Source organism: Mesorhizobium sp. WSM3860, from assembly GCF_002294995.1.
Lineage (GTDB): Bacteria > Pseudomonadota > Alphaproteobacteria > Rhizobiales > Rhizobiaceae > Mesorhizobium.
On record NZ_NSGF01000021.1, the window covers coordinates 57,672 to 105,883 of the forward strand.

Genomic DNA, 48,212 nt, shown 5'->3' on the forward strand with positions numbered 1-48,212 from the left:
GCGTTCAGTATCAGGCGGAACATCTCGCTCGGTTACGAGATCACCACGGACGTGTTTGAACTGCAGCCGCAACACCCTTTACGGCGTGCTGCGGCCAATGCGCTTATCATTGCCTTGCGTGAAGCACTGTCTCAAGAACTTGGGGTCGAGGCGGATGAGATGGGCTTTTCCGTCGCCGAGAGCCGAAATGACCTCGGTTCATCGACTGCATCCCTGTTCATCTTCGATCGAGCTACAGGTGGGGCGGGCTTCGCGGTGTCGTTCGAACATCTGATGAGGCCGATCCTTCGTCGCGCGGAACAGATTCTGGATTGCAAAACGCCGGGCTGTGAAAAGGCCTGCGCCGCGTGCGTGCTCACCTCGGACGCACCCGATGGCAAGGATGACCTGGACCGCAAGGCAGCGCTCGATTTCGTTCGCAATCATTTTTCCCTCCCGCACGAACTTGATCCGGCGGATTCGTTTGTTCCAGGCGCTGAGCTGTCGCTCGCCCCTATCGATGAGATCGACAGGGAACTCCGTCGGTCTGCCCAATCAAGATTGACGGTCTACCTGCCCGATCAGAGCCTCCCGTCGTCTACCCAGAATTGGGCTCTGGCGGAACAATTCCTGCGCTGGACTATGCGAGGGCATTCGGTGCGTTTGGCCTTGCCGCCAGGACAGATTGAGAAGCTCAGTTCGGCCGACAAGCTGGCCCTTCGCGACTTCGCTATGAGCCACAATGCCGAGTTAGCATCTGCGACCGCGCCGACCTTCGAAAACGGGGCCTCAGCGCTTTCAGTTGTTGGTGAGGGTGAATTGAGTTCTGTTTGGGCATCCCGTGAGCTGGAGTCCGGCCACCCTGGCCCGCAGTGGGGAAGCCCAAAGACGCATTCAGTGGTGTTCGGAAGGACTTCGGTCAAACCTCAATTCGCCGCGATCGATCTCCAAAAGCTTTTGCCAATTCCAGGGGCGCAGTTTGTCCAGATTGGTTCAGAGCTCGACTGTGACATCGCATCTTTCGGCGCTCGAGCGTCTAAAACCCTAATCGACCTTCTAACTAAATGCGGCTCATGGCCGAGGGTGGGAGTCAAGAAGGCGACCTATCAGGACCCCTATGTTTCGTCGCCCCTCGTTGCACGCCTGCTTGTCGACACGATCAGCCAGGTATTTCTCAAATCGGGTGCAAACGACGCATCTCTTTTCATCGAGACTCGATCGCCACGGATCAATGATCAGCGTAGCCAACCTTGGCAGATTGGGCATGATTGGCGGGACGCGGGAGATCAGAAATCAGTGACCGAACAGTTGGGGCAGCAGCGCAACATCCGGGTGTCAGTGGCACACAAAGATGTGCCGCACGGACGCTACCTAGAGATCGAGTTCAAGGACGGCTCTCGTGCTACGATCGTGCTCGACCAAGGCTTCGGCGCTTGGTCCGCGCCCCGAAATATTCCGGTGCGTCATGATTTCGGCGCGGACAGAGGGTCCCAGGCAAAGAGGCTTGCTGCCACGAATGCTGTTCTTCAACGAAACGGGATCGGCAAGACGTATTTCGTTGCTTCAACAAATTAGGCTGCCGCGAGCAAGAGCTGCGACTAGCGGCCAGTTCACTGCCGCCTTAGGTCGTCGAGGAATTCAGAACCAGGTGCGACGCCTGACACAAACAGCCGCTCTCTGGCTCGCGTCGCAGCGACGTAGAAAAGCTGCCGTTCGGTCGCGATTACCTCGTCGAGTTCGAACTCGTCTGCCACGTCTGCCACACGGGATTCCAGCGGCAGCACGCCTTCGTCGCACGCCATGAGGACCACTGCTCGAAACTCCAAGCCTTTGGCTAGATGCATGATGCCGAGCAACGCCTCGTCCCCGCCAGCCTTCGCGTCGACCAGTGTTCTTGTCTTGAGCACCGCCATCTCTGCTGCTGCGCGCGCTCGCGCGAGTTGATCCTGAGAGCGCACGAAAATTCCGATTTCGGCAGGTGCAAGGCCTTGGTCGACGAGCTCCCGTAGGAAAGCAGCAGCGAGGCCAGTCTCGGCCTCCACACTATCGGCAATAACGATTTGCGGTTCTGGACCCTCGAATACCGAGACAGTCCCTGACCGTAGATCTTCGAGGCCATCAACGTCACGAATATTCTTAGGAAGGAGCCGATCTGCCGCGTGACGGATCTGATGCGAGGTCCGGTAGTTGACCTTTAGTATCGACGAACGGCCGCGGACGTCGATGCCAAGCCCTTTCCAAGAGAAGGGCTGCTGGAAGATGCGCTGGCCGAGATCGCCCGCAAAGAACAGCCCGTCCGGCCTGTCTGGCGCAATGGCCGCCAGAAACCTAAGTTCAGACACGCCGAGATCCTGCGCCTCGTCCACCACCACGTGAGTGAATGGCTTCTCAGAACGACTTGCGTAGGTGCGTGTTACAGCTTCAAACAGACCTGCTGGGGTCAAAAGTCCGCGCTTCGCCAGTCCTTCGCGCACCTGAGCAAAGACCCGCCACAGCTTCTCACGTTGGCGAGTGCCGAGACGATTTTTGCGCCCCATGCGCGGGACAGTCGCATAGGCCGCCTCGCTGTCGATACGCCAGGCGTCGATGACGTTTTCCCACTCAGAGACAAGGAACTGCGGAGAAAACTCGGTCTCCTGTTGGTCTGTTGCGGCCTTGAGAACTGCAGAGCGAATTGTTGCTTGTTCCGCTACACCTGGTTCGCGCCCAGTGGTGAGTGCATAAAGTTCATGCGCGGTCTGCTCAAAGGAAGAGATTGTTACGCGGTCTAGGAAACCCGGCCGATCGGCCGCTAGCACGGCAAGTTTCCGGGAAAGAGAGCGTGCCAATGGGACGGAAAAGGTTGTGAGGAGCACGCGCGCATCGGAATGCATCTTGAGGAGACGCATAACCCTATGCAGCGCGACCACAGTTTTTCCCGTTCCCGCCGAGCCCGCTACTCGCGCCGGTCCACTGTAGTCGCGGTCGACAACACCTCTCTGGAGCGGATGCAAGAACACGGTCCACTTTTCGAAAGGCGCATCGAGAGCGGCCTGCAACTCATCAGCACCTTCCAAAATCCGGAATCGGCGCTGTGTGTCGGGATGCGCGAGAGGATCGGCTACCGAAGCAACTTCAGCCTCAAGCACACCGGTAGCCGCGTATTCGAACAAGGCCTCGACGGCTTCCTGTGGAAGGTAACCGACAAGGGCAAAGAATTTATCTTCCGTTGCGGCGATTACGTCGTCCAGCCAGTCTTCGGGCACGCCGACGGAAAGCAGGTCGTCGGATGATAGATCAGCAAAGAGCAAAGGAGTGGGGACCGGCGATGGCGCCTCAAGGGGCAACGTCGCCTGAGCAGGACCGGGTGGTGTAGACGCGATCTCCTCAACCAGCTCGCGCACCTCGACGATCTGGATCGCGCCTGTTTTCGGATGAGACTCGATCCGGCGCCGCTCCGCCCATTTGTAGGCGTCGTCATGGTGGTCGACATAGACGAGCATCAGGCTTCCGCCTGTCTTGTGAACGATTATTCGCAGATCCCGATTTACTCGCACCGACCAGAAATTCGGATCCTTCGATTTGTCGATCCGATGGAACTGCAGGCCCGGCTGATCGGGGTTTGCCTGCAGGTCGAATGCCGTCAGCTTCGCCTGCTTCTGCTCGTCATTGGCGAGCTTGGCAAGGGACGAAGTGAAGCTGTCGGCGAGAATGGTGGGCATCCCAGTTTCTTCCTGTCCTTCCAAAGCTGGGGCCGCTGGCCTCCACTGTCCCCTGATGATTACCCTCGCTGCCTCGGGATCGTGGTCATCGTTTCGTCAATTGACCGTCTTCCGCTAACCACATGCCATCCGACAAGTAAACTTGCTCATCTTCGTCCGCTGCATCGGAAAGCTCAATCCATAGTTCCGCCATATCCAACAGCTCCACACCCAAAGCGCCCGCCATAAGATTCCCTGCTTGTTTGATCTGATATTCGTTTAGACCTGAGAACTCTACGTATGGTCGGCCATGACGATCATTTGCGTGACGATTCGGCGTTCCAAATGGCGAAAAAGCTGCTATCGCAGCATCGATAAGTCGCTCCTGATCCGGGTATGCTGATTTGCCACTGTCGTCTTCGCCCGCTGTCGCCGTCATAACGGCGATGTCTTCCTGCCTCCTGATTATTCGCAGCAACACGAAATCATTTGTCGACAGACAGTATTGCGGCTGATCCGAGGCAAATTTGCCCGACGACGTGATATTGGCCATGCTGCTGCTCTATCCCTTTTATGCCGTGAAGAAATGTCCATCCGGTCGGCAGAGCATATCGCTCTCGCGCTCTTTCTCGATCGATCGAATGGAACCCACGAATTCCTGCCTGCGAAGAGAGGTTCCGCCCGGCGCACCTTTGTGGTCGCGGTTCGCACGAAGAAATCTCTCACGGAAATCGTCTTTCCGCCCATCGCCCCGCACGCTTCAGACATCTATTAGATCGCTGGACTCAGGCTTTTCCAGCAAATTGGCAATGCCTCCGCCGCGCTTCCTGACATAGATTTTGAAGCCGAGTTTTTCGAGAAGCCCGGGGGCAACCTCCCCGAGCTTTGTCGCCACTCTACGGATTACATTTCCTTCTGTTTCTGCTTCCCTGGCCATGAGCTCGTTGAAAAACAGTAAATCAAGCGCAGAGGACTCAATCCAGTCAACATTCTCCGTGTAGCCGGCGATCCACTTCAAGCCTACGTCTGCAGAGTATAGGAATTGAGCCAAACGATCAGTGGTAAATGAGCAAGACCCCAAATGGACACCTCTGAGTTTCGATTGTGGCGTCTGCCTGATCTGAACTAAGGCATCTCGTAGCGCTTTGCGAGAAAATGTCTCGCCATTCAGTAACACTAGCCCGGCCCAATCGCCGTGGGTCGCGATGTAGAGATAGCTACACTCCTTATAGCTGCCAATGCGGGGAATGGCTTCCTTCATTGCAGCTTTGCTGTTTGCCATTTCATAGTGATAAGCGTTCGGATTTTCGCACGCCATGTTTGCGATTAGATCGAACAGCCCGCGCACTGATACGTTCGATTTCCTCCACCAATTGCTTTCGATCACTGCAATGCGAGTATGCTCCATCTACTCCCTCCCCCCCAAAAACACGTTCACCTACTGTCGGCCAGGATCACAGGAATCAGGGCACCGGTGCTTTCTCGATCAGGAATTTCAGATTGGCGAAAGCAGCGAGGAGAGTCTCTTCATCCGGGGCAGACAGCGCTGTGCCGGTCCCGGGCGAATGAAGAGTTCGATTGGCCAGCTTCCTGAGGCCATGCAGCGGCTTCCTTCGCTGTGCGACCCATGCAAACTGCCCAGCGCAAAAATCAATCAAGTTCTCTAGGTCCTCGCCCGCGAGCTCATCTCTCCGGTAGTGCACTTTCAGCAGTTTCTCGAGCACCGCCCTGCACATAGCGATCGAGGCATTTGACGCGCCTGCCACATAGGCGAGCACGGCGTCATCCAAGAGCGTCAAAAGGCCTTTCGTTCCGGGGTGAAATGTCGAAGCAACGTGAGCAGGCACGAAAGTGACAGGGATGCGTCGGTATCGATCTGCCAATTTGATCAGATTGATACCAATCACTTGGTGAACGTAGTCACCACCCTCGACGGCTACTCGGCAGAGATTTCTGAGGCGATAATCTTCTATTTCATCATCTGCCAGCTCGGCCAGATATCCAAGGCCAATGTCGATGACGGATCCGGCGTTGTGATATCGCGGATCAAAATTCTCATCATGTTCGAAATCGGGCCGCTGGGTTTCCGGAAGGCGGCCAGGATTGCGCTCACTCTGGTTGACAGGCCCCTGACCATCGGGGGCGAACAAGCCGACGAACCCTGCGTCTTCGACTGCGTGCTTCCAATTCAATTTGTAGTCTTGGTAGTCGGAGCCGAAACGTTTCGGCAGACCGACGTGGAATCGCTTGCCCTGCTCCACCATCGTCTCGAGCTTGGTGCGAAACATAAAGGTGTAGAGTTCATCGGTGGCCTGTCTAATAGCGGCGCTCTGACGATAAAACTGCCTAAGCTTTTTAGGATCGTATTTGGCGGCCCGACGTAACTCATTAAAAAGAATTAGGAACTCTTCGCTAGGGCTAAGTCGTTGACTGCACATAAACTCACACCCCCGAACACCTTTAGCAACTCGTCGACGGTAGCGCTCACACTATCGGCGAATATTGTTTGGCTTCTTCAATCTTGACATCAACCTGACCGAAAAACATAGTCCCGATGCCATTTTAGATATCTGGCAGTCTCACTGCGCGGCGGCTTTTGCAACCCCTCCGACAGACGCAGTATGCGTCGCTCGTCATCCGAAACTAAGACCGATATCAGCAAGTCACCGGCCTCGTCGAACGAGATCAAACCGCGATCGAACAATGCATCGAGATGTGCAACGAGGGGCAGTCCGTTTCGCGGGTCGAGCCTTTCCTTGTTGTTCGAATCCCGCCAGATGCGAAGCGCGAATGACTTCACCAAGACCGCAGCCGGTGACAGCGCATTTCCCCTCCCAGAATGCGAGGGCTAGATTACGGAACTTGCCTTGCCCAAGTCTGGCGTCGATCAACGCAGCTCGCGAGGTTGAAGCGGTAAACCCAGCTTTGTCCAAGTCTGCCAAATCTTCGTAAAGATCGGACTCGTCTGTGCACTGCCGTTTTAGCTGCTGAGACGTCAGATTTGTAGGCAACAGATCAAGGATTCGAAGTGCGGTCTGGCGCGAGATCTCCTGATAAGATCCAAACATTCTGACGCCGCCGTTTATCTTGCGCACGCCGAGCCCAATAAGCCTTCCGCGCCGCCGCTGCTTCCAGTCCACTTCGTTCTTACGCCAGAAGAGTCCGTAATTTCGGATTAGCCCGCCCGCTCTCTTCCATCGCGACCTCACACGCCAAAAACCTTTAACACCTCGTCGCCGAAGTGGTTGATCACCTTTACAGCGATGCGTCCCGTCGCCGGGCGGGGGAACGAGCGTGAGGTGTCAGAATAGAGCGTCTGCCAGGCATCCTCATCGATCTCGGCTTTCAGTGCCGTCTTCAGGGACCTGTAGGGGTCATTGGCGCCGAGGAAATAAGCGTGGCGGACGAAGAAGCTCTCTGCGTTGTAATCGGTATCGATAAACCAGGCGGCGATGCCCTTCACATCGTCGGACCGGATCTCGCCGGTCGTTGGGTCGAAAATGTCGACACCGTTGACCTTCACCTGAAGCTCGCCATTAGCGGTCTCGATGAGATCGACGTCCGGCTCGCCGAAGACGACGAACAGGTTTCCCTTGCCGGTGTTCTTCAGCTCGTCGGCCATATGCAGGTCGGGATTCATTCGCGCCTTGAGGATTGGCAACGGGCCAAGGCGGTTGATGTCGCTTGCCTGAGCCTCAAAATTGAACGCACAGGCGATCAGCGCGTCGAAACGGGCTTCGGAAGCTTCGCGGGCGGCGGCGGTGATCTGGCTACGTGTCAGCGTGCCGAACTCGGGGCCGATCAGTATCCCAGCCTGCTTCTCGCGGCCGTCGCCATCCGAGTATATGCCTTTCGCCGCCAGCCAATTGCCAGGCCACGGCTCGACCGAGTTGAATCGGATGGTGTCAGCTTTGGCCTGCTGGTGGACACCGGCGGATTTCAGATGGTCAAGCACCATCTGTCCGAAATCGATCTCAGGAACGCTGGCAGGTGCAGGCTGCATAGCGCCTTCGCCAGCCTTAATCTCCGCCCCGAGGGTATCGTCACGCGCGGTGACAACACGGTGCGGTGAAAGGCTCTCAATCGTGAAGGGGCCCGCGACACGCACCTTGGACTTGTCCTCGTAGGGACGGTCGTAGAGCATTTCGACATCGGCGGCCCGAGCGATTGAGGCGTCGATCTCCTTTTGCCGCGCAATACGGCCTTCCCACCACTGGCTGTGAATTCTGACCGCCTCAGCGTTCGCCCAAGGATCAAGAGGTTTCGCCGGCAACGTCTCGAAAGTGTATTCACGCCCCAGTGTGGTGTTGAGTTTGATAAGGGCCTTTTCGGGCTTCTTGCCGAGATCGTCTTCAGCGATCGCTTCGCGCAATTTTGTGTGGAGAGCGACCGCTTCATTTTTCCAAGGATTTCCTGCTTCGCGAGGGATTTCCCAGTCCTCCCAGGGCTGATTGCGACCTAGAATCCGGTTTAGGTCATCCCGCAGCGGTTCCAGCACCTCCTGCCACCTCTCCCAAATCACGTCGATCTCGGCATTGTTGGCGATGGACTTCAGCGCGATGCGCGGCGCGCGCTCGTAGACGAATCCCTGGCGGATGTCGCCGGAGGTCGGTCCCTGCGGCTGGATTTTACCGGACTCCTTCTGCTCCTTGTCGCGCCCATCCTTCGAGTCCGCGAGGTAGTAGTAGGGAAATTTCGCTGCCATCAGCCGCGTGCGGGCGAGCGCCAATGCCACGCGGGACGTGTCGATGGTGATCCAGCGCCGGCCCCATTGCTCGGCAACTGTAGCCGTCGTGCCGGAGCCGCACGTCGGGTCGAGCACGAGGTCACCCGGATCAGAGGTCATCAGGATACAGCGTTCGATGGGCAGTGTCGCGGTTTGAACGATATACGTGGGATACTTTTCACCGTGCACATCCGACCAGATGTTAGGAAGTGCCACTTGATTCCAGTCTTCCCAAAGGGCAACGCCTCCTAGTGACTCACCCCCACCATCGAACAGGCGTCCACTCTTTTCCAATCGAGGTAGGCCGGTTTCGATGCTGAATCGCCACTGCTTGTTCGCACCGCAACTTTTTGCATGCCCCCGATACTGATAGTCCTCACTGCGGGTCTTGCTCGGATGCTGGCTGACGATTGGATAGTTTACACGTGCCCATTTGCCACCCGCGCTCATAAGCGCATCGATCTCGTCGTCAGAACTCTTGGTGAGGTTTCTTATGATGCCTCCTGGCAGAAGCATTGAATTAAACTTAGTCTCGCCCTCAGGATTGCGGCGAGCCTCGTATATTGTCCGCACCTTTATTGAAGAAGAAGACTTACAATACCAAAGGATTTCATCGAAAACTGTCTCTGTGACGATGGTTGCACTCTTCTTTTTAAATGCGATCGTGTTGACGTAGTTGCTCTCACCGAAAACTTCGTCCAAAAGCGCTCGCACGCGATGGCAGTTCTCATCACTAATCTGAACGAAGATGCTTCCGCTTTCGCTCAGCAATTCGCGTGCGACCATAAGGCGGTCGCGAAGATAGGTGAGGTATGAGTGAATGCCATCCTTCCACGTATCGCGAAACGCCTTCACTTGTTCCGGCTCGCGGGAGATGTCCTCCCTTTTGCCATCCTTGACATCGCGCGACTGTGTCGAAACCTGCCAGTTGGAATTGAACTTGATGCCGTAAGGCGGATCGAAATAGATGCACTGCACCTTGCCGCGCATCGCCTCGCGTTCGGCAAGGCTCGCCATCACCTGGAGGCTGTCGCCAAGGATGAAGCGGTTCGTCCAATGCTGGGCATGCTGGTAAAACTCAGCCCGCGCCTCCGGATCGGTGATACCGTTGAAATCGGCGAAGAGATCCGGCGCATCGGTTTCGGCTTCGCGGCGCGCGTCCGAGCGGCGCTTGAGGTCATCAATGATCGCCTTGGGATGCACTTTCTCCTGCACGTAGATCGGCGGCGCGTTGACCACCAGGTCGGACCAGTCCTGTCGGTCCTTGCCACGCCAGACGAGCTGCGCGTCGCCGAGCTCCAGCTCACCCGTCTCGGCAAGCTGGCGCATCTGCTCCTTGGTGATCCGGATGCGTGCGCCGTTCCAGACGATCTGCGGGTCGAGGTCGGGATTGCGATCCCGCTCCTCGCCATTGGCGAGCGGCCGCGGACGGGCGATGACTATCTCTCGGTCGTCGCCACCAAGAATTTCCTGCTGCTGCTCGAACAGCGATGCCATCTCGGCCGTCGGAACATTGATGCGCCGTGCGGCATCATGGGTGAGAGCGTCGATCTCGCGTGGTGTTTTGGCCATCAGGCAATCCAAACTGGCTGTCAGAGAAACTTCTTTATGAGGAAATGATAGACGGCGACGATTTCGTCGTCGCGCTCCCGCTCAATGCCTTTGATCGTGAAATCCGACACCTTTCCAACTGTCGTGCCGCTGCCCTTGGACGCCCCATTCCTCACGATGCCGTCTTTAACGTTCCCGATCGCGGAGCCGGAACCCGGTGACGATCCGGTCCGAATCACGCCGTCCTTGACGTTGCCGAGGGCAGTTCCAGACCCAGGCGACGACCCGTTGCGTATGACACCGTTCTTGAGGTTACCCAAAGCCCTGCCGGACCCAATCGACGAGCCATCCCGGATCACTCCGTCCTTGTAGTTTGCCATCGTCTCACCCTTTGGATCTTAACCGTGGCGCGCAGAGCGCTCACAACGGCTTCTGCATTCATGCCGTGGTCATTTCGTCTTGTGATGGAGCCGCCAGCACGGCCAGGAATGTGTAACGATCGCGAAGGTAGTCCGCCCAGGCGTCGCCCTTAGGTGCATCGGCAATCAACGGCGAAAACAGGGACTCAGTCGAACGGCTGATAAAATCGTCAGGATATTCGAGCATTGAGCGGTAAACCTTAAAGGCGTTATCGCCGAGCGGACGCAATGCGGGTGACGTCACGCGAGTCAACCGTTCGTTTCCTGCAGGCGCGATGTGAAGCACGCGAACGCGTTCCGCACCGTCTTCTTGAGTGGCCTGCATGCGACCCGCTAGCATTTGCTGCCGGACAAGCTGATAGAACGGCTCCCAGAATAGGTCGGTGAGTTTGACGTCAGCATCGCCGCGGACAGGGCCGAATGGAGCGAATGCGATACCTCGATAACGGCGAACACGCTCAGCTTCTCGTTTTGGCTCGGGTGGAGCGCCATAGGACTCCGTGTATTTCCACTCGACAAGCAAGGTTTCGATTCGGCCAGCCCGACGGAAGCGCAAAACAGCATCGGCGCTGGTGACATTGGCACCGCGTTTCGGCAGACCGGCTCGCGGCCATTCGTTGAGGTAATCCTTGCGGCCGATCCATTCGAAGCCGACGAACCAGGGTTTGCCGTTTGGACCATTCTCGACCGCCAGCATTTCGGGAAGGTCACCGCCAATTACGGCCTGGACTAATTTGGCCAGGATGTCCGGACGCGTTGCCAGGGGCATCAGGAAATTGAGACAGCAGACCTGCGAGGAGAGGCCGTGGGAGGCATGCTGGTGCCAGGCGATCATGTTGTCGACGAAATAGCGGTCAGCAATATCTCGGATTTGAGGATTGAGATTTGACAACCTGCGATAAGGCGGAAGGCGGTAATCGCAGCCGTCAAATCCGCGCTCGTCGGGCAAGGTCGCGCGGAAGAACGCGGCCTGGCTCGCGCGCTCCCGCTCGACGAAGGTCGGCTCGCGTGGGGCGGTCATGCAGCAGATCCGCCCAAAGTCTGCTTCAAGGCATTTTCACAGAGCTGCGATGTCTCCCATAGGAAATCGGCAGCGGTATCCCAGTTGCTTTCATCGTTCATGTTCAGCTCGAGCCGCTTGGAGAAGAACCTGTCGCTCTCGCCGGGACTCTTCAACGGTGCGCCAAGCCCCGGGACCAACTTGCCAGCGCCCCAGGCGCTCGCGCAGCTTGGACGGCTTGCCACCGTCTACCGTCCGAACGAAAACTCGGACGAAGTCGATGGCCGTCGTAATGCTGACGGAGCAGCCTATACCTGGAAGGTCGTGCCAACGCGCGCCGCGGGGCTGTGCCTTGCCGTGGAGCATCTCGCCCTTGTGACGGCCGAACATGTGCAGCCAGAAGCGGTTGATGATGTCGGTCTTGAGGTCGTTATAGACCATCGTCTGCTCACTCCGCCGCCATCGTCATTTCGGCTTCGACGCCGTCGTCATCGCGCTCGTCCTCCAAGCCTTCCTCCGGGACGTCGCCGCGATAAGCTTCCTTGCCCATCGCCTTCTCGATCAAAGCCAGAAGTCGTGTCTGGCGGTCTGCCATGAAGGCATTGAAAGCGTCGCCGCGCAGCAGGACCGGATCGATCAGGTGCGACCTGAGATATTGATCGAGGTTCCCTGGCGGGATGGCAGGCGTCGTTGGATTGCCGCGTTCGAGTTGCGCCAGATAGGTCGAAGGTGCGTCGCCGCCGATGATGCGGTTGGTCCGATAGGACAGCGGTGTCTTGTTGATGATGGAATCAAAGACATCCTTTGAGATGTTCCTTGCCTTGCACCAGGCCTGCGGAAAGATGTGGTGGATATCGACGTTCTCGCCAAAAAACACGGTATGGTCGAAGCCTTGGCCCGACCGGAAATCCTCGGCGCCTTCCTTCATGAGCAGCGCGTTGACGCCTTTGTAGGCGGCCGAAAGACGCATGCGCATGGTCTTCAGACGGTCGGCGCGGAAAATCGTTTCGCTGACCGTTGAAGGCGGCGGACCTCCGCGTATCCAGGCAGGCACTTCCATGAAGTCCCTGGCAATGCGCGTATCAACGGCGGAGCCATAGAGCTCGCCGAATACGCCGTTCCAATACCATTGCACCAGCTTGGCGCGCACTGCCTCGTGCTCCCGGGCGTCACCCAGGTCGGCCAGGATCGCGGCGAGCGGAATGATCTGCGACTGATACGGCAGGTCATAGATGCGATAGATATGTTGCATGTGCAAGAATTTCGCGGCCGCGAGAAAGCCCTGCTCAGCCTGCTTCTCGTATTTGTTATAGGCATCCAGGGGCAGGTTGAGCAGCGCATGGCGATTGCCGGTGACCTGCGGAAGCTCCTTTCCCTGCTTCCCGTCAGCCTCCGCCTGACGTCGCTTCTCGCGCGTATGCAGCAGCGAAATGACTTGCAGGAAATCCGTATTGCCGACGTCAGCCAAGATCCCCTTTTCGGCGTCCGCCAATTTCAGGAATGACGCGAATTTGCCATGACGGCCGGCGTTGGCCTTGCCATCGCCATACCAGTCCTTCCGCAATTCATGGCCGCTGGCCGCATACATGGCCGTGACGAGCTCGAAGGCGTCGAGCGGTTTGCCCCCCGTGTTGACCTTCTCGAAGACGAGGCAGACAGCTTCCTTCGATGTCGATTTGTCGAGAGCGATAACCGGGACGTGATACTGGACGAAATTCTCGATCACCTGCGCATGGAAGTTGCTGATGAGCGGCCATGTGTCATTGAAGGTGCCTCTGCTGTTGGCATAGCCTACGAATTGCATTTGCCAAGTGATCCAGTCGAACACCATGGAAAGCGGATACATCAGGGCTTCGAACTCTTTTTCGCGGCTCGATAGATCGAGGACGACGTCCTTGCCGAAATTGTCGCGCAGGATGCGGTCTTCCGGGACGCCAACGATCGCATCCTCGCGATCGGCCTCCGGATCGAGCGCCTTTCTGATGTCGAGATAAAACCAGCGTTTGACCCGCTTCTTTTTCGGGGTGACCGTCTCCAAGACCTTGTTGCGCAAGGTTACCTGATAGAGCGATGTCATGCGTTGCTGGCCGTCGAGCAGCAGTTCGTCGGGCGTGATGCCATGAGCCGCTTCCGGTGCGCCTTCCACCGGTCGCGGTTTGAAGCTGACCACACCAGACGTTTCCAAGGTCATCAGGGCCCCAACGGGAAAGGCACGCGAAATGGAGGCGACAAGGCTCTTGATCCGGTCCTCGTCCCACACCCAACTGCGCTGGAAATCGGGCAGTTGCAGCGTGCCACGGTCGCAGGCCTTGAGAAGGTCATGCAGCCCGATCTTGTTCGTTTGAAAAGCACTGCTCATTACGCGGGAACCTTCTCTGCGTGGTTTCGGCTGACGAACCCATCCGTCAGATTTGCCCATTCCTCCTGGATCGCGAAAGCGTCGCGGAATTCGGCAAAGGCCCACCGGCCGAATGTCTTGAGATTGTTGACACCCGGCACCCACAGCGCGCGCATTGTCTCGGCCTTGATCTGTGCGTTCAGGTCCTTGAAGCCCTTGATCTCCACGATGAGCTGGAGCGGGTCGTCAGGTCCCTTTCCATCGTCCAGCAGCACGATGAAATCCGGCAGATATTTGCGATTGGTCGAACCATCGCGGTAAGGCACTTCGAAGCCGAGCGCCTGGTTTTTCACGTAGGCTAGCGTGGACGGGTGGCCCTCGACGACGCGCGCGAATTCGCCCTCCCAATCCGAGTCACAGACGACGTAGTTGACGTGGCTCTTGTCGGCGGCGGTAGCCCAAAGGTTGGTCTTGGTTGTGATAAAGGAGACGTGGCTGGTGTTGCCGTAGGGATTATAGGGATCAAGCATAGCCTTGACCACGGGCTCCCCGCTGGCGCCCGCCTCGTGGACGATCGCCTTGTAGATCAAACCGGCGGCGATATCGGCGAGCTCGGCATAGGTCAGCATGCCCGCCTTGGTGCCGCCCTTCATCACCAAGCAGTCCCTGATCCACCGCCGCGTGATAGGCTGGATCTGGTTGTAGAGGTGGTAAGGCGGCGGCTGATCCGGGTCGCGGAAGTAAGTCTCGACCAGCTTCTTGGTAAGGTGCACCGCGACCGTGTTCGGCCGCATGTCATCCAGCGCATCAGGCGAGATGTCGTGACCTTCGCCGACCAAGCCCTCGAGCCTGGCCGTGCATGGCCCAACCAGTTCAGGCGTCAGCTCGAGCCGGGAGTCCGCGCTAAAGGTTGCGCTGATGAGGTCGTCCGGCAGCTCTGTCCGGTAGCCCGCGACACGGGGAAAACGGATCGACAGCCGCTCGCGTTCCCGGACCGCGAAGACGCGGGTGACTGGCTTCGGCGGCTTCCTCACCACGTCCTGCGGCTCGGTGGCGAAGTCGAAGGGGATGCCGAGGATGTCGGCATATTCTGTTTCGAACAGGCCGGTCTCAGGATTGAGTTCGTAGGACTGGCGGCGCAGGCCACGGCCGATCACCTGCTCGCACAAGAGCTGGGTGCCGAAAGCGCGCACGCCGAGGATGTGGGTGACGGTGTTGGCGTCCCAGCCCTCGGTCAGCATCGAAACGGAGACAACGCAGCGAATGCGTTCGCCGAGCCTGCCCTTGCGGCCGACAGTGTTCATCACTTCACGCAGTAGATCCGAGTCGGAGATCTTATCGGCTTCGGCTGCACCCTCACGGGCCGCTTTCTCCTTGCGGAACAGCTCGATCTCAGCGGCGGCTATCTTGCGGAAGTTCTCGTCGAGCGCCTCGCCGGAGTCGACCTGCTGACTGTCGATCAGCAACGTGTTCATACGCGGCAGCGGATTGCCGTATTGGTCGAAATTGCTGAAGAGCTTGAGATGGCCGCGATGAATGTTCTGACGCTGACCCTCGACCTCTCGATCCCAGCCGGATATCCATTCATAGACGAGGTTCGAGCTCGCCGTATTGTTGCAAACGACGATAAATACGGGCGGCACGCCGATGCCAGCCCGCTCCCAGGCCTCGTATTCCTTTTCGTAGTGGGCGTAGAGCGCATAGAGCGCCGTCTGCAGCCTGGGTGGTAGCTGGAGTGGGTCGAGCTCGCCCGCCTTACCCTTACCCTTCTTTGGCATCTCCTTGCCGATATAGTCCCAGAGATTGCGGAAGACGGGCGTTTCGGCGTTGACCGCATTGTCGGAGACGGGAACGCGGGGCAGCTTGACGATGCCGCATTCGATGGCGTCGACCAGCGAGAAGTCCGACACGACCCAAGGAAACAGTGTCCCCTCCTCGTAGCCTGAACCGCGCAGGAAGAAAGGCGTGGCCGACAAATCATAGACCGCGCGAACCCCAACCTTGCGTTTTAGAGCCTCGATCCCGGAGATCCAGAGCCGTGCAGCCTGATTGTTCTTCTCTGCCTCTTCCTTTTCGTCGCCCTTGAGCGCCAGCTCTTCCTCAGTCGGCGGACGTTCGCGGTAGCAGTGGTGAGCCTCGTCGTTGATCACGACGATGTTCTTTAATGAGAGCAGCTCGCCGCAGGCTCGCTGCAACATCTCCCCCTCGGTTTCCTTTGTGATGAGTTCCTCGTTGCGCCAACCTGACAACACTGCGCGGCCAGTCTTGTTGGTCTCGAGCTTCTCGCGGCGTTGAAACGCGTGGTAGTTGGTGATGACAATCTTAGCCTTGCCGAGGTCCGTCATGAGCTCAGGCGGGACCAACTCGCGGGTCTGATAGTAGTTTTCGCTATCGGCGGGGTTCAGGACACGCAGCCGGTCCTTGATCGTGATGCCCGGCGCGATTAGCAGAAACCCCTTGGAGAATAGTGACGAGTTCGGCTGTCGCGCAGCGTTGATCGCCTGCCAGGCAATCAGCATCGCCATGACAGTCGTCTTGCCGGCGCCCGTTGCCAGCTTCAACGCGAGCCGGAACAGCTCTGGGTTTGCCCCCGCGTTCGCTTCCTCAAGGTGGCGGAAGATATGCGCATACTGCCGGCGCCCTCGCGCGACTTCTGTGAGCCAGACAACCGTCTCCACCGCTTCAACCTGGCAGAAGAACGGTCGGGCACTTTGGAAGTCATGATGACGCCAATGCTGCAGCAAACGCTGGGTCGTTGGCGTTACACCCCAGTCGTTGGGGTTGGGTAGCGAGCGCCAGGTCTCCAGATATCCCCGGATCTCGTTGATGATCGGCGTTGGATTGTAGGCCTGCCCGTCTGCAGCGCGCTCGAACCCGAAGTCCTGCTGCTGCCGGTCGCCCTTTCCTTTGACTTTTCGAGCCCTCGGGACCGGTGTGACGTATTTCGACCGCCGACGGCCCTCGATCGGCGGATGCTCCATCGGCTGTCCGTCCTCACTCAGCGCGTGATGGCGCGTCGGCGCCAAATACGGCGAATTCAGAATCGGACTGAGGTAGAAAGGTTTCGTCATAGCCCCCGCCAAACGATTTGCGCGACGGACATTGAACCGGAAACGGCCGGCGGATCAACTCAATAGAGGGCTGGCACAGTGTTTCTCACAATTCTGTGGCGTCCTGGCCTTTACGGCAAATACGAAGTCATTTCGTATTCGAGATCGAAGGATCCGCGCACACGACGGCCTTCCCCGACAAAAGCCGGAGTAGACTGCTAGAACAAGCCAAATCGTGGATTGTCTGCATATGGCGCCCTACTAGCCCTTTGCAGTTCCTCCTCGATCAGAGCACGGGCACCCTTGAGCGGCCGGCGCAGAGCCGGGACAGTCCAGAGCCGATTCTGGCTAGTGCGGATACCAAGCTCGTTCAGCATGTTGACTAGCTCGCGGGCAGTCTTCTCGCCGGATAGTGTCTTCAGGACAGATGCGATCTGCCTGACCTTCTCATCAGCGATTTCTCGTTTTCGTTGAGCACCGAGGCGTTGTGCCTGAGGCAGGTTCACCCGATTCCCGAGAAGCACTCCCTCAGCCTTCTTCATAGCAAGCGCATGCCGGGTTCTTTCGGCGATCAGGTCGCCTTCGCGTTCGGCACGAGCCGCCTTGGTTTCCAACAGAACCGCATTGCGGATCTCGCCGTCGCCGGCAGAGATGATAGTGATGCGATGCTTTTTCACGATCGCGTTGATAGTCCCGCTATGGCGGGATAGACGATCCAAATCCGACACGATGATTGGTCGTCCGGTTTCCTCAGCTGCCTTCAGCGCGAGCAACAAGCCAGGGCGGGCAGACAGGCTACGGTCACCCCTCCCCGTGGCGACGTCTTCAAACGAGCCGGTGATCCTGAGCTTACTCAATTGGGCATACCTGTCGATCGCAGCCTTCTGGCCTTCAAGCCCAATTCCATATCGGCCCTGCTTGTCCGTCGAGACCCTCCTGTATGCGATGGCCTCTTTCCCCAATGAACGGTTCATTTTCAAGGTATACCTCCTCATAGAGTAATAGCTGGGAGTAATAGGGGTGGCTGAGCGAACCAATACGACCCCGATTAGACTTGCTCACACCTGACTACCTGCTGGAGCAGCAAGCCACGCCCTGATGGTGGGCTGGCTCGCCACATGCTTGATTGTGCCTGGCTAAGCGGCCTGCTTTGTCGGTTGGGCGTGGCTAGCGGCTTTCAACGCATCAGCCAGAGCCTTCTGAAAAGCTTCATGCCCGGCGATGTCGTAGAGCCTGGCGAATTTGACCAGATCTAATTTCGATTTGATGTGTGCGACCAACCCTGTCGCCGCCCAGCAATCTCTTCGGCGGTCGCAGGTCGCGTCGGGCTCGCTTTGGTCAATGCCGTGACGACCATCGGCGGCTTGCTCGTTGCCGACGGAGCAAGCGCCGCAGCCGGACCAGATTTGGTTGATATAGTTGTCGACGAGCTCAGTGGCCTCGACGGCGGCGCAGGTGTCGCAGGCTTAGCCGGGACTGGTGACGTGCCGGCCGGCGCAGCCTTGGCTGGGGTGGCACTGGTCGCCGACGTGCTGGCCGGCGGAGCCTTGGGCTTGGCTGTAGCCTTGCTGATCATCTCCTTGACGGCCTTTGTCTTTGGCGCTGGCTTTCCGGCCCTGACGTCATCTGCAATGGTCTTGATGATCTTGTCGCGAACAGCGTCCGCACTAGGCGCCGCCAGGAGCTGCAAGGCGGTGTCGGACAAACCAGGCACGGACTCGGACTTCTCGGCCATACGTGCCCGGTTCATGTAATTCTGGGCTGTCTTGGCGGTCATATCGAATTCGGCCTCAATCCACTTGCCGAAAAATCCGTGGCCGAGCTTGTCTTTCATCGCTCGCAATTCCTTACCAATCTCAACAACACTGCGCCTAGCGCTTTCGCCATGACTGTGAATGCGGCCGGCCGCTTCCTCGGCCATCTTGGCAATAGCTGGCTGGAGGGCGTTGTAGATGGCGAGTCTAAACGATGCCGACAGGGGCACTGTCTTGCTCACCTTGTGATCAGATGGCTCGCGGCTCGCGTCATTTTCAAGGGTGGCTTCAAGTTGGTTCATCTCGGCTGCGCTGAGGTCGAGATCTTCCATCGCGCTGTCCACGGTTTTTGGTGACACTTCGGTCATTTTGAGTCTCCTGTCGTTTTCCATTGAGGGAGCGTCCACCGCACTTGCCTGTCGAGCTGCTCGCGGACTTGATTTAAGCGCATCATTTGTGAGAGCGCGGCCTTCCTGGATGCTGCATCGTTCAGGTCTGATACTTCGAGGTCGGCAATTGCTCGGTCGATCTCTTGGCGCTTGTATCGAGCAATCGCACTGGCGAGTCCGGAGGCTGCATCGAGGAAGGCGCCGACCATCCGTTCTGCTCGGCCGATGGAAGCGCGATAGGGCTCACCCCACTGCTCCTGCCATTGATCGTCAGTGTCGGAGTCAAAGGCTGGTGGGGTGACGCCGACACAGTCGAGCACTTCCTCAATCACTGGCCAATTTCCGTCGTTGGGGAGAAATTCGCTGAAGGGCTGCGTCGCGACTTTGTCAGTGGGATCTCCGGCTCTTTTCGCGAGCTCGGCTTTTCGCTGGCGGTAGGCACGTTGGTATTCCGCCGATGTCTTGGCCATGTGACGCTCCTCGTTCTGCGTGATGAGTGCAATTTAACATTTAACTGTTAAATGTCAAGACGCAAAATGCGAGAAGCGTGGTCGGCGTCATGCCTCCCTGTCAGCGTAGCCACAGACGACCTGGACACGCAGCCGGTATTCGTTAGGGTTCGACCCTTCCACGGTTCGTGGCAATCGATCCGAAATGCGAAATCGTTTCGCATTTGGCCGGGCACGTTTGTATGGAGAGGTCCTTCAGCATGGGTGGACCGCGGCTTCCCTGACCGGACCGAGATCAATGGAGTCGCGCAATCCTCCCATCAAATTCTGTGACCCGCCCTACCCCAAATCCTTGGCCTCGTTCGCTAACGGACTCCGGCGCGTGCGCGCCCTTACGTCTTGCGCGGCGCTCTTCAAGCCTCGGATCTCTCTCTACGATGGCGGTGATCAGACGCGAGTTTCTGCTGGCCGACATTGAGGAGCGGAGCCTGGATATGTATTCGGCCTTGCCGTGCCTGGGTTTGCGTCCGAACCGGTTGCGGAGTCAGCGTTCCGTTGCAGGGAAGCTCTGCAGTGCTATCCGTTCTCTGGCCGCTGTCTCCCTCCTCTCATCGAAGAGCGTCGACACGCGCTGGCGCGCTTCTGTGTCGTTTGTAATGCGATTTCGATGTTGTCGTCGCCAGACTTTTTTTGCACGGCGGTCGCGGAGGGAAACCTGCGTCAACATGGCGTAACATTTCACGATGATTTAACGATGATTTAACAGCTGGACGGGTTGCAGATGTCAACCTACCGACGGGTGTCAACCTGACTGAGGAGTTCGTCCGCCATGGGCGGGACTTGGGTTCTTTCCATCACCCGAATTCCCGTGGCCCACACTCGTGTTTCGCGAATTACGGCCCACGATGGCGATGCTTGTGCGCGATAGCGAGCGAACCCCACTGACCCGGCATCTATAACTGCATATTAGATGCACAAACTCCAACCGTATGGGCGCTTCTCTCTTATTAAATGCATAATAATTGCATAATTGCCTTGCATCCAAACCCATTAAGCGGTTACTAATGCATCAAACAGGCAGAGAAAAGCGATGCAAACGAGAATCGACCCCACGAAACTGCGAGTTGAGCGCGAACTGCGAGGATGGACGCAACAGGAGCTTGCGCAGCGATCCGGCCTGTCCCTTCGCCAAATCGCTGCGCTGGAGAGAAAGCAAAGTGACGACGGTGGTCATCCCGTCCGCCAAAATACGTTTGTGAAGCTAACTGAAGGAATGAACGTAGATCCAAGTGCACTGAGGCACGAAAGCGGCACATTGGGCGCATTGCGAAATCAAGCGCTTCATCTTTCAATCCCCGCGCACATTCGACTGCAATACGACCTCATCGAAGAGCGCTATGGTGTCTCCATGCGCGACTTGATCGACGCAGCGCCGATGCTGTTCGTGCTGGCGGCACGGATGAGTTTGTCCTGGCGGCGCGAAAGGGTTGCGGAAGCGGCTGCCCATCTGGATGGAGCCAGGGGCTCCATGGGCTACGTCCTTACCGAAGCCCAACGTGAGATGCTCAGTTCCATTGAGGAAGGGATCGGCGCAGAAGCCGAAGCTATCCAGAACGACGCTCTATTCACTCCGTCCCAGCTTTCTTCCGGACTGTTCGAATCGAACCGCTTCCTGGATTGGGTCGATGCTATTGCCGACGATCCAGACGACATAGAACTCATCGGGCTTCGTAAAGTCTCACTGACTCCCCCCGGTCTACAAGTGCCACACAACGTCTGCCGCAAGGCCCTTTACGACGTCGCCGGCCATCCTGGCGAGCCAGGTGCAAACCAGGCGATCTATGCTTTGGTCAGCGGAGAGGTGCGTTTGCACGATATTCCGCAAGAGCTACGTGCCGAGGATCAGCGTGCTGAGCGCATCGCTTGGATAGGCGAGCAGGTCGACGGTCCGGAAGACGAAGAATGGTGCATCGACACCTACCCTGGACTGCATCCCAATACGGCTAAATATTCGACCCGCGCGTCCCAGCCAGAGGAGAAAGTCAAATGACCTTCGCCAGCTCCGTGCGCATTGCACGCCACGCCGCAATCCGAGCCAACCAGAGGGGCATTCGGAATGGTGTCATCCAAACGATAGTCGAATACGGGAAGGACATTGGCCGGAATCGCTATGATCTCGATCCTGCTGAAGCGTTCGGACGTGTGGCGGAGCTGAAGGCGGAGCAAAGCGCCATACTGCGCGGACCATGGACCAGGCGCAAGGCGGAACAAATGCGAGAACTGCGCCAAACAATCCGATCGATTGAGCGAGCCTTGAATATGGTTGTGGTGATCTGTGGGGCCTCGATCGTGACTACCTACCACGGCCGACGCCGACGCCACCATAAACCGCTCGCATATCTTTCTTGAGGGAGCCAACATGGTCAACGAACTTTGCCACATCTATAACTTCCAGGAGCGGGATATCGATCTTCTCCTTGCGGAGGAGCTACGCGTTAATGGCGAATTCGCTGCCTGGTTCATGGACCGGGCTTCGCCTCAGATCCCGGTTCTCGGACCAGCGTTCAAAACCCGCATATCTGTCGTCGAGGATGGCAGTGAGGCTGATGTGATCGCCTGCTTCCGGCGGGCGGACGGCGGTGTCCACCGCGTTTTCATAGAAGACAAGATCTCGGCGCCGCTCATGCCGGATCAGCTAGCACGCTACCAACGCAGAGCAGCCGCCGAGCAGCTGCGGGGGGAAAGCAAAAGCTACTCGGTGGTCCTGTTCGCTCCGGCGGGCTATGGATCTGGCTTGCCCGATGGTGTTCTGTGGCTGACATTCGAGGAAGCAGCTGTAGCTCTGGAGCAGAACAAGAATGACCACCGCGCAGCCTACAAGGCGGAGTTCCTTCGTGCAGCACTTCCAAGAACCTCGCCGGCAGCAAGGGACGCGCATGTTGTAGATGTCGAGCCCTACCTGGCTGACTGGTGGGAGGCTGTCTACGTCATGCTCGAACGCGAATTCCCCGGCTTCTTTGTCCCTCCGAAGACACGTTATCCGCGGAGCGTCTATTTCTCGCCCAGAACGGGTGGGATGGCTGACTATCTGCGCGTCGACTTTAAGGGTCATCTTGGCGAGGTGGATCTCGCCATCAAGAACGTCAACTATGCCGATCTTGCGTTGTGCCTGAAGGGCCTCCAATTGCCTGGCAGTCTTGTTGAGAATGGCAAGTCAACCGCGATCAGGATCGCGGGTCTTGAGAAATTCGTTATTGCGGATGGTTACAACGTCATCGAAACAAAGGTCCGAGCGGCTTACGCGGCCGCTGCCAAGCTCCTAACGTTCTGGAAGGAGAACCGGGAGCTTTTCGATAGTTTAGCACTACGGTGAATTCGGTATCATCGCGACGGCAGGATCTTCTCTGTGCGATGGTCCCAGACGCAGACCCCACTTGGAGAGGTGGTTCCGGTTTTCCGAATCTCTGGGCGCCAAAAGGCATCCGGATGAATGGACTGCGGCACCCCTAGGACTTCCATCCATTGGATACGCCCCAAGAATAATGTCGGTTGGTTCCTAAGGGGCGCACATTCCGGGGACCCTCAGCTGGCAACCATGTAGGTTCGAGGAACCTGTAGCGGTGGGCTGGTCGGAAAGAAGCCAGCATACACAATGCATGCCGACTTGGTCGTCGAGTTAATAGGGCGGCGGAAACCAGCCCTAACTGGTGCGAAGGAGTCCGAATACCTATTTCCTATGCTGTTCGCGCGATCAAGCTGACCTACCTGCCGATCGGCACCCGCATGGCGCTGATTACCCAGGCTCTCCCTGCTTACATTCAAGAAGCTGAGGTTCTGCTGAAAGGGGGGCGCGACCTTGTCATCCGAATAGGTATTCGTGCATTAATTCACTTGGGGCAGGCGTGGATGGCTTTCGTTTTCTACGACATAGAGTCGACCGGAGCTGATCGATCCTTCGATCAGATACTCCAGTTTGCGGCTGTTCTGACTGATGACGATCTCAACGTAGTCGACACGTTCGAGATACGCTCACGGCTGCTCCCACACATCGTGCCCTCGCCCGGTGCAATGCTTGTCACGGGCGTTCGCGTCGCACAGCTGTTCGATCCTGCCCTGCCCTCTCACTTCGAGATGTGCCGGCGTATCCATGAGGTGATGAGCTCGTGGTCACCGGCGACGGTGGTTGGCTACAATTCACTCGCGTTCGACGAGGAGATGCTTCGGCGAGCTTTCTACAGCTCGCTCTTGCCGATCTACCTTACCAACACCGGCGGCAATTCGCGGCTCGACATCCTGCCCCTGATGATCGCAACACACGCGTTCGCGCCGGGTGGCCTTAACTGGCCTGTGAATGAGAAGGGACGTGTAAGTTTCAAACTCGATCGGCTGGCACCAGCGAACGGCTTTGATCACACCGACGCACATGATGCTTTGGCCGATGTTCATGCCACTATTCACTTGGCGAGGCTCGTTCGTGCGCATGCGCCGCTGATCTGGCAATCGGCGATGGCTTACCGGACGAAGGCGCTCGCAACCGAATATGTCGAAGATCAACCAGCATTTGTTGCGACGCTGCTGCGATTTGCGCGATGTGTGCCGAGCCTGGTTACGGCCCTCGGGATCAATCCTGAGAATTCCAGCGAGCTCTTCACGCTCGATCTTAGGCAAGATCCGGTATTGCTCGCTGCAATGACGGCCGAAGAGCTTAGCGTCCATATCAAGACCAAGCCCAGGCCGGTATCGTCTCTGAAGCTGAACGCCTCTCCCCTCTTCCTGCCAATCGAAGTCGCCGGCCCGAAGGCATCAGGGTATGAAATCGGCCTCGACGAGATCGCGCGACGCGCTGAACAAGTGCGAGCGGATGAAGGATTGAGAAAGCGCCTGATTGAAGCCGTTGTATCCAGTCGAGCTCCGTTCCCCGAGAGCCCGCATCTCGAGGAGCAGATCTACGGCGGGTTCTATTCACCGGGAGACCAGTATCTGGTCGACGAGTTCCACAAGGCTGAATGGCCCCAAAGGCTGGAGATATCTGGCCAGTTCGCCGACCGGCGACTAAGAGGCCTGTCTCGGCGCCTAGTCTACTTTGACGCGCCCCACGTCATGCCAGACAAGATGCGAAACACGTATGCTCGTGCCATCGCCGCGCGGATCCGTGCTCGCAATGAGGCAACTCGGTGGGTAACGCTCGATGAAGCGATCTGGGATGGCGAAACGATGCTGGCGGACCTGGCGCTGGACGATCGACAAAGGCTTGACGAGCACCTGACCAAGCTGAGGACCTGGCGAGAAGAAGCGCGCCAGCTGTTGGAGGTTCCGATCGTTGGTTGAAGCAGGTTGCGATCAGCCGCCCTCCCGCCAGCGCATCGCTCGGCGCTTGTCATTCAGGCGCTTCTTCGGCGGCCATGCGGTAAAGAGGTCTTTGCCATCAGATAGGACGTAGATGCGCTCTCCGACGCTGATGATTCTCACCGAATAGATCGCAGTGCCTTTCTTTCGCGGTTCGATGAGTTTCGCGTATCCATGTCTGATGTCGCTCAGGATGGCCGAAAATTCACCTGGCTCAAGAACGATCCCGTATCGACGCAAGAGCTGCCGATGGAAATGCCAATGCCTCTCCGGGATCGAGGCCCCAAGCCAGCGATAGTTGAAACGAGGCTTTTTGCTCATTGGTCACGGATCCTGATCCTGCAAAAGCCGTCGCAGGATCTGCACGCGTCTCAATGTTGGTGGCGGATCGGCGTCGCCGCTCGCGAGTCGTATGAATTCGATCCAAGCGAGTTCGTTTGGCGTGATCTCTGTTTCCTCGGCGCACCTCTCATTGAAGCTCACCGACGTTTCATCATGAGCCCCTGTCATTTCCCGAAAATCCCCCGGAGCACCGTCCTGGCCCTGGATGTAAGGCTCGGGTCCGAGTAGTCGGAAGCCTTGCGGATTTCCTCCAGCCAAGCAGTTTCGTTTTCGGTCACGAGGGTTCCGAAAATCTTCCGGATGGCGAACTCTGTTGTGTCGCCGCCGAGCTGCTCGACGGCCATCATAAAAAGGAGGGCCGGATCGCACTCGAGCGCCTTGGCCAGAGCTGGGACGCGATCGAGCGGCAGTTTGCTGTTGCCGGCCTTGATGTTCGTGAGCATGTTGTGTTGCGCGAAGCCAGCTTCGCTCGAGATGAGCGACTGCGTCTTGCGCGGCTTCAGCTCGAGAACGCGCCTTTCAACGAATTTTGCCAGCCTAGTTTCAGAATAAGGCCTAGTTGTTGTGCCTTTTGCCATAGATATCCTCTCTCGTCATGCAGCACGAATGTGCTTATTGATGAGAGTTATAGCGATCGAGTAGTGGGTTCATTTCACTTTATATAGGAGAAATACTTTAAGTCGTGGTTTTGCCTTGCGTCCTTTACGTAGGCACTATCCGACAGAGACCATGGAGCGGATAAAAGCTTTTCGAAGAACAATCCATTGTGATATAACCTCGGCTAGTAGACATAGGTGTCGAGAATATGTCACATAAGCCTGGACAGCGAGAGCACGCCCGTGCACTGCTGCGGGACGGTAGCCTGGTCCGCCTGCGCGACCTGATTGGGGCGGGAGTGAGTCCAGAGACTATAGCCCGCATGGTTCGAGGAGGTGAGGTCGTGCGGCCCGCGCGTGGCCTCTACCAGTTCGCCGAAGCGGTGCCGGATGCACGCCGTTCAATCGCTGAAGCTTCGGCGCTGGTTCCCAAAGGGGTGATCTGCCTGACCTCGGCGCTAGAGTTCCACGATCTGACGCTGCACATGCCATCAGCCATCTGGATGGCCATCGACCGAACGGCATGGAAACCGAAAGTCGACTATCCGCCCATCCGATTTGTCCGCTTCAGCGGCCGCGTCCTGGCGGAAGGCATAAAACGGCACCGCATCGAAGGCGTCGACGTGCCAGTATTTGAGCCAGCGAAAACCATCGTGGACTGTTTTCGCTACCGCAACAAGATTGGACTCGACATCGCGCTCGAGGGGCTCCGAGAGGGCCTCAGGAAGCGGCGGGCCAGGCCGGACCAGCTGTGGAAATTCGCCCAGTCTGGCCGAGCTTGGTCGGTGATGCGCCCGTATGTCGAGGCGATGGTCCCCGATGGCGCGTGACCTTCGCACCTTTGGCGCTCTCCGTCAGAGCGCGCGTGCTCGAACGCGCTCGCCAGGAGCGGTCCGACTGCCAGCAATCGCAGATCGGCATGCGCTTGAGCAGCTGCCCAAACTTTGTTGGAAGTCTCTAAACTAACGCCGGCGAGTGGGGTAGACCTTCCATTGGGGAAATGGAGGGGCGGCTTCGGATGCCTGAATTCTACGACGATGGCTTTTGCCACTACCAGCCAGCTGCGCAGCCTTACCTAGCGGCTATTGCACGCGGAGTGAGAGACCTTGCCGAGTCGCCCGCGTTCCTGCTGCAATCAACCAAATACGAGACGTCCTACATCGACGCAGAGCCGCTTTGGCGAGAGCAATGGAAGCAGCGAGATCCAGCTAACTCAATGAAGTGCCCGTTCTGGTCGAACTATTGGTATGAGCCTTGCCGGTCGTGCGATTGCCGCATTGACGAGTCGGTCTCGATGGAGATCGATGCGATGTTCTTTTTGTGAAACCAAGCCGGACAGACGATGGCAATTCATGTCGAGATGAAGCGCGACCGAGAGCCCCTGTCGATTGGGCAAGCTGAGGCTTATCGACCCCGCGCGGTGTGTTTCCAGGAGCGACGCCGTTTGCGAAAAACGCTTCCGCCCCATCAGCACTTCATAACCGTTATCTTCTGTGGGATTGGGACAGATAATCCTTTCGTTAGCGAACACTTCGATCGAGTGATCCTGCACGACCATGCCCGCAACAAATTCCCTGGATATCCTGCTCGATAAACCACAGGTCACGATGTTGATAGGTTGTAGTGAGGGAACTTTTCCAGTGCCGCCTTCTTCGCGGCTATCGTGACGTCTCCATAGTTGTCGCCGGCCGTCTTGCCTGCGTGGCCCTGTATCGCATCAAGGACACGATCTGAAATTTCCAATTCTTGACCTACCGTCTTGAAGCGGTGTCGCCAGCCATGGTTTGGGCTGACGCCTGCGGGGATGACGCCGAGCGACTGAAGCCATTGACTTACGCGTCCGGCAACAGTGCGCGCAGCCGTGACTGACTCCTTGGGGCCGGCATAGAACAACGGTCCAACAGGTGCACCTTCCACGAAGCGAAAAAAGCCCAGGTCAACTATCTGGGGATGCACCGGCACGTCGCGATAGCCGCCGGCCTTTACCGTTCCGGCATCCGGGGTGATGCGGATGATGTGCGTATCGCCCTCCAGTCGAAAATCCTGCTTCCGAAGCTGGGTAATCTCGGTGATTCGTGCCCCGGTGAAGGCGCACAAGATCGGTGCCCATCTTTTCGCGGCTGTTGTCTGTGGCGCCTCAGTGGTGCGGGGATTGTCTGTCTTGGTGGGAACATAGTCGCGGGCCTTACGAAGGATTGCCACGGCTTCAGGCAGCGTGAACCCTTTTTCTCGCGCAAGGGGCCTTTTGGGGACCTCCTGCCGAACCTTCTCCGCTACATTCGTTTCCAGGCGATCGTTGTCGACAGCCCACGATAAAACGGTGCGCACCGCTGCCAGGTAGACGTCAGCGATCGTCTTGGCCGATAGCGTCTTGAGGCGATCGTCGCGCCATTCCAGAAGCTTCTGTTTGGTAAGGCGTCTTGCATCATCGCGGCCGATGAAGCTCGTGAGGTCGGCGAAGACCGGCTTCCAACGGCTCTCGGTTTCCTTCGCCTTCCCGACCAGTTTCTTAGCTGAAATGTAATCGGCGAATAGTCCTTTCAACGACACGGGCGGCAACGGCTCCGGTTGCGGCTGGGCATTCGCCAACATCGGGTGCGAAGGCGTTCCGTTGAAGTCACCCTCATCGCGCTCCGCTATGCGGGCGAGCGCCTCAAATTCGGATATGCATAAAGCGATAGCCAACGTGCGCCATTCATTTGACCCGATTTCGACGGTGGTGTTGCCGAGCCGACGATATCGCTCGATCCGATCGCCGACCAAAGCCGCGAGTTCCGAGTCGGCTAAACGTCCGGCAATGCCCTCGCGGAGGCTCGCGGCCCGGCCATAGTCAACATAACCGAAAGAGGCGTATCGATGGTCGGTGTTTCGCAACTCCTCGTCAAAGGCCAGCTGGGCTTGATAGTTGCGTAAGGCAATCTGGTTGGAGGCAAGCGGATAGCGCCCAACCGTGACTGGCCGAGCTCCCGCCTCCGCTGCGCGACGCTCCGCGAGTGCGATCTCATGCTGCAGAAGTGCAATGGCGCCCGGAAGAGCTTTCAGAGCCGACCTATAGTCTGGCCCTAGCGCCTTCCTGCGTTCGGTCTTGCCGTCCATGAACGGCCGGAGGTCCTTTGGGATCACAAGCCGAGCGAAATAACGACCGTCTCGATTGAGGAGATTCCGAACTCTTCCCGCCACGCCCCTGAACCCATTTTGTTACAAGTTTTGTAACGTCAGAATGGACAGGAGGCCTTGAAAGTCAAGGGCTTCAGCGATTTCAAAGGGATAGGCTGGTGCTGCGAGAGAGGATTGAACTCTCGACCTCTCCCTTACCAAGGGAGTGCTCTACCACTGAGCTACCGCAGCGACGCGCGCCTCAATAGCCGCTGGCGCCTTGAATTGCAAGGCGTAGCGGCCCCCTTTCACACCCTGCGCCGTTTCGGCCCGATGTTGCCAATGTGGTTCCAAACTGGCTCGGCACGTGCTCCAGCCTACACCGGTCGGCCGAGAGCTACACCGCTTTTGTTGCCGGATCGTTGCCAATTTGGATGCGAATTGAAATAGAGCCCCGTACAGAGGTTTTTCGCACCCAAGGCCTTCGCGCGCGTCCTTGCCCTGTCCCCGTGGCGAATGCATGGGGTTTCGAGGATTGGCCTACCCCTGATTTGTGGCGCGCCGATACAAGGCGTACCTGCGAACGACCTTGTCGAGAGTCCGGCTCGGAGGGGACTAACAAATGTAAATGTGGATGGGGGTGATCTACGCCACAATGAGCCAGGGCCTATCGCAACGCAGTTTGCTGATCATATGGCCCCTTGTCTTCCGACGACCCTCGACACACCCTGGTCCCCCGCCCCGCTCGGCGGTCGTCTTCTTGTTGAGCGACGACGCACCAGCGCTGCTCAGGGCCGGAACCTTTCCGTGTGCCAGACGATCTTGCCGTCGACCTTCATGGGCTTGTGGATCAAAAGATGCTCGGGGTGAACCTCGACCAGGTACCTTGATCTCCGGCTTGCACCGGCTGCAGTCGAACCTTAGGCGGAAGCGATTGGCGCCCCCCGCCGTAAACCATCATGAGGTCAGCCGATCGGCGGTAGCGCACGTTTCGGCAGGCGCATTCCACCTTCAAAAGCATGTTGTGCCGAGTCGGCTTTGGCCAGCGTCGATCCTCTTCAACTCCCTGGAAACCGGCCGGGGCATCTGAGCCACCTTGTCTGGTCCGAATGGTTTGTTTGTACAGCCAAGAGAGCGGCTTTCCGGTGAGCTGTCCGACTATGCCGTCGCGATCTCCTAGGCCACTCTCGCCACCGCTACAGCAAGCGCGATCGGGTCGGTGTTGTATGCGCCGCTGCGGTGACGTGACAAGAGCTCCCTAGATTGCTCGGCCAGTCTGGCGCTCTCGGCAATTGTAGCGCGGGTCTGGTCGATCAGATCTCGGTTCCGCATGTCCTGCTGGCGGAGTTCGCTCAGTAAGCGATGGGTATTTTCCGTCTCCATTGCCTCCATCCGACGGGCACCAACAAGATGAACAGCTACGGCCCGGGCTGGATGTAAGCGGGCAACAGCCTTGCCTGCATTAACCTTTGTGACTTGCGCCTCAAAACCGCAACGGAACGACCTGGGGGATTTCGCGTTGTGGGCGATGCTTCTCCACGACCACATCAGCATGGCGCGACGCCACGTCCGACAGGGCGAGCGGCATATCGCGCTTCAGCACGAGCGGATTGCCTGCCTAAGGACCAGCAGGCTGCCGACGGAGGATGCATTGAGGTTCCTAAGCCTGTTGGAAGAGGTTCACGCATTGCAGAGGGAGCACCTGTCGCGACTGCTATCGAAATCGGCCCCTTCGAAAGCAGTCTCGGAGCTTTCGCCGAAGACGCAGCTGGTGGCGGGCCGGAATGACGTGATTGCGATTCCTGAGCCCATTGTCGGGCTCGGGCTGGACCTGGAGCAAGCGCTTAAAGAAATCTTGAGCGAGTCGGCCGCCAAACCTTCCAAGGTCAAACTTCACTAGCCGCTGGCTCTCTCCTCGGCGTTGCAGAAAGCGGTGCTCGCTTCAGCCTGCCTTCTCAAGTTCTTCCAAAAGCTGGTGACGGTCAGTTACACCACGTCGGAAAATACCTATGACGTTGAGCGCGACCCTTTCGCGTTCAGCCTCGCGTTCGATCAGTGAATTGAGCAGTGATCGCTCACTGCCTTTGCTAGAATGTTGATTTCGGCAGGCTCAATTATGCCGTACGCCAGCATGCCCACGTTCCTGAGCGGGACAGCACTATGAAGGCTCTCACACATTCGTTCACCCTCTACCCCGAGACGCCACACCCGCAAGACAATACACCCAGAAAAAGTCGGCACGAGTCGATTAGATTGGATTGACCGCTGCGAAACGTCACTTGCTGCTCTGAGAGACATCAGTGCGACTGCGACAGCGTCAGAGTTGCGGAATAGACACTCAAGCCAGCTTCGTCCTGTACCGACAGGACTAGCTTGCGGTCCTGCTCGGCGACCACCGTTTCCTCGCCCGCAATGTCGTGTAGCGCCCTTAGCGCTTCCTGCCGCGCATCGCTGATGGTGGCCAGGTCCACCCAGGCGTCTCCAAGGCTCTCCCCATTCCAAACGACTTCGAACCGATAATGCGGCATACCCTATCGTGATCTGCGCCAGACCAGCCCGCATTCAAATTTGAGGGTCAGGAGAAGTCCGGCGGTTCCATTTTTGGTGGCCGGCTACGTCCTCTGCGGGGATGGTCTTTCGGGCTGGTGTCGGGCGAATAGGTCAGCGTGATACGCTTGCCGCCGCACATCGTGCATTTCATCTTCAGCGCTGCAAATCCCACTCCGTGGCGGGACCGTCAGGGCCGAACCGATCGCGGAGCGCCGGCAGATCTCTGGGCTCGGGGTCTCAGTCGGCCAAACCGCCCCTCCGGTGTTGCATGGCTGTAAGGATCACCCTCAACAGGCTTCCGACATCCTCAATCATCTCCTCGGGCGAGATGCCTTCGCGCCCTGCAGCTTCCATGGCCGCGTCGGACAGATAGATGATTGCGAGCGGATCGTCGGTGGTCGCATTTGGCAGATGCTCCGCCATCCATTTATCGAGGAAATTTTTCCCACGCGTGCTCATAGCAGCTTAGGTTCCTTCTCGAGCTCCTGGTCGGATGCCGATTGTGCTCGATGCTGCGTTCGGCCAGCTTTTCGCACCCTGACCGCCGTCCATCTGAGTCAGCGTTTCGCACTGTCGCGATCGGCTTCTGCCCGCGTTAGGAACTTTTCCGTAACTTGTGACAGGTTGCTCTTCAACCACTCAGCCATCACCTCCTCTTCCCGCAGATTCTGCTCGCAGACGCGGGCGATCTCGACTTCGCCCTCGGCATTCGCGGCAGCGATGAGGATGGTGTAAGAAGCGATTTCCATGTGCTCGAAGGTATAGCTCGCCAGCGACCCCTTCATGACCTCGTCGCCAGCAAATACGCCGCTGAGCGACTGCGCCGTCGCGGTCAGCTTGCCGCCTGCGTCCTTCAGCATGGAAGAGCCCTCGTCAAGGCCTTCCAGGCAAGTCTTCAAACGCCTGGCCTGTTCCCTGGTCTCTTCCAAGTGGATGCGGATTCTATCGCTGAGTTCGGGGTAGCTCTCGATCCGGCTCAATTGGCCGGATAGCATCGTTTCGGCTTGTTCTTCCATGGCGTGGGCATCCCTCAGCCATTGGATCAGCCATTCGCGCGACTCAGACATTGCTCATCTCCGTAGTTTGGTCGAGCCGAACCTCTGCTGATGCGATTTGTTCCTTGAGACACGTTAGGTGCCCCATTGAGCTAGGACCCTTTTTTTGGGCCTTCCTCCTGCACCTTCCCGCGGGGAGATCTGAGATCATGGCCGGCACCAGCAAAACGCCCTGAGGGCTTTGCCAACCGGTAGTCACAGGCGGCGAGCCTCAATACAATCACGATCCGAGCACCCACGTGACGTGTGGATAGTGACGGTTCACTAATGACGGGCAGCGTAATTGAGGCACTCCCCCCGTAACCTATAGACGCGGGCACATGACACGCGCCCGCCAAAAATGATGGCGGCTGAAGTTTTCAAGTTCCGGGACAGTATGCATCCGCCGCCGGATTCCGCCAGTTCGGAACAAGACCGGCCGCGCCAAGTTGGGAAGCCCTGTTGGAGCGAGTGCTGCATGCAGAGCTACATGGTTGAAGTAATGTCGGGTGACGTGGTCACATCCCACCAAGTTGCGGTTGCAGAAACACCGTCGAAAGCAGCTATTGCGGTCACCGGTCGGGCGGTTCAGGATTGGCGCCAGGAAATGCTGTGGATTCGCGTGACCAACCAAGCCGACTGGACAGTCTACAAATTCGCTGTCAAGTGAGCCGAGCTGGAAAAAAGGACCAGCTCGCAACCTCGACGTTGTCGGGTTGATGACACTGGCCGACGGTGCAGCAAGCTGGAACGGCATGTTCGTGCTTGGGGGAGCATGCCATGATGCATGACCAGCCGGCTGTTCAGCCTCTCGACTCTCGAACGGTCTCAACAACAAAGACCCGGCTGGAAGCGGTCGCAACAGATCGCCCTCCGATTTCGTCACGTTGAGCCAGGCGGACCAGTTCTCGGGCTCAAGGACCACGCCATGACGGTTGTGATAGGGCGCAATGTCGGGACTGGGATCTGTCGTCAGCATGGTGAAGGACGGCGGCTTGCTGCCGGCCGCCTCTCTCGCCAAAGACCGGGTATCGCGATGAACGGAGAGCCGTTGAGCGTAAAGCGATGTTTCGTCTTCGGGTACTTCGTTCCGGTGAACTCGAAGAAGGCCGATGCCAGCACAAGACAGTGCCTGCTGTTTGCGAACTGTCGCCCCTCCGACCGAAAATTAAACACCGGCCCGACCTTTGGACCGGAGGCGGGAAGCCGAATGTCATCGAGGCTAGCTCGATTGCATCGCCGGCAGCGCGCATTACCGGAGCCGGGTCGTTGATGCGGATGTCATCCGAGCTTGTGGGAGGTCGAGTTCGCTCTGATGGCTCGGGACCTGTAAGGCGAGCGACTCCATCATGCGGCAATACTCGGCCCAAGCGATATGCTGCTCGTAGTCGTTGCACATGGGTTTGACCCTTAGCGTTGTCCCGCGTTTAGCTCTCTCGCCAGAAGACGCGCCTCTCGAAGTAGAGAGTTCGCGTCGCGCGCCTGGGCCTCGGTGATACCGGTTGCGCGCATGAGAAACCGCACTCGAAAATCCTTCACCGCCTGAATGCGTTCGTCGCGCTCTTTCTTGCTCTCGGCCATGGAGGGTCCCCAGGCCCTGAATCCGGATCCGGGCGAAGGTTCCATCCGGCGGCTAGCTATCGCGGGGCCTCGGTGTTCGCTGTGCTCGCGTTGCGCCACCTGAACTCCCGTAACAGGTGTTTGGCCACTTATGGACCGGCCACGCGCTTCCATTCCGGCGATCAACGCCCGCTGGCGCGCTACGCGTTCCGTGCGCTACCGAACGTGGTGCTGCGCGCCATTTCCAACGGGTTTCGCGGCGGGATTGCAGGCGGATCATAGCAGGATTCAGCCGTCCCGTTTGCTAGTTCTCCTTGCCAACCCCGGACGGCAAGAGCCCGCTCGCCTGGGAGGCCGAACGGGCTCCGGGGAATGCAGCACAGATCCCCAAACGGCGCCTCGCCTGGCAACGCGCGCCGCGAGACCGAACCCACTATCCGTCGGTAGGTTCCATTAGAGAAGGCTTGAGAACCTATTCGCCGCGTCTAAGTTGCGGGCGTATCGCGATCGGCTTGAGCTAGGCGAAGCAAACACGCTGTACGCGGTGCCGCTGGTTCGCTTGCAGTCCCTGGCAATGGCACAAACCGACGTACAAGGGCTCGCCGGTGACAACGTCACTCACGGCACCGCAAAGGCACCCGCCGCTTCGCGCTACCAAGTCTGCGTTATCAGTCATGGCCGTCGTCCGTTTTTATTCGGCCGGCAAGAGCAAAGCCGGACAAGTCCGTTCAGAGGCCTAATTCTATCGGGCGATGTCCGCAACAAGACCCAACTCCAACGCTCTTTCGGCCATCAGGTAGCAGTTGTTTAAGGCGTGATCACGAAGCTGCTCCAGAGATATCTTCGAACCCTCCACAAGATCCTCAAAGCCTTCGTTTTCGAGCCGCTCAGCAGTCTGCAGCAAGGCAAGTTGTTCCCGGACGATCTGGAGGCAACTGCGGATTGGCCCATTCAGGACCAGTTCCTTTTCGAGCCGACGTTCGTGGACCAGCAAGACTGCCCGCGGACATAAAAACCGGGAACCCTTCGGGAAAGCTGCGAGGACGGTGATCCCGGCAGAATAGACCGTGTTCTTGCCAAGGACGAAGCCGTTGCGGCCAGAGTGTTTCAGGAACAGCTTGATCTCTAGGGCAATTCGTCGGGCGCCATCTGCGTCGCCGCCAGGCGTATCAATTTCAACGTACAGATCATTCCCGCCGTCACGAACCGCTTTCAGGTCATGGAGAACATTCGAAACGACGGTCTGGTCTATCAGGCCATGGACTCGTAGGTTTGGTTCGAACAACAGCCGACTAAGGTCGGGAGCGGCACGCTACCTGCCGGCTTCTTCGCTGATGTGGGACGCTCTGTCCAAGGGCAGTCCTTGTTTGCGTGCAGCCGAACCAAGTGACAGCCTATTTGTTCCCGCTCGCCCCCGCGTCTATAGCCGGCACACAACCAATTGCAGGAGGAACGCGTGCACAATGCAAAGCAGTCGGAATTTGCTTCGTGACGCAATGCGTGGGTGGAACATCCGGTTCGCCTCCCAGTTGGGTGCGTTCCCGCGCTGAGGAACGGCCGCTTGGCAGAGAATTCCGTCCGAAGCTTCAATATCAATTTCGGCCCTCAGCACCCGGCCGCTCACGGTGTGCTGCGGCTAGTGCTGGAGCTCGACGGCGAAGTAGTCGACCGGGTTGATCCGCATATCGGACTGCTTCATCGTGGCACCGAAAAGCTGATTGAGACCAAGACCTACCTGCAGGCCCTGCCGTATTTCGACCGGCTCGACTACGTCGCGCCGATGAACCAGGAACATGCCTGGTGTCTGGCGATCGAGAAGCTCACGGGTTTGACGGTGCCGAGGCGTGGGCAACTGATCCGGGTCCTGTATAGCGAAATTTCGCGCATCCTTTCGCATCTGCTCAACGTCACCACCCAAGCCATGGATGTCGGGGCGCTCACCCCGCCGCTCTGGGGCTTCATCGAGCGCGAGAAGCTGATGGTCTTCTATGAGCGCGCAAGCGGCTCACGGATGCATGCAGCCTTTTTCCGACCAGGCGGCGTACACCAGGATCTGCCCGACGAGCTTATCTCGGATATCGGCAAGTGGATCGATCCGTTTCTGAAATCAGTGGATGACCTAGACACGCTGCTGACGGACAATCGGATCTTCAAGCTCCGCAACGTGGATATCGGGCAGATTTCGGAATCGGATGCTTGGGGTTGGGGGTTCTCCGGGGTAATGGTGCGTGGCTCCGGTGCTGCTTGGGACCTGCGCAAGGCCCAGCCCTACGAGTGCTATTCCGAAATGGATTTCGATATTCCGATTGGTAAGAACGGCGACTGCTACGATCGATACCTCGTGCGCATGGAGGAGATGCGTCAGTCAGCGAGGATAATGCGCCAGTGCGTGGATCTGCTGGCTAAAGAAAGGCCGGGTCCGGTTTCCAACGCGGACGGTAAGATCGTGCCGCCGAAACGTGCGGCCATGAAGCGGTCGATGGAGGCGCTGATACACCATTTCAAGCTCTACACCGAGGGATTTCGGGTCCCGACCGGAGAAGTGTATGCTGCGGTGGAAGCTCCGAAAGGAGAGTTCGGCGTCTACCTGGTATCTGACGGGACTAACAAACCTTACCGGTGCAAGCTGAGAGCCCCGAGCTTCGCGCATCTTCAGGCTATGGATCTGCTTTGCCGCGGCCATATGCTGGCTGACGTTACCGCCATCCTGGGCTCTCTGGACATAGTACTGGGGGACGTAGATCGTTAGCCCCCAAGGTCGGCCGGTCAAGTTGCCCGCGCTCTCACGGGGAAACCAGGTAGACTACCGAATCCATAAGCCCCTCGAGGCAGCTCTCCGTCGCAAAGATCACCATGCTCTCGAGATGCTCTGCACCTCGGTCAATCCCCTCGCGGGGACTCATAGCGGCGTCACGTTCTTTTCGTGCAGGTAGGTGGTGTAAAAGTCCCCTGCACGCACGAGTTCATTCCAGTCGACAACTTTGAGCCTTGAGCCCGAGGTGGATATCAGGCCATCGCGGCGAAGTTCCTGAAGCACTCGGTTGACGTGAACGGTGGACAGACCCAGTGCGTCGCCAAGCACGGCCTGGCTGACCGGAAATTCCGCCACGTGGTCCTGAATCTGGCCGACTGCATGGAGACGGACGATGAGCTCACACACGAGGTGAGCCATGCGAACATAGGCCTCCCGCCTTCCGACATTGGTGACCCACTCTCTATATATCGCTGCATCGATCAGCGTTGAGCGCCAGAACACGTTGGCGATGGACGGGTGTTTGGTGCAGATGGCACGCAGCGCATCGTGGCGCATGAACCCCACTCGGGCCGGCGTTAGTGGCGCGAAGGTGCAATCCATAACCGAAAGATGAATTCCGTGGAGATCCGGGAGGTCTCCCGGAACAAAGATCGATGTGATCTGCCGCTTCCCCTCGCCGGTGAACTTCGCAGATGACACCAGGCCGTCCAGAACAGCGAAGGAATGAGAGGGTCGGTCGCCCTCGCGCACGATATCGTCTCCTGCCCGGTAGTCGCGCTCCTGAACCGCGATATCTCTCAAAGTAGCAATATCGGCTGAGGCAAGATCAGAGATGATCTGGAGCTTGCGAATAATCAGGTCAGACCAAGAAGCTGGCAACACTGAGCTGATCGACATAAGCCCGAACCTCTATCGGGCCCCAATGTTCCCGTGCGTGAGCATGGCTCTTTGTTCCCCAAGTTTATTGCGCCTCAGCCCCTGGGCCGCCGATGGAGTCTGGTCCGTTGACGCCTTTGTGTCGGCTTCCCAGCCCGAAAAGACGACCGCCCAACGGGCCGGGGGTGTGGGTCGATGGTCGTCGGATCGCGAGGGACGATGGAGTCAGCAAACTGCGTTGCGATAGGCCCTTACACATGTGTCAATGGTTCGGGCTCCGAGGAAATAGTGCATGTTCTGTGGCCCCAACGTGGCCCAACGCCATGGCCGAGTCCGACCGCTTGGAATGATTTTTGCTAATAACGAAGGAACAGCTTTTAGGATCGCAGGTTCGGAGCCCGGCGGCCCCTCTGCTTCCAAGGTGCCGTCGTGTCGAAGGCACCGCCTGCCCGGCGTGGTCGGGCGGCCCGCTTGGGAGGAGGAGAAAGCCATGGCTTCAGCAAGACTGGCGAAAGGCGCGTTCACACCTGTCGATGTTGAATTTCTTTGCCAGATTCTCGAGCGCGGCTCGGTGGCAAAGGAAACTGCCGCGGAGCGAGAGCGCCGCGCTTTGCGGATAATTGCCAGCTACATGGCCGGCGTCACCGATGAGCGGCAGTTGATTGAGCTGTCTCACAAGCCGTTAGGACGGTAGCGCGAGCACCACCTGGCGACGCATCCTTTCAGCCGACAGCGCGAATACTCGAAGGACAGTGCTGTACAACAATTGTTGCCCGCTCCGACGGACAGGTTTTCTATCGCTCGCGATAAACCCTACCATTTTTCGCGGTTGCGGGCTCGCGCAGGTATTTTGAGCCGGGGATCACGGCAAAGTCTTTGAACCGCGCCGAAAGCTGGTCGAGGCCATGGCGCATTCCTGCTCCGGCTGCGGCCGCCCCATGCCCGGTGATGACAATCTCTGGCTTGAGAGCAGATAGCCGTCCAACTGAGTTCTCCGCCGCATCCCAGTCCGGGGTGAAGTACCGTGGCGGGCCATGCATCTCGAGCTGCTGCGTCGCTACCTCATAGGCGGACTCCTGCCCGGTTGTGATGAACGCATCACCTACGATCAGTGAGCGGTCCGTCTCACGCCAAAGGGAAATATGTCCCGGCGCGTGCCCTGGAGTGTGGAGCCACTGCCAATCTGGCATCCCCGGAACCGAGCCATCGTCAGGGAGCGCGTTCAAACGGTCCCCGAGATCGACCGGCCCGCATGGGAAAAGCGGTGAGAGCAACGTCATCAGACCTCCGCCCGCCCACGGGTCAGGCGGGGGGTAGGACGCTGTTCCGTTCAGATAGGGATGTTCGAGCGTGGCGCATAGACCGGGGCCCCCCACATCCGCGACAGTTCAACGACCGTTCCCACGTGGTCGAAGTGACCATGCGTCAGGAGGATTGCCGCCGGTCGGGCGTTTTTGCCAAAACGCGCCTCCGCGACCGCGACAATGGCGCCTCGAGAGGTTGGCAGACCGGTATCAATCAGCACCCAACTGGAGTCGCGGGGGCCGGGCACACCAAAGAACACGGCATTCACGATCGAAAGGCGAAGGTAGGCAAGATCGGGCGCGATACTCCAGGCCCCATCGCCGCGGTCCTCACGTCTGGCGCGATCGATCTTGGAGAGGGTATTTGAATTGTCATTAGGCCGCGTTGCCTTGTCACTTTGTCTCAGAGTCGTCGCCCCGACGGCGCAGGGAACCGCCGTGTTCGGTCGCGACAGCTAGTTTCCCTTTGCGCACGCGAATACTGTCTTGAGGGCGCCCAAACCTGTAGAGACTACCTGGTTTTGCGAGTGGCGGCCGCAGCCCGCGCTGGCGCCTCCTGGATGTTGGCGGCGCCGCCCATGTCACCGTTCTTGGTGCGGCCCGCCCCCGGTCCTGCTCCAAGATCGGCGCCCGTGGTCGGATCGGAAGCCGGGTCCGAGAGTGTCCGCTCCGCCAGATTGGCCGCGACTTTCTTGTCCTTGGCATTTAGCTTGACAGTCGCCATCCCGTCGCCGCCGTCGGCAGGCATCACCTCTTCGAGATTATCGACGCGGTCCCATTCGCCTCCCGAGTTCCAGGGTCCCGTGGCGTCTCCTTCGCCCTGCGAGGTGTTGACGTACATGCTGGCATATTTCTCGATGCCCGGGAGTTTGCCCGTCGGGAAGTTGTTCTCTATCGCGTACAGCGCTTTCTCGAAGGACTTCTGGTGGGCGACTTCGCGCGTCATCAGAAAACCGAGGGCATCCTTGACGCCGGGATCATCGGTGATGTTGATCAGTCGCTCGTACACGATCTTGGCACGAGCTTCGGCCGCGATGTTGGAGCGCAGGTCCACCGTTGGTTCGCCGCGAGAATCGATATAGGCGGCGGTCCAAGGCACTCCGGCCGAGTCGCACAATGCGGGTCCGCCGCCAAACAGGATTGACTCTTTTGCCGTTGTGCCGCTGGCGCCAACCATCAAATACAGCTCAGCTTCCTTCATCTGTCCCTCTGCAAGCTGTGCCTTGAGTCCCTTGTTCAGCATTGTGACAATTGATCCGACCACCTCGAGGTGGCTTAGTTCTTCGGTTGCGATGTCGAGCAACATGTCTTTCCGACCGACATCATCCTCGCCCAGCCCTTGGGTGAAATAGCGCATAGCGGCGGCCAACTCGCCATCGGCTCCGCCGAATTGCTCCATTATCATGCACGCCAGTTTCGGATTCGGCTCCGACACACGGACGGTGTATTGCAGTCGCTTATTGTGCATGAACATGAGGGTTCTCCAGTGTTGGGGTTCCCCGAACATCCTTGGATCAGGAATGTTCCTTGGCGCTGACGAACATTGCAAACGGCGATGAACTATCCGCGAGCCCGACCGGGGATCAGGAACGGCTCGCTAGGGGCCCGGTACTCTCCCGGGCCAACACCAACCCCGTGTTGGATGCTGATTGAGGGCCACGAGAGCCAGGGCATTGGCTGCAGGGATCGTCACGCATGGGCGCCGAAATCGCCGACCCGGGCTATTTAATGATCGGGAGCCTGTCCCATTGATGGAACGGCGGTGGCGAAGGCAACATCCACTCCAGGGTCGTGGCTCCCGGACCCCAAGGATTATCGCCGGCCTCCCTTCGTCTGTAGAAGGCGTCGACCACTCCGGCCAGGAAGAACAGTACGCTCGCGGCAGATATGTAGGCGCCATAGGAAGAGACCATATTCCAGCCTGCAAATGCATCGGGATAGTCTATGTAGCGGCGCGGCATGCCCGCCAAACCTAGAAAGTGATGCGGGAAGAAGACCAGGTTGACGCCGACAAAAGTCGTCCAGAAATGCACTCCCGCGAGTAGCGGATTATAAATATACCCGGTCATCTTCGGGAACCAGTAATACCAGCCCGCGAAGATCCCAAAAAGAGCTCCTAGTGAGAGAATGTAGTGGAAATGCGCCACGACGAAATAAGTGTCGTGCAATTCACGGTCGAGCGCAGCATTGGCCAGCTGAACGCCCGTTACCCCACCGATTGTGAACAGAAAGATGAATCCCAACGCCCAGAGCATGGGCGTTTGCAGGCGGATCGATCCGCCCCACATCGTGGCGATCCAGGAAAAGACCTTAATACCTGTCGGCACCGCAATCACCATTGTCGCGAAGGTAAAATAGCGCTGCGTGTCCAGGCCAATGCCGCTGGTGTACATATGGTGCGCCCAGACTACAAACCCTATCGCGCCGATTGCCACGATTGCGTAGACCATACCAAGATAGCCGAAGATCGGCTTGAGCGAAAACGTCGATATTATCTGACTTACAATGCCGAATGCCGGGAGGATCATGATGTATACTTCCGGATGACCGAAAAACCAGAAAAGATGCTGATAGAGAAGCAAATCGCCGCCCTGATCCGGCACGAAGAAGGCTGTGCCGAAATTGCGGTCGGTCAGCAACATGGTAATCGCGCCTGCCAGAACGGGAAGTGCGAGAAGAAGAAGGAATGCCGTGATCAGAACCGACCACGCGAAGAGAGGCATCTTGTGGAGCGTCATGCCGGGCGCGCGCATGTTGAAGATCGTCGTTATGAAGTTAATCGCCCCAAGTATGGATGAGGCGCCGGCGATGTGCAGCGACAGAATGACCAGGTCAACGGCAGGCCCAGGATGGCCCGACGTCGACAGCGTTGGGTAGAGGAACCATCCCGTTCCCGCCCCATAGCCTCCTGGTACGCTGGGCATGAACATCGACATAAAAAGCAAAATGAAGGCGGGCGGCAGCAGCCAGAAGGAAACGTTGTTCATCCGCGGGAAAGCCATATCCGGAGCCCCGATCATGAGCGGTATCATCCAGTTGGCAAAGCCGCCGATCAGACCGGGCATCACCGCGAAGAAGATCATGATAAGGGCGTGTGCTGTCGTGAATACGTTGTAGAGCTGCTTGCCTGCATCGATGGCCGTGTCGCCCTGGAAGCCGTATATAAGTGAGGCCAAGCCAGGGAAGATCTGTATACCCGGTTGCTGAAGTTCCATGCGCATGGCCACCGAAAGCAGCATGCCAATGATGCCTGCGACGATCGCGAAAATCAGATAAAGTGTCCCGATGTCCTTGTGATTGGTTGAGAACAGCCATCGGGTCACTCCTGTCGGCTTGTGCGTCGCAGGCGAAGTGTCCGCGTTCGGCGATGAGGCTGGCATCGTGATCTCCATTTGAGAAGGCAAGCGCGTCCCAACCTCGCTTGTGCGGGATTGTTCCTGATGATTGGCAGTAACGTCAAAGCCAAGGGAACAACTGCAAACCCAGGAGGTTCGGGCAAGCGGGAGAAGAAGGAGCGATGTCCGATGCTCGAAACTGTTGCGGCGGTGCTAGTGCTCCTGGCTGTGGTCGGAGGCCTAATCTGTGCTTTCTGGGTTGAGGCCCGTTATGGCGTACACGGGCTGAGCGAAGACATTCCGGCTGCGTCAGTCGACGAGCTCAGACCGACGATGCCGGTCGTCCCTCGTCCGGCCACTTTGAGGTAGGTCGCCAATCATGCGCTTGAACTGGCCAGCAATCGATCGGAAGGCCGTTGTTGGCTGGCTGCTCGTTGGATATGCCCTGGGCGGCTTTTTCGACGGCATCGTTCTGCATCAGATCCTGCAGTGGCACCATCTCCTGTCCGGCCTCCCCGAACCGGCAGGATCAGACTTGCGCTTCCAGATTCTGGCGGACGGCCTCTTTCACCTGCTGATGTATCTCCTGTGCGTCTTGGGCACCGTGTTGCTCGCGGCGGCTCGTGCATCTGGCGCGCGCCCCGGCACCACAAGCGAAATCCTACGGCTCGCCTTGGCCGGGTTCGGCGCCTGGCACATCGTTGACGCCGTCATCATTCATTGGCTGCTCGGCCTTCACCGGATCAGGATGGCGAGCGAAGTGCCACTGACATGGGACATGGGATGGCTGGTCATTTTTGGCATCTTGCCTTTGGTGCTCGTTCTCCTGATGCCCAATCGGGGAGGACCGGCACGGGGCGCGGCGGCTGCTTTGATGAGTGTTACCATAGTAGCCGGGCTGGCTGCGGGCGCAGGTCAGCGCTTCGAGGGTGCAGCCGACACGATCGTCGTCTTCCGGGAAGGTCTAAGCCAGGCCCAAATGATGCGAGCCGTACTCGACGCGCGGACGAACCTAAAATGGACCGACAAAGGTGGGACAATCTGGGTGGTCGACGAGGTCTCTTGGGCCGGCCTCATAACGCTTCACGCGGAAGGAGCCGTTCTCGTCAGCACAACGCCGGTCGCCGCGGGCTGCCTGGCCTGGTCTGCCGTCAAGGTCTGAAGTGGGGCGCAGCTCGGCGAGTAGAAAAATGATGAGGCGCCAATCATTTCGTGGCGGTCGAGAAAGAGGCGGTAAGCATGCGCCCGCCCCCGTAAAAAACAAGGATTCCACCGCATACTCGAACTGAGGCGCCATTCGCAATCGTGTGACGAGGAAGCTATTTGCCGCCGCCGCTGCCTTCTTGGAAGCCGTCGAGAACATGGGCCTCGAGGCATGATTTCGAAGCGGCGCACCAGCAATTATCGCAGCGGCAAGCAGGACTTGTGGGTGAAGACGACCCGTCTGGACAAAGGTCGCATCAAACGGCTCCGATTAAACAGGGAAACCCGCCCCCGAGCCGAATCAACCACATAGTGAGCCAGGGCCGATCGCAACGCAGTTTGCTCATCCTATGGCACCTTGTCCTCCGACGACCGTCGTCACCCCCCCAGCCCCCGCCCCGCTCGGCGGTCGTCATCTTCTTAGCAATGCAACAAATGTGAGCGACCGACGTCAGCGGTGCCTATATAGGTCCTGTTGTCGCCCCAGCGTCGACCGGACACGGCCGCTTAGAAGGAACTCAACTCCACGAGGAGATCATGACTAAGCGCTCTGCGAACTTCATTTCCGCTTTTGACTTTGACGTCATCCGAGAAGTCTTCCGGCGTTCGGTCGTAGAAGATTGTCTTCCGCGCCAAGACTGGGAAAGACGTGCAAATGGGCTTGTTCGCAGCTTCATAGGCGCTCAACCTCCGGCCGAGGTCATCGCCGCATTGCTCGATTCCATGGATCAACAAAATGCCGGCCGACCGGAGCCGGCGGGCTACTCAAGGTGGCTCAATTCCCAGCAGCCCTGAGCGACAAGCTGCCCAGCTCCGTCTTGTTAGCGCGCTCGCCAGCCGACCTGCCCTCGCCGACGGCGTAGGCGTCTGAGGTCATTTGTGAGGTTTTCGGGCTGGGGGCGGGCGAATAGGTCAGCGTGACACACTTGGTGCCGCACTTCGCGGCGTTTCATCTTCGGCCGGAGAGCGTCAGGGCCGAGGCGATCGGGGGGCGCCGGATATCAAGCTTCTGATGGCGATAGCAGTCGAGACAGCCGGGCGGTGACGGACATTCGCTCTTCGATCAGCTCTTGCGGCGTCCAGCGGTTGCCCATGCCCAACTGATGTAGGCTGCGACCATCCAGACCTCCAGGGTTAGGTCCTGCTCCGCTTGGAGAGGGAGCGCCATGGGCCTAACGCAAGGTCATGCTGGTACAGCGTACCTAGTGCTGATCCCCCTCAGCGCTGGGGCTTTTCGATTCAGCCTGACCTGATATCAGTTCCCAGTGGGCGACGTGCTCCGCTTGCGTTTTCATGAACTTGCGCAGGAATTCTCCGGCCTTCTCTGTCGGATGCCCATCCCGTGCAAGCTTTTCTATGAGAGCGCGCTGGCGGGCGATTATTGCCTCGCCTTCGACGAGTGCCGCAGCGAAGTCTCGCCGTTGGCTCTCGGGGAGTTTCTTGTCCTTGTGAAACGCTGATTTTAGGATTTCGGCATCCATTGCCGACAAGGATTTTGAATTCGCCATGTTGCCCTCATTGCGGGGGCGAAGACCATTCGCCGCGAACGAGCGGAGTATATGTCTACACGATTAATTTCGCGAGTCCTTATGAAGAGGAAGCGTCGTACCGGCCTGTCCTGATTATATTCCCATCGCACAACCAGATGCTGCCGGGTCGACTTGGCTTTTGAGCCCTGCGGGGTTTGGGCCATGTCCGCGCAGTCCGCTATAAGCGCGCCAAGTCGGCTAGTGGAGCGCTCTTGTTCATGCGTGGCCGGGCAAGGGCTCGAAGGCTTCTGTTCGGGCAAGGGGGATTTCAAGCAGGCACTCCAGGCCGGTGGGCCGGAAGTTCAATTCGACACTCCCGCTCAACTCGTACTCTAAACTCTGCTGAATGAAGGCGACTCCAAAATTCCTGCGGGATGGTTCTTCCACGGCCGGACCGCCGACTTCTTTCCAGCTGATCGACAGCATGCCCGGCTTCACAACGTCCCAGGAGACTTCGACGCGGCCGGTGTCGACGGAAAGCGCGCCATATTTGGCGGCGTTGCTGGCAAGCTCGAAGAACACCATGCCGAGCGCCGCCGCCGTTGCCGCATCGAGATGAAACGGCGCCCCATGCAGGACGAGGTTCTGGCGTTCTGTGCTGTTGTAGGGCGAAAATGTCGCCCTGAGCAGTTGCTCGAGGTCGGCGTCGCCCCAATTGTGGGACGACAGGACCTCATGCGTGCGCGCCATTGCGTGCAGTCGCTCATGGAATGATGTCGCGAATTCCCCCATTGAGCTTGACGAGCGGATCATGCGCGAGGTCAGTGCGGTGATCGTGGCTAGGATGTTCTTCACACGATGCTGCAGCTCGTGAAGCAGCCTCTCCTGAGCGCGCTCGGCCTCCTTATGGTTCGAGACATCGACCAGGGCCGCAATAGCGCCCCGAACCCTGCCGGACTCGTCAAACAGCGGATTGGCCGACATCATCACGTCGATGCTTGAGCCGTCCCCCTGCGCGATTCGGGCTTCGTAGCCGGGGACGGGCTTGCCCGTTCGCATCGCCTTCTGCAAGGGCTGGTCGTTCGCTTCCACCGCGGCGCCGTTGATCATCAGTGGGAGCCCGGCCGGCACAGTGGTCAGCTTGCCATCCGCGGCGCGCCGGCCGGCGAGTTCGGCCGCGCGGCGATTGGCGCGGATGGCATCGCCGTCGCCGTCTTCGGCGATGAAGATGCCGACAGGCACAAGGTCGAGAACAGTCTCCAGACTTTCGAGGCGGTTGCGCAGGTCGTGCGACAGCGCACCGATTTTTTCTTCCGCCAGCGAAACCCGGGTGACGTCAACGAAGGTGACGACCACGCCGGCAATGACATTGTCGACCGTCCGGTAAGGCATGACGCGCATGATATAACGCTTGCCGCTTTCGGTGCCTTGGACCGGCCTTTCTACTGTTCCCAGCCGCTGCAGCACCTGCTCCATGTCGGGCTGCAGCCCGTCGGCGGCAAAGCGGGGCCGCACATGCGCGAGCGGCCGGCCGACATCGCTTTCGACCAGCCTGAACAGATCGCGCGCCGCCGGAGTGAAGCTCTTGATGCAGAGGTCGCGGTCCACAAACACTGTCGCGATCTGTGTGCTTTCGAGAAGGTTGGACATGTCGTTGTTGGCGCGAGTGAGCTCGTCGACGCGGATGTTGAGCTCGGCATTGATGGTCTGCAGTTCCTCGTTGATCGATTGGAGTTCTTCCTTCGAGGTCTCCAGTTCCTCGTTGGACGACTGCAGCTCCTCGTTGATGGAAGACAGCTCCTCGTTGGAGGATTTCAACTCCTCGTTGGAGGATTCAAGCTCTTCCGTCGTGATCTGCAGCCGTTCCTTGGTCTCCCGCAGCTCCTTTTCGAGCTGACTGACGTTGGCGCTTTCGACATCGTCGCTCGTGTGGACGGGCTCGTCCTCTGCCTCCGCCTTTATCCCGCCGATATCGCGGAAGACCAGCATGTAGAGCGGATCCGAATTGCCCTCGACCGGCAGCGGCTGTACGGCGAGGCTGATCGTCTGGCGCCCGCCATTGGTGCCGACGGCAATCTTGTTCTGCACCGCCACCTGTCCGGTGCTGACGGCCTTGTGTAGCGCAGCGCGCAAATCCATGCGCAGCCCACGACGGGCCATTGAGAAGACGTTGTGGTCGGGCGCGCCGGCGGCAAGTTCCAGATATTTGCCTGTCCCGCCCGAGCTGTGCATCAGTTCGCCGGCGGCGCTGACGACCACATAGGCCGGCGCATAGCGCTCGACCAGCAAGCGCTCGGCAATCTCCTGCAGGGTTCCTGTCGTTGCGCGCGGGCGTGTGCTCGGAACAGCCTGCCTGGCCGCGGCGGCAAGCGGGAATTCGGGCAGGCGCTGGCCGACCCCGCTGCGCTTCTGGAAAATGCGGGTCGGCTTGTCGATGGTCGAGAACAGGCGCACATGGCGCGTGACGTTCTCGGACGAGCCGAGGAAGAGATATCCGTTGTTGCGCAGCGCGTAATGGAAGATCGGGATGATCTTCTCCTGCAGCTCCGGCCCCATATAGATCAAGAGGTTGCGGCAGGCGATGAGGTCGAGCTTGGAAAAAGGCGGGTCGCGCAACAGATTGTGCGCCGAGAACAGACAGGCTTCCCGCAACTCAGCGGAAACGCGATATGTGCCGTCCTCGCGCGAGAAGAATTCCTTCAGGCGCTTGGGGCTCACGTCACTTGCGATCGTTGCCGGATAGCGTCCGGCCCGGGCCACTTCCAGCGCGCGCTCGTCGATGTCGGTGGCAAAGATCTGCAGCTTGGGCGAGGCGGCGCCGCGCGGCGCGTTCTCCCTCAAGAGCATCGCGATCGAATACGCTTCCTCGCCCGTGGCGCAGCCAGGCACCCACACCCTGATCGTCTCGTCCGGCTTGCGGCCCTCGAAAAGCTTCGGAATAACCAAGCTCTCTAGGGTATCGAAGGCCTGCGGGTCCCGGAAGAAGCTGGTCACGCCGATGAGCAGGTCCTGGAACAGAAGGTCGACCTGCTGCGGCTCGTCGCGCAGCCGCTCGTAGAAAGCCGTGGGATCGTCGATCTGCAGCACCTGCATGCGGCGTTGGATGCGCCGCAGGATGGTGTTGTCCTTGTAGCCGCTGAAATCATGGCCCGTGCGCGTACGCAACAGCCCCGTGATCCGCGAAAGCTGTTCGCCCACTTCGCGCTTGCGGCGGTCGCGTTCGCTTTCATCGCGGTTGGCGTGGCTGAAATAGCCGACGAGCTTCGCAGCCATCTCCTCGGCCGGCAGCACCATGTCAACCAGGCCGCTCTGCACGGCGCTGCGCATCATGCCATCATATTCGGCGCTCTGCTGCGCCAGCGTTAGGCCGCCATGTTCCTTTATTGCCCTGAGCCCGATCGTGCCGTCGCT

The 48,212-nt window shown here is 58.5% G+C and carries 40 protein-coding genes, 1 tRNA gene and 2 pseudogenes (1 of these 43 only partly in view); 13 read left to right on the forward strand and 30 right to left on the reverse strand.

Translation table 11 applies throughout. The features are described 5' to 3' along the window. Positions 1-1,554, forward strand: partial view of a DEAD/DEAH box helicase gene (locus CK220_RS25920; RefSeq protein ID WP_095814244.1) — the 3' portion only. It extends 4,557 nt beyond the left edge of the window; 1,554 of the gene's 6,111 nt are visible here — the last part of the coding sequence; its start codon lies beyond the left edge, outside the window; it ends in the stop codon at positions 1,552-1,554. A 35-nt stretch (positions 1,555-1,589) separates the two neighbouring features. On the opposite strand, the gene CK220_RS25925 is transcribed toward CK220_RS25920, so the two are convergent. The 13 genes from CK220_RS25925 to CK220_RS25995 form a co-directional block, all read right to left on the reverse strand. Further along, on the reverse strand, positions 1,590-3,680 hold the full coding sequence (locus CK220_RS25925) for a 3'-5' exonuclease (protein WP_095814245.1): 2,091 nt from the start codon (positions 3,678-3,680) through the stop codon (positions 1,590-1,592). 85 nt (positions 3,681-3,765) lie between these two features. Next, entirely contained in the window at positions 3,766-4,212 is a 447-nt protein-coding gene (locus CK220_RS25930) for a hypothetical protein (RefSeq protein ID WP_095814246.1), read from the reverse strand. A 207-nt stretch (positions 4,213-4,419) separates the two neighbouring features. Then, complete coding sequence (locus tag CK220_RS25935; protein WP_095814247.1) at positions 4,420-5,067, reverse strand: hypothetical protein; 648 nt, start codon at positions 5,065-5,067, stop codon at positions 4,420-4,422. 55 nt (positions 5,068-5,122) lie between these two features. Beyond that, positions 5,123-6,097 (reverse strand): hypothetical protein, encoded by a 975-nt coding sequence (locus CK220_RS31635; protein WP_141245228.1) that lies wholly within the window; start codon positions 6,095-6,097, stop codon positions 5,123-5,125. A gap of 767 nt (positions 6,098-6,864) precedes the next feature. Then, a complete protein-coding gene (locus CK220_RS32620; RefSeq protein WP_095814251.1) occupies positions 6,865-9,957 on the reverse strand; it encodes a site-specific DNA-methyltransferase in 3,093 nt (1,030 codons plus the stop codon). Between the two features lie 20 nt (positions 9,958-9,977). Next, the gene (locus CK220_RS25960; protein WP_095814252.1) at positions 9,978-10,316 is read right to left on the reverse strand and encodes a hypothetical protein; all 339 of its coding nucleotides are present in this window, start codon (positions 10,314-10,316) and stop codon (positions 9,978-9,980) included. Positions 10,317-10,374: 58 nt separating this feature from the next. Further along, positions 10,375-11,376: a hypothetical protein gene (locus CK220_RS25965; protein WP_095814253.1), complete on the reverse strand. Its 1,002-nt coding sequence runs from the start codon at positions 11,374-11,376 to the stop codon at positions 10,375-10,377. A 90-nt stretch (positions 11,377-11,466) separates the two neighbouring features. Then, a complete protein-coding gene (locus tag CK220_RS25970) occupies positions 11,467-11,796 on the reverse strand; it encodes a hypothetical protein (RefSeq protein WP_095814254.1) in 330 nt (109 codons plus the stop codon). Between the two features lie 7 nt (positions 11,797-11,803). After that, positions 11,804-13,714, reverse strand: a complete 1,911-nt coding sequence (locus tag CK220_RS25975) for a DUF262 domain-containing protein (protein WP_095814255.1) — start codon at positions 13,712-13,714, stop codon at positions 11,804-11,806. Then, positions 13,714-16,764 carry a DEAD/DEAH box helicase family protein gene (locus CK220_RS25980; protein ID WP_095814256.1) on the reverse strand — a complete coding sequence of 1,017 codons (3,051 nt, stop codon included), beginning with the start codon at positions 16,762-16,764 and terminating at the stop codon, positions 13,714-13,716. The genes CK220_RS25975 and CK220_RS25980 overlap by 1 nt, the downstream gene beginning before the upstream one ends. Before the next feature lie 197 nt (positions 16,765-16,961). Further along, positions 16,962-17,717: a recombinase family protein gene (locus CK220_RS25985; RefSeq protein ID WP_245429407.1), complete on the reverse strand. Its 756-nt coding sequence runs from the start codon at positions 17,715-17,717 to the stop codon at positions 16,962-16,964. A gap of 278 nt (positions 17,718-17,995) precedes the next feature. Continuing rightward, the gene (locus tag CK220_RS25990) at positions 17,996-18,865 is read right to left on the reverse strand and encodes a DUF3102 domain-containing protein (protein ID WP_176479212.1); all 870 of its coding nucleotides are present in this window, start codon (positions 18,863-18,865) and stop codon (positions 17,996-17,998) included. Then, a complete protein-coding gene (locus CK220_RS25995; protein ID WP_095814259.1) occupies positions 18,862-19,356 on the reverse strand; it encodes a hypothetical protein in 495 nt (164 codons plus the stop codon). The genes CK220_RS25990 and CK220_RS25995 overlap by 4 nt, the downstream gene beginning before the upstream one ends. 1,069 nt (positions 19,357-20,425) lie before the next feature. On the opposite strand from CK220_RS25995, the gene CK220_RS26000 reads away from it, so the two are divergent. The 4 genes from CK220_RS26000 (at position 20,426) to CK220_RS26015 (ending at position 24,663) form a co-directional block, all read left to right on the forward strand. Further along, positions 20,426-21,385 (forward strand): helix-turn-helix transcriptional regulator, encoded by a 960-nt coding sequence (locus tag CK220_RS26000; protein WP_095814260.1) that lies wholly within the window; start codon positions 20,426-20,428, stop codon positions 21,383-21,385. Next, positions 21,382-21,744 carry a hypothetical protein gene (locus CK220_RS26005; RefSeq protein ID WP_095814261.1) on the forward strand — a complete coding sequence of 121 codons (363 nt, stop codon included), beginning with the start codon at positions 21,382-21,384 and terminating at the stop codon, positions 21,742-21,744. Before CK220_RS26000 ends, CK220_RS26005 begins: the two co-directional genes overlap by 4 nt. A gap of 10 nt (positions 21,745-21,754) precedes the next feature. Further along, complete coding sequence (locus CK220_RS26010; RefSeq protein ID WP_095814262.1) at positions 21,755-22,708, forward strand: hypothetical protein; 954 nt, start codon at positions 21,755-21,757, stop codon at positions 22,706-22,708. A gap of 410 nt (positions 22,709-23,118) precedes the next feature. Further along, a complete protein-coding gene (locus tag CK220_RS26015; protein WP_095814263.1) occupies positions 23,119-24,663 on the forward strand; it encodes an exodeoxyribonuclease I in 1,545 nt (514 codons plus the stop codon). Between the two features lie 12 nt (positions 24,664-24,675). Here the strand turns inward: CK220_RS26015 and CK220_RS26020 are convergent, their stop codons facing one another. Both CK220_RS26020 and CK220_RS26030 read right to left on the reverse strand, forming a co-directional pair. Beyond that, positions 24,676-25,002: a hypothetical protein gene (locus CK220_RS26020; protein WP_095814264.1), complete on the reverse strand. Its 327-nt coding sequence runs from the start codon at positions 25,000-25,002 to the stop codon at positions 24,676-24,678. Positions 25,003-25,187: 185 nt separating this feature from the next. Continuing rightward, positions 25,188-25,601, reverse strand: coding sequence for a transcriptional regulator (locus CK220_RS26030; RefSeq protein WP_095814266.1), 414 nt, complete (start codon positions 25,599-25,601; stop codon positions 25,188-25,190). A 227-nt stretch (positions 25,602-25,828) separates the two neighbouring features. Here CK220_RS26030 and CK220_RS26035 point away from each other — a divergent pair, with 227 nt between their 5' ends. Further along, positions 25,829-26,449 carry a type IV toxin-antitoxin system AbiEi family antitoxin domain-containing protein gene (locus tag CK220_RS26035; RefSeq protein ID WP_095814267.1) on the forward strand — a complete coding sequence of 207 codons (621 nt, stop codon included), beginning with the start codon at positions 25,829-25,831 and terminating at the stop codon, positions 26,447-26,449. Positions 26,450-26,637: 188 nt separating this feature from the next. Then, a complete protein-coding gene (locus CK220_RS26040) occupies positions 26,638-26,943 on the forward strand; it encodes a hypothetical protein (RefSeq protein ID WP_141245229.1) in 306 nt (101 codons plus the stop codon). A 278-nt stretch (positions 26,944-27,221) separates the two neighbouring features. On the opposite strand, the gene CK220_RS32625 is transcribed toward CK220_RS26040, so the two are convergent. From CK220_RS32625 to CK220_RS26060, 3 genes are all read right to left on the reverse strand, one after another. Beyond that, complete coding sequence (locus CK220_RS32625; RefSeq protein WP_245429405.1) at positions 27,222-28,715, reverse strand: hypothetical protein; 1,494 nt, start codon at positions 28,713-28,715, stop codon at positions 27,222-27,224. 177 nt (positions 28,716-28,892) lie between these two features. Next, positions 28,893-28,967: transfer RNA gene (locus tag CK220_RS26050), tRNA-Thr, on the reverse strand. A gap of 924 nt (positions 28,968-29,891) precedes the next feature. Further along, positions 29,892-30,098, reverse strand: coding sequence for a hypothetical protein (locus CK220_RS26060; RefSeq protein ID WP_141245230.1), 207 nt, complete (start codon positions 30,096-30,098; stop codon positions 29,892-29,894). 70 nt (positions 30,099-30,168) lie between these two features. Here CK220_RS26060 and CK220_RS26065 point away from each other — a divergent pair, with 70 nt between their 5' ends. After that, complete coding sequence (locus CK220_RS26065) at positions 30,169-30,615, forward strand: hypothetical protein (protein ID WP_141245231.1); 447 nt, start codon at positions 30,169-30,171, stop codon at positions 30,613-30,615. Between the two features lie 397 nt (positions 30,616-31,012). Here CK220_RS26065 and CK220_RS32095 read toward each other — a convergent pair whose 3' ends face one another. The 3 genes from CK220_RS32095 to CK220_RS26080 form a co-directional block, all read right to left on the reverse strand. Next, positions 31,013-31,186 carry a hypothetical protein gene (locus CK220_RS32095; RefSeq protein WP_176479213.1) on the reverse strand — a complete coding sequence of 58 codons (174 nt, stop codon included), beginning with the start codon at positions 31,184-31,186 and terminating at the stop codon, positions 31,013-31,015. A 316-nt stretch (positions 31,187-31,502) separates the two neighbouring features. Beyond that, positions 31,503-31,724 carry a DUF768 domain-containing protein gene (locus CK220_RS26075; RefSeq protein ID WP_095814272.1) on the reverse strand — a complete coding sequence of 74 codons (222 nt, stop codon included), beginning with the start codon at positions 31,722-31,724 and terminating at the stop codon, positions 31,503-31,505. Between the two features lie 98 nt (positions 31,725-31,822). Beyond that, entirely contained in the window at positions 31,823-32,332 is a 510-nt protein-coding gene (locus CK220_RS26080; RefSeq protein ID WP_095814273.1) for a ferritin-like domain-containing protein, read from the reverse strand. A gap of 445 nt (positions 32,333-32,777) precedes the next feature. Between CK220_RS26080 and CK220_RS32100 the strand changes: the two genes are divergently transcribed. Beyond that, the gene (locus tag CK220_RS32100; protein ID WP_176479206.1) at positions 32,778-32,969 is read left to right on the forward strand and encodes a hypothetical protein; all 192 of its coding nucleotides are present in this window, start codon (positions 32,778-32,780) and stop codon (positions 32,967-32,969) included. Positions 32,970-33,134: 165 nt separating this feature from the next. Here the strand turns inward: CK220_RS32100 and CK220_RS26085 are convergent. The 3 genes and pseudogenes from CK220_RS26085 to CK220_RS26090 all read right to left on the reverse strand — a co-directional run. After that, a pseudogene (locus CK220_RS26085) lies at positions 33,135-33,698 on the reverse strand (SOS response-associated peptidase family protein); the annotation flags it as partial. Positions 33,699-33,709: 11 nt separating this feature from the next. Further along, positions 33,710-33,880 carry a hypothetical protein gene (locus tag CK220_RS32105; RefSeq protein WP_176479214.1) on the reverse strand — a complete coding sequence of 57 codons (171 nt, stop codon included), beginning with the start codon at positions 33,878-33,880 and terminating at the stop codon, positions 33,710-33,712. Positions 33,881-34,601: 721 nt separating this feature from the next. Further along, the gene (locus CK220_RS26090) at positions 34,602-35,144 is read right to left on the reverse strand and encodes an ATP-dependent Clp protease proteolytic subunit (protein WP_176479215.1); all 543 of its coding nucleotides are present in this window, start codon (positions 35,142-35,144) and stop codon (positions 34,602-34,604) included. Between the two features lie 276 nt (positions 35,145-35,420). Here CK220_RS26090 and CK220_RS26095 point away from each other — a divergent pair, with 276 nt between their 5' ends. Next, positions 35,421-36,608, forward strand: a complete 1,188-nt coding sequence (locus CK220_RS26095; RefSeq protein ID WP_095814275.1) for an NADH-quinone oxidoreductase subunit D — start codon at positions 35,421-35,423, stop codon at positions 36,606-36,608. Positions 36,609-36,758: 150 nt separating this feature from the next. Here the strand turns inward: CK220_RS26095 and CK220_RS26100 are convergent, their stop codons facing one another. After that, entirely contained in the window at positions 36,759-37,511 is a 753-nt protein-coding gene (locus tag CK220_RS26100; protein ID WP_176479216.1) for a Crp/Fnr family transcriptional regulator, read from the reverse strand. Positions 37,512-37,980: 469 nt separating this feature from the next. Between CK220_RS26100 and CK220_RS26105 the strand changes: the two genes are divergently transcribed. Further along, positions 37,981-38,184 (forward strand): hypothetical protein, encoded by a 204-nt coding sequence (locus tag CK220_RS26105; RefSeq protein ID WP_245322467.1) that lies wholly within the window; start codon positions 37,981-37,983, stop codon positions 38,182-38,184. A 100-nt stretch (positions 38,185-38,284) separates the two neighbouring features. Here CK220_RS26105 and CK220_RS26110 read toward each other — a convergent pair. From CK220_RS26110 to ctaD, 3 genes and pseudogenes are all read right to left on the reverse strand, one after another. Further along, positions 38,285-39,170 (reverse strand): annotated as a pseudogene (locus CK220_RS26110) (MBL fold metallo-hydrolase). A 135-nt stretch (positions 39,171-39,305) separates the two neighbouring features. Next, complete coding sequence (locus CK220_RS26115; protein WP_095814276.1) at positions 39,306-40,268, reverse strand: manganese catalase family protein; 963 nt, start codon at positions 40,266-40,268, stop codon at positions 39,306-39,308. A 247-nt stretch (positions 40,269-40,515) separates the two neighbouring features. After that, positions 40,516-42,174 carry a cytochrome c oxidase subunit I gene (ctaD, locus tag CK220_RS26120; RefSeq protein ID WP_095814287.1) on the reverse strand — a complete coding sequence of 553 codons (1,659 nt, stop codon included), beginning with the start codon at positions 42,172-42,174 and terminating at the stop codon, positions 40,516-40,518. Between the two features lie 334 nt (positions 42,175-42,508). Between ctaD and CK220_RS26125 the strand changes: the two genes are divergently transcribed. Both CK220_RS26125 and CK220_RS32110 read left to right on the forward strand, forming a co-directional pair. Then, positions 42,509-43,291: a DUF2243 domain-containing protein gene (locus CK220_RS26125; RefSeq protein WP_095814277.1), complete on the forward strand. Its 783-nt coding sequence runs from the start codon at positions 42,509-42,511 to the stop codon at positions 43,289-43,291. A gap of 578 nt (positions 43,292-43,869) precedes the next feature. Continuing rightward, entirely contained in the window at positions 43,870-44,127 is a 258-nt protein-coding gene (locus tag CK220_RS32110; protein ID WP_176479217.1) for a hypothetical protein, read from the forward strand. Positions 44,128-44,534: 407 nt separating this feature from the next. Here the strand turns inward: CK220_RS32110 and CK220_RS26135 are convergent, their stop codons facing one another. Together CK220_RS26135 and CK220_RS26140 are read right to left on the reverse strand one after the other, a co-directional pair. Next, positions 44,535-44,840: a hypothetical protein gene (locus tag CK220_RS26135; RefSeq protein ID WP_141245232.1), complete on the reverse strand. Its 306-nt coding sequence runs from the start codon at positions 44,838-44,840 to the stop codon at positions 44,535-44,537. A 237-nt stretch (positions 44,841-45,077) separates the two neighbouring features. Further along, positions 45,078-48,212: CheR family methyltransferase (locus CK220_RS26140; protein WP_095814280.1), on the reverse strand; the 3,135-nt coding region annotated here is incomplete at its 5' end.

Coding starts and splice junctions, on each gene's coding strand:
- CK220_RS25925 (WP_095814245.1), bottom strand. CDS start 3,680: ATGCCCACCATTCTCGCCGACAGCTTCACTTCGTCCCTTGCCAAGCTC.
- CK220_RS25930 (WP_095814246.1), bottom strand. CDS start 4,212: ATGGCCAATATCACGTCGTCGGGCAAATTTGCCTCGGATCAGCCGCAA.
- CK220_RS25935 (WP_095814247.1), bottom strand. CDS start 5,067: ATGGAGCATACTCGCATTGCAGTGATCGAAAGCAATTGGTGGAGGAAA.
- CK220_RS31635 (WP_141245228.1), bottom strand. CDS start 6,097: ATGTGCAGTCAACGACTTAGCCCTAGCGAAGAGTTCCTAATTCTTTTT.
- CK220_RS32620 (WP_095814251.1), bottom strand. CDS start 9,957: ATGGCCAAAACACCACGCGAGATCGACGCTCTCACCCATGATGCCGCA.
- CK220_RS25960 (WP_095814252.1), bottom strand. CDS start 10,316: ATGGCAAACTACAAGGACGGAGTGATCCGGGATGGCTCGTCGATTGGG.
- CK220_RS25965 (WP_095814253.1), bottom strand. CDS start 11,376: ATGACCGCCCCACGCGAGCCGACCTTCGTCGAGCGGGAGCGCGCGAGC.
- CK220_RS25970 (WP_095814254.1), bottom strand. CDS start 11,796: ATGGTCTATAACGACCTCAAGACCGACATCATCAACCGCTTCTGGCTG.
- CK220_RS25975 (WP_095814255.1), bottom strand. CDS start 13,714: ATGAGCAGTGCTTTTCAAACGAACAAGATCGGGCTGCATGACCTTCTC.
- CK220_RS25980 (WP_095814256.1), bottom strand. CDS start 16,764: ATGACGAAACCTTTCTACCTCAGTCCGATTCTGAATTCGCCGTATTTG.
- CK220_RS25985 (WP_245429407.1), bottom strand. CDS start 17,717: ATGAACCGTTCATTGGGGAAAGAGGCCATCGCATACAGGAGGGTCTCG.
- CK220_RS25990 (WP_176479212.1), bottom strand. CDS start 18,865: ATGACCGAAGTGTCACCAAAAACCGTGGACAGCGCGATGGAAGATCTC.
- CK220_RS25995 (WP_095814259.1), bottom strand. CDS start 19,356: ATGGCCAAGACATCGGCGGAATACCAACGTGCCTACCGCCAGCGAAAA.
- CK220_RS26000 (WP_095814260.1), top strand. CDS start 20,426: ATGCAAACGAGAATCGACCCCACGAAACTGCGAGTTGAGCGCGAACTG.
- CK220_RS26005 (WP_095814261.1), top strand. CDS start 21,382: ATGACCTTCGCCAGCTCCGTGCGCATTGCACGCCACGCCGCAATCCGA.
- CK220_RS26010 (WP_095814262.1), top strand. CDS start 21,755: ATGGTCAACGAACTTTGCCACATCTATAACTTCCAGGAGCGGGATATC.
- CK220_RS26015 (WP_095814263.1), top strand. CDS start 23,119: ATGGCGCTGATTACCCAGGCTCTCCCTGCTTACATTCAAGAAGCTGAG.
- CK220_RS26020 (WP_095814264.1), bottom strand. CDS start 25,002: ATGAGCAAAAAGCCTCGTTTCAACTATCGCTGGCTTGGGGCCTCGATC.
- CK220_RS26030 (WP_095814266.1), bottom strand. CDS start 25,601: ATGGCAAAAGGCACAACAACTAGGCCTTATTCTGAAACTAGGCTGGCA.
- CK220_RS26035 (WP_095814267.1), top strand. CDS start 25,829: ATGTCACATAAGCCTGGACAGCGAGAGCACGCCCGTGCACTGCTGCGG.
- CK220_RS26040 (WP_141245229.1), top strand. CDS start 26,638: ATGCCTGAATTCTACGACGATGGCTTTTGCCACTACCAGCCAGCTGCG.
- CK220_RS32625 (WP_245429405.1), bottom strand. CDS start 28,715: ATGGACGGCAAGACCGAACGCAGGAAGGCGCTAGGGCCAGACTATAGG.
- CK220_RS26060 (WP_141245230.1), bottom strand. CDS start 30,098: ATGGAGACGGAAAATACCCATCGCTTACTGAGCGAACTCCGCCAGCAG.
- CK220_RS26075 (WP_095814272.1), bottom strand. CDS start 31,724: ATGAGCACGCGTGGGAAAAATTTCCTCGATAAATGGATGGCGGAGCAT.
- CK220_RS26080 (WP_095814273.1), bottom strand. CDS start 32,332: ATGTCTGAGTCGCGCGAATGGCTGATCCAATGGCTGAGGGATGCCCAC.
- CK220_RS32100 (WP_176479206.1), top strand. CDS start 32,778: ATGCAGAGCTACATGGTTGAAGTAATGTCGGGTGACGTGGTCACATCC.
- CK220_RS32105 (WP_176479214.1), bottom strand. CDS start 33,880: ATGGCCGAGAGCAAGAAAGAGCGCGACGAACGCATTCAGGCGGTGAAG.
- CK220_RS26100 (WP_176479216.1), bottom strand. CDS start 37,511: ATGTCGATCAGCTCAGTGTTGCCAGCTTCTTGGTCTGACCTGATTATT.
- CK220_RS26105 (WP_245322467.1), top strand. CDS start 37,981: ATGGCTTCAGCAAGACTGGCGAAAGGCGCGTTCACACCTGTCGATGTT.
- CK220_RS26115 (WP_095814276.1), bottom strand. CDS start 40,268: ATGTTCATGCACAATAAGCGACTGCAATACACCGTCCGTGTGTCGGAG.
- ctaD (WP_095814287.1), bottom strand. CDS start 42,174: ATGCCAGCCTCATCGCCGAACGCGGACACTTCGCCTGCGACGCACAAG.
- CK220_RS26125 (WP_095814277.1), top strand. CDS start 42,509: ATGCGCTTGAACTGGCCAGCAATCGATCGGAAGGCCGTTGTTGGCTGG.
- CK220_RS32110 (WP_176479217.1), top strand. CDS start 43,870: ATGACTAAGCGCTCTGCGAACTTCATTTCCGCTTTTGACTTTGACGTC.
- CK220_RS26135 (WP_141245232.1), bottom strand. CDS start 44,840: ATGGCGAATTCAAAATCCTTGTCGGCAATGGATGCCGAAATCCTAAAA.